Source organism: Paenibacillus cisolokensis (assembly GCF_050481165.1).
GTDB classification, from domain to species: Bacteria; Bacillota; Bacilli; order Paenibacillales; family Paenibacillaceae; genus Paenibacillus_AH; species Paenibacillus_AH cisolokensis.
This window is the reverse complement of the sequence record NZ_JBCNFP010000001.1, coordinates 1-57,671: the sequence shown is the minus strand read 5'-3', so window position 1 is coordinate 57,671 and position 57,671 is coordinate 1. Positions and strand designations below refer to the sequence as shown.

Here is a 57,671-nt window from a genome sequence, read left to right as displayed (position 1 = left end):
GGCGGCACGTTCTTCGTGTTCACCGACTACTTGCGTCCGGCCGTCCGGCTGGCGGCGCTGATGAAGCAGCCGGTCGTCTACGTGCTGACGCATGACAGCATCGCGGTCGGCGAGGACGGTCCGACGCACGAGCCGATCGAGCAGCTGGCGTCGATTCGGGTCATTCCGGGGCTTACCGTCATCCGCCCGGCCGATGCGAACGAGACGTCCGCCGCATGGGCTTATGCGGTGCAGAACCAATCGAATCCGGTTGCGCTCGTCCTGACGCGCCAAAATCTGCCGGTGCTCGAAGGAACGGCGGAGCAGGCGCGCGAAGGCGTTGCCCGCGGCGCATACGTCCTGTCCGATGCGGCGGACGGCAAGCCGCAGGCGCAAATTATCGCGACCGGTTCGGAAGTTTCGCTGGCGATCAAGGCGCAGCAAGCATTGGCCGAAGAAGGTATCTCCGTTCGCGTCATCAGCATGCCGAGCTGGGATCTGTTTGACAAACAGGAGCAGTCGTACAAGGACGCCGTCCTGCTGCCTGACGTAAAAGCGCGGCTCGCGGTCGAAATGGCGCATCCGTTCGGCTGGGAGCGGTATGTCGGCGAAGCCGGCGATGTGCTCGGTATCGACACGTTCGGCGCTTCCGCGCCCGGCGACCGCGTGGTGAAGGAATACGGCTTCACCGTCGAGAACGTGGTGGCGAAAGTAAAGGCATTGCTGTAAAGAGATGTAAGAGAGAAAACAAAACGATGTTCGGGTATACGCGGCTGGCGGCTTGCATAGAGCGTCCGGCCGCTTTTCGTCCCGATGACCGGAGAACGAGAGGAGAACGGGTATGTCCCAATTCGAAAATGTAACGATCATCAAGCAAGCGAACGTTTATTTTGACGGCAAAGTCACCAGCCGCACCGTTGTGTTCCCCGACGGGACGAAAAAAACGCTCGGCATTATGCTGCCCGGCGAATATGAGTTCGGAACGGGCGACAAAGAAGTGATGGAAATATTGGCGGGAGATCTGAAGGTGCTGCTGCCGGGCGATACGGAATGGAAGCATATTCAGGGCGGTGACGAATTTGTCGTACCGGCCAATTCGAAGTTCAGGCTGCAGGTGGCGGCCGTAACCGATTATTGCTGTTCCTATATAAAAGAATAGACCGGCGCCGCGCCGGGCGCCGGTCGGGGCGCGCAGCGGCAGCTGCGCGCACGGCATACGGAAGACTTTTACGTTCGGAAGGATAGGGGGAGCGGACGCGGCGGCGATCGCCGCCGCTTACTTGTCCCCGCCTCCGCCGTTCAGCTTCCGGCCGGTCCATTGCTCATAGCTTTTGGCAATGGCCGACAGATCCAGGTCGCCAAGTCCGAGCGCCTGGCCGGTCTGCATGACGCTTTTGGCGGCTTCGAGCATCGGCGTCGGCACGTTCAGGCTGTCCGACAACGAGGAGGCAAGACGAAGGTCTTTGAGCATAAGTCCGAGTGAAAATTGTACGCTGTAGTCTTCGGCGAGCAGCTTCGGGCCTTTGAGATCGGCCATTTTGCTGCCGGCGCCGCCCGATTGGACGAGCTCGATGAACTGTGCGGCGTTAATGCCGCCGCTCGCGGCAATGGCCAGCCCTTCCACGAGAGCGACCGTGTTGATGCCGACAATGGCATTGTGCGCGAGCTTCGCAACGGCGCCGCTGCCGCTCTCGCCCATATACAGCACTTTGCGGCCCATGGCCAGCAGTATGCTTTCATGCTTGCGGAGCGTCGCTTCGTCGCCGCCGACCATGAAGACGAGCGTACCGTCCTCGGCCGCCGGCTTGCTGCCGGTGACGGGGGCGTCGAAAAACGCGGCGCCGCGCGTCCGGGCGTCGGCTGCATGACGCCGCGCCAGCTCCGGAGAAATCGTGCTGCTGTCGAAGATGACGGCGCCTTCGCGAACGCCAGCGAGCACACCGTTCTCTCCGTCGTATACTTCGGCTATGGCGGCGTCGTTGCTGATCATTGTGATGACCGCGTCTGCGGCGCGCGCCGCTTCCGCCGGAGTCGCCGCTTTCCGGGCGCCGAGCCGGACGAGCTCGTCGGCCTTGGCGGCCGTACGGTTCCAGACGGTGACGGCATACCCTTTGCGAAGCAGATTGGCCGCCATCGGCGCGCCCATGGTTCCGAGTCCGATAAATCCGATATGCTGCATGATAGCCCTCCTCGTAATATCTGGTTTATCGCTTTGTTGTGCGTTGGCAGGCAAAGCCTGTCTTTATTGTAACACACCCTGATCCGCTGTTCCCTTGTTTTCGCGGGATAAATCCTTTATTCTATTGCTAGTCCCAGGATTGAAGGAGGTTTACCGATTCATGAGCAAAACGGTCCGTTTCGACTATTCCAAAGCGCTGACGTTCGTCGGCCAGCACGAAATCGACTATTTGGCCGATGCGGTACGCACGGCGCACGATCAGCTTCACAACGGCACTGGCGCAGGTTCCGATTTTCTCGGCTGGATCGACCTGCCGACCAATTACGATAAGGAAGAATTCGCCCGCATCAAGCAGGCGGCGGCCAAAATCCAGTCCGATTCCGACGTGCTCGTCGTGATCGGCATCGGGGGCTCTTATCTCGGCGCGCGCGCGGCGATCGAGATGCTCTCGCATTCCTTCTACAATCTGCTGCCGAAGGACCGCCGCAAGACGCCGCAAGTGTTTTTCGCCGGCAACAACATCAGCTCGACGTATGTGGCCCATCTGCTGCAGCTGCTGGAAGGAAAGGACTGGTCGATCAACGTCATCTCCAAATCCGGCACGACGACCGAGCCGGCCATCGCTTTCCGCATTTTCCGCGCCGAGCTGGAGAAGAAGTACGGGAAGGAAGAAGCGCGCAAGCGCATCTATGCGACGACGGACAAGGCGCGCGGCGCGCTGAAGAAGCTGGCGACCGAGGAAGGCTACGAATCGTTCGTCATTCCGGACGACGTCGGCGGCCGCTACTCGGTGCTGACCGCCGTCGGCCTGCTGCCGATCGCCGTCGCGGGGATCGACATCGACGCGATGATGAAAGGCGCGGCTGACGCCGCCGCCGAGTATGCGAATCCGAATCTGGCCGAGAACGAAAGCTATCAGTACGCGGCCGTTCGCAACGCGCTGTACCGTAAAGGCAAAACGACGGAAATTCTCGTCAATTACGAGCCGTCGCTGCACTTCTTCTCCGAATGGTGGAAGCAGCTGTACGGGGAGAGCGAAGGGAAAGATCATAAAGGGATTTACCCGGCATCCGTCGATTTCTCGACCGATCTGCACTCGATGGGTCAGTTCATTCAGGAAGGGACCCGCAATCTGTTCGAAACCGTCATTCAGGTCGGCGAAGTGCCCGAACAGATTACGATCGCCGAAGACCCGGACGATCTCGACGGCTTGAACTTTCTCGCCGGCCGCACGATGGATTTTGTCAACAAAAAGGCGTTCGAAGGCACGCTGCTCGCGCACACGGACGGCCAAGTGCCGAATCTGGTCGTGAACATCGCGGATTTGACGCCTTACACGTTCGGCTATCTCGTTTATTTCTTCGAAAAGGCATGCGGCATCAGCGGATATTTGCTCGGCGTCAATCCGTTCGACCAACCGGGTGTGGAGGCTTACAAGAAAAACATGTTCGCGCTCCTCGGCAAGCCGGGGTACGAGAAGGAAAAGGCCGCGCTGGAAGCGCGTCTCTAATCGGGGTTCGCGGGGTTCGCGTTGATGGAACTGAATCGGTACAAGACGCTTCGGGCGCAGGGCAGCCGGGAAATCGTCATCCGCAAATCCCGTTTCATCGGCCACGCCAAGCCGGTCCAAACGGAGGAGGAAGCGGTCGCGTTCATCGAAGAGATCAAGAAGCTGCACTGGAACGCGACGCACAACTGTTCCGCCTACGTCGTCGGAGAGCGCGACGAATTTCAGAAGCAGTCCGATGACGGGGAGCCGAGCGGAACGGCCGGCAAGCCGATTCTCGAAGTGATCAAAAATCAGGGATTGAAAAATGTCGTCGTCGTGGTCACCCGCTATTTCGGCGGCATCCTGCTCGGCGCGGGCGGTCTGATCCGCGCCTATACGGACGGGGCGGTGGCGGGCATCGAAGCCGCCGGACCGATCGTCAAGGTGAAGCACAGGGAAGTCAAGGTGACCGTCGATTATACGTGGTACGGCAAAGTGGAGAATGAGCTGCACGGCCGGGGCTACCGGATAGACGGCACCGAATTTACCGACCGTGTGACGATCGTCTGCTTGCCGGAAGAGCCGCAGGCGGAGGCGTTCATCGCCTGGATGACCGACCTGACGCAAGGACAGGCGGAGATCGAGGCAGGCGGCACCGTGTACAAGATCGAGGGCGAATAAAAAGGCGCCCGTTCCGGGCGGCTTCGACAACAGATGGGCTGTAAGCATTCCGAATAAGCTTATTCGGAGGCGCAGCCCATTTTTCTTTGCATATATTAGAAATACCTATTGGAACGATCAAAAAGGCTAATTTGCCGATTGACGGAATAGCCCTATTTTTGTTACATTATCAATACCAAGTAACTAAATAGGAATTATGAAGTAGTTTTCGCATGTTCCGATCGATATCGGATGCAGATCTTTAGGGGGTTTACCAGGTCGTGAACGTCAGGCTGAACAGTCGATGGTGGAGCTTCGGATTTCGCAGCGCCATCATGCTCTATTTCGTTATATTGATCGTATTGCCCATCACCGGTATTTATGTGCAGTCGTTTTCGCTCGGTTTGCGGCCGTTTTGGGACAGCGTAAGCAATCCGCTGGCCTGGAAGGCCGTTTTGCTGACGCTCAAGCTAGCGGTCATCGCGACCATCCTCAATATGGCGCTCGGGACGATGGTCGGCTGGGTGCTTGTCCGCTATCGCTTTCCGGGCCGGCGGCTGCTGAACAGTCTGGTGGATCTTCCGTTCGCCTTGCCGACGGCGGTCACCGGGCTCATGATCCTGCTGCTGCTCGGTCCGGGCAGCTTCGTCGGGGAATGGGCGGGGAAAGCCGGTATCGATATCGTATTTCATGAACCGGCGATCGTTATCGCGATGCTGTTCGTGACGTTTCCTTTTGTCATTCGCGCCGTGCAGCCGCTGCTCGAAGAGATCGATGCCTCGGAGGAGGAAGCCGCCTATACGCTCGGCGCGTCGAAGGCCAGAACGTTCTTCCGCGTCATCTTCCCGTCGATGCTGCCGGGCATATTGAGCGGCGCGATGCTCGCCTTCTCCCGGGCGCTTGCGGAATTCGGCGCGGTCGTGCTGATCGCGGGCAATATTCCGGGCAAGACGCTGGTCGCTTCGGTCTATATATTCGGCGAAATCGAAAGCGACAACCCGCAAGGGGCGGCGGCCGTCTCGATTATACTGCTGACGCTGTCCTTTGCCATTCTGTGGATCGTGAACTACGTGCAAGGCAGGAGGACTACCCGATGAGACGGCTGTGGATTGCGCTGACCTATGCCGTCATCGTGCTGCTATTGGCCGTCCCGCTCGTCAAAATTTTCAGCGGAGCGTGGGCCGACGGCTGGAGCGGCTTTATCGAAGGGCTGACCCGGCCGGAAGCGCTGCACGCGCTTATGATGACCGTCATTATTGTTGTCATCGTGACGGCGATTAATACCGTGTTCGGCGTCATGCTGGCCTTGTACCTCGTCAGGGCGGATTGGATCGGACAGAAGCTGAAGCGGCTGCTGAACAGCCTGGTCGATCTGCCTTTCGCCGTATCGCCGGTAATCGGCGGACTGATGATCGTGCTGCTGCTCGGACCGAATACCGTTATCGGCGCTCTGCTCGAAGGCGCCGGCTTCAAAGTGGTTTACGCCCTGCCGGGCATGATTCTGGCGACGCTGTTCGTGACGTTTCCGATTATGGTCCGCGAGGTGATGCCGGTTCTGCAGGAAATTGGGGCGCAGCAGGAAGAAGCGGCGTCGACGCTCGGCGCCTACCCGTGGTATACGTTTTGGCGCGTCACCTGGCCGTCCATCCGTTGGGGCGTTATCTACGGCGTCGTGCTGACTGTCGCCCGCTCGCTCGGCGAATTCGGCGCGGTGCTAGTCGTTTCGGGCAATATTATCAACAAAACGCAGACGGCAACGACGCTCGTCTACCAGGATGTCGAAAATTTCAACGTTGCCGCGGCAAATGGCGTTGCGCTCGTGCTTGCAGCGTTCTCGGCCTTGCTCCTGCTTATGATGGAATGGGCAAAAAAGCGAAAGGAAGTGCATTAAGGCATGCATATCGAGGTTCGCGGATTAAACAAATCGTTCGGCGATTTTCACGCGGTCAGCGATGTCAGCTTCGAAATTGAAAAGGGCAAGCTGATCGGCCTGCTCGGTCCGAGCGGCGGGGGCAAGACGTCGGTGCTGCGAATGCTGGCGGGTCTGGAAACGCCGACGTCCGGCGACATTCTGTTTCACGGCAAACGGGTCAACGATTTGCCGCCGCAGGAGCGGGGGATCGGGTTTGTATTTCAAAACTACGCGCTGTTCAAGCATATGACGGTGTACGACAATGTCGCTTTCGGACTCAAGGTCAAGAAGCAGCCGAAAGATCGAATCCGGGAGCGCGTCATGTCGCTGCTGGAGCTGACGGGTCTCAAAGGGTTCGAGCACCGCTACCCGCATCAGTTGTCCGGCGGCCAGCGCCAGCGGGTCGCGTTCGCGAGGGCGCTGGCCCCCGAGCCGCAGCTGCTGCTGCTCGATGAGCCGTTCGCGGCCATCGACGCCAAAATTCGGACGGAGCTTCGCACATGGCTCAAGGAATTGATCGACCGGGTCGGCATTACCTCGATTTTCGTCACCCATGACCAGGACGAGGCGATCGAGGTGGCGGACGAAATTATGATCATGAACAAAGGGCGGCTGGAGCAGAAAGGAACGCCCTGGGATATTTATAAAAACCCGGAGACGCCGTTCGTTGCAAGCTTTATCGGGGAATCGACGATCGTTCACGACATCGGCCGGATCAAAGGATTCGAGGAGGCGGCGGTCTGGGAAGGAACGACCGCTCTCATCCGGCCGGAATATATCGAGATCGGCAAGGCGGGCGAAATTCGGCTGCAGTCCGCCACGATGGAAGGGCGTGTCCGGCAGCTGCATTTCCGGGGGAGCGAATGGCTTGTCGAGGTCGACGTGAACGGCACGACGCTGAAGACGTACCGTTCTTTGGAGAAAGAGGCGTTTCATCCGGGCGAGGAAGTGAGCGTTCTGGTGCACCGGGCATATCTGTTCAACGAGCGGGACAGCTGGATGATGGAGAACAGGCTGAAGGAAGATCCGATGCCGATTCATATTTAATTTTACTTTTGCGGCGAGAAAGCGTTGTGGAATGATGATAAGGAATCGAGTGAATCGCATATTAAAGCCGGCTTTCGCCTCGCTGCCGTCATCGCCGCCGTTGCTGTCGCTCGCGGCCGTCATTCTGCTGGCGGCGCTTCTGGCGGCCGGCTGCTCGCGCGCGCCGGCGGAGAAGCAGCATGGGGCGATATCCGAAGGCGCGGCAAGCGATGGCGGTGATGTGACCCTGGTGATCGGCGCGTATTCGGTCGTGAAGGATGCGTTCGCGGAGCTGCTGCCGAAATTCAGGGACGAGTGGAAAGCGAAGACCGGACAGACGGTGTCGTTTCAGGAATCGTACGAAGCGTCGGGCACGCAGGCGCGGGCCATCGCCGGCGGCTTCGAGGCCGATGTTGCCGTGCTGGCCATGGAAGGCGACATCGACAAAGTGGCGAATGCGGGTTTGATTACGCATAATTGGCGGAATGTCCCGTATGACGGCATGATTACCCGCTCCATCGTCGTCATGGGCACGCGGGAAGGCAATCCGCTCGGCATCCGCGATTGGGAAGATCTGACCCGCAAAGGCGTCAAGGTGCTCTATCCGAACCCGAAAACGTCGGGCGGCGCGCAGTGGGATATCAATGCGATGTACGGAGCCGGGCTGAAGCGTTCCGAGGCCGAGACCGGAAGCAAGGACCCCGCCTACGCCAAAGCGTTCCTCAAGCGGATTCACGCCAACGTCGAGTCGCTCGACAAGAGCGGACGGGCCTCGATGGCCGCTTTCGAATACGGCGTAGGCGATGTGATCGTCACCTACGAGAACGAGCTGCTGGCGCGCATCAAGCAAGGCGTCCCCTACGACATCGTCGTGCCGGAGGATACGATTCTGATCGAGAATCCCGCCGCCGTCGTCGACAAAAATGTCGATAAGCACGGAACGCGCGAAGTGGCGGAGGCTTTCGTGGAGTTTTTGCGCGGAGAGGAAGCGCAGCGGATACTCGCCGATTACGGGTTCCGTCCGGTGAACGAGAAGGCGGCCGAAGAGGTCAAGGATCGCTACGTCGTGCCGGCCGGGCTGTTCGATATCGGCTATCTCGGAGGTTGGCCGGAAGTGCGCAAGACGCTCTATTCGCCGGAGGGCATCTGGTTTCAAGTATTGGCCGATCTGTAGCGCTTGCCGGCCGGCGGTCATAACGTCAAACAGGCTCCTCTTGGGAGCCTGTTTGACGTTTCCCGCCTATTCCTGTCCGAGCACGAACTTCTCGATGACGTGCCGCACGCCTTCGTCATTGTTCGAGCGGGTAACGTAATCGGCGATTTCCTTCAAGGCCGGAACGGCGTTATCCATCGCCACGCCGAGTCCGGCGGCCCGGATCATTTCGCTGTCGTTCCACGAATCGCCGATCGCGATCACCTGATCCATGCCGCAGCCGACATGTCCGGCCATAAACCGGAGGGCGTCGCCTTTCGTTCCTTCCTTATGCAGAAACTCCAGAAAATGAGGCTTCGATTTCGTCATATGCACCTTGTCGCCGACGACCGGCCCCAATTGTGCGGCGATCCGGTCAAGCTCTTCCGGGTCGTCGATGATAAGCATTTTCGTGGAAGGCTGCTGCAGCAGCTTGCCGAAATCGGGTTCCACCACATACGGGATGTTGGATAACCGCGAATAACCGCGAACTTTGTCATTGTCTTCCTTCGTATAAAGAACATCGTCGATATAGAGCTGCAGATGCAGCCCGTGCCGCTCGCAATAGCGGTTGATTTCATGCGCGGCATCCGCCGGCACGGAGCGCTCGTACAGCACACGTCCGTCGAACGGGGTTTTGACAAGCGAGCCCTGGTACGTAATGATCGGGACGTTCAGCTCGATCTGCTTCGCGACCTGGGCGGCGGAAGCGAACATGCGGCCGGTGGCAAGCGTAATCGTTACGCCTCTCTCGATCGCGTCGGCCATCGCCCGGCGGGTTCCTTCGGTAACGGTCAAATCGTCGGTCAGCAGCGTATCGTCCACGTCGATGGCAACAAGTCGGTACATGGAAGGTCAAATCTCCTCTCTGTTTTTCGCGCCGTATTCAAAGTATAAGAAAGCATGGTCTCTCTTTGATGAAGCCAGGTTGATTGTAACGAAAATCGGGACCGTCATCAAGGCGGGAGCGGATTTTGGGGCGATGGCGATTTTATGTGGCGCCTTCCGATGTAGTATAATGGTTCCATATCCGATGGACAACAAACGATGTTCGGCGTTCCGAAACGACTTCGGAACAACTGCAGAACGGTTTGTACGAAGATAGGAACGGAAAAGGCCGATTGCGCCGGCCGCCGGACGATCCGGACGATCCGGGCGAGTCCGGGGCACCGGGCGTTCCGGCGCTGACAGGGACTGGAGATGAGGGAATGCAACGAATCGGAAACGTAAGCCGCCGTCGATCTTTTCTTTGGACGGCAATCGGGATCGCGCTGGTTGCGCTCGGCTTTGTAGGGGGAAGATTGTCGCTGATCGCGCAGCATCCGATCATAGCCGAGCCGGCCTTCCGCAATCTGAGCGCCTCCTATAATGAGATCCGTGCGGATTTTTTAAAGGATACGGACCCTTCCGATCTGATCAACGGAGCGGCGGAAGGGATGGTCGCTTCGCTCGACGATCCGTATTCGCGCTTTTTGTCGAAAGAGAAAGGCAAAGCTTATGTGGAAAGCTACGAGGGCGAGTTTGTCGGGATCGGCGTGACCGTACGCCAGGAAGACGGCAAGTTCATTATCACTTCCGTTATTAAGGATGCGCCGGCGGATAAGGCCGGCTTGCGCGCCGAGGACGTCATCGTTCAATTGGAAGGCAAGCCGGTCGAGGTGAAGACGACCGAGGAGCTCGCGCAGAAGCTGCGCGGCAAAGAAGGGACCAAAGTAACGATCGGCATTAGCCGCTCCGGGCTGAGCGAACCGTTTCAGGTGACGCTTACGCGGGCGCCGATCAAGCAGGAGTCGGTTTCTTACGAGATGCGGGAAGGCGGCATCGGCGTTGTGACGGTGACGCGGTTCGCCGAGCGGACGGCGGAGGAATTCGACAAAGCGGTAGAAGCGCTGGAGAAAGACGGCATGAAGGCGCTGCTGCTCGATCTGCGCTCCAATCCGGGCGGGCTGCTTACCCCGACGATCGACATTGCAAACCGGCTCATTCCGAAAGACAAGACGATTCTGCAAGTCGTATACAAGGATGAAAAGCGGGTTATTACGTACCGCTCCAAACAAGAGAAGCCTTGGGAGCTGCCGATCGCGGTTCTGACGGACAGCCACTCGGCGAGCGCTTCGGAAGTGTTGGCGGCCGCTTTGAAGGAATCCGCCGGCGCCACCGTTATCGGCGAAACGACGTACGGCAAAGGCGTCGTTCAACGGTTCAGGCAATTTTATGACGGTTCGGTGCTCAGCCTGACGGAAGCGCAATGGCGGACGCCGAACGGACAATGGATAAATGAGAAGGGCGTCGAGCCCACTATAAAAGTATCGCTTCCCGAATACGCCTCTCTTCCGCCGCTGCCTTCGGGTACGCTGCTGAAGGAAGGATCGTACGGAGAGCATGTCAAAACGCTGCAGTCGATGCTCGAAGCGCTCGGGTATCCTGCGGACGGTACGCCCGGCTTGTTCGACGAGGCGACGAAGCGGTCGCTGGAATCGTTCCAGCGGGATGAGAAGCTGGATGTGACGGGAGAGCTGAACGACCGTACGTCCTACCGCATCGTTCAGCGTTTGAGCGAGAAGCTGAAGAAGGAAGATGCCCCGCTGCTCAAAGGCATCGAAACGTTGAAACAGCAGCTGGGAGCGCGTACCTGAGCGGCCGCAGCAGCATGCCGGCAAGCCGTTTGCCGCAATGCGCGCGAAGATTCGCGCCGGGGCGGAGGAGCGCCTCCGTCTTGCGGCCGTTTGCATTAAGGCCGGCAGGGACGGCTTCCGTATTTTTGCCGGAATGTTTGTTTTCATCCGCTTCGCCGGCGCGGCGAAGGGCCGCACACGCCATAAGCAAGGCATGCCGGACGCATATGCAATCCGGCATGCCTTGCTTTGCTTACCCCTGATCGGTCAAGACGACCGGACCGTCCTCCGTAATCGCCACCGTATGTTCGTATTGAGCGGACAGCTTGCCGTCGACCGTCCGCGCCGTCCATCCGTCGGCATCGATGAGCATGTGGTAAGTGCCTTCGTTGATCATCGGCTCGATCGTCAGCACCATGCCTTCTTTCAGCCGAAAACCTTTGCCCGGTTTGCCGATATGCGGGAAGCTGGGCTCTTCGTGTATTTCCCTGCCTATGCCGTGACCGAGCAGATCGCGCACGACGGAGAATCCGTTGGACTCGGCATGATTCTGGATGACGCTCATGACGTCGCCGATCCGGTTGCCGACGACGGCCTGGCGGATGCCGAGCTCCAGACATTCCCGCGTGACCCGCATCAGCTTCTCCGCCTGCTTGGAAATCCGGCCTACCGCGTAGGTCCAAGCGGAATCGGCGGCCCACCCGTCGAGCTGCGCCACCGTATCGATGGTGACGATATCGCCTTCCTTGAGCGGCGTCCGGTTCGGAAAACCGTGGGCGATGACGTCGTTGACCGATGCGCAGGTGGCGAACGGATAGCCTTTGTAGCCGATCGTCATCGGTATTCCTCCGCGCTCGCGGATGAAGCGTTCCATAAAGGCGTCGATTTCCAGCGTGGTGATCCCCGGCCGAATCATCGGGGCCATCGCTTTGTGACATTCGGCGACGAGCTGCCCGGCTTTTTTCATCCGTTCGATTTGTTCCGGCGTTTTTAATGTAATCAAGCTTCACATTCTCCTTTCTAAATCACGATCTTGGCTGACTTGCTCAAAAACCGTAGGCCGAAGAAAGTTTATGTCAGATCATCATACGCTACACGGGTGCGGTTTGCAACGTTGGCAACTGCAACCTAAACAAGCAGCCGGACAAGGGCTGTCCCTTGTCCGGTGCTTGTCTAACCGGCGCCAGTTTACGTTCTCTTCGGTCCGTCGGAGCGCCTTTTCTTCCGTCTCATCGTCACCGGTTCGTCGGTACGCCTTTGTCTTCCGTCTCATCGTCACCGGTCCGCCGGAGCGCCTTGTTTTCCGTCTCATCGTCACCGGTCCGTCGGAGCGCCTGTCTTCCGTCTCATCATCTCCGGTGCGTCGGTATGTTCTGCCTCAGCGTCCCCCGCCTTCCGGCAGATTGCTTTGGCGAATGCTGCAAAAGTGCAGGAATTTTGGCCCGAATAGATGACTATGGTGTGAAATCCTGCAAAAATACAGCATTTTTTTAGTGATTCTCCCATATCTGGATTGAAAGCACCAAAAAAACTGTATTATCGCAGCAATTTTCACGTTTTGGTTATTTTTCGCCCGGAAAAACTGCACTTTTGCAGCATTGTTCATTTATAAGGTGTTTATCTCCCTTTCTGATGCCGGCCTATCACGGAGCCGAAGTAAAGCATTTTCGCAAACGGTGGCAGTTCACAGCGGGAATGGCGCGAACGAAAAGGCCCTTGAGATTCGCAAACAGGTGCATGGCGGGGTTGGTGCGCCGGAATAAGGACTCGGAGATTCGCAAACAGGCGCATGGCGGGGTTGGTGCGAACGAAGAAAAACTGGAGGTTTGCAAACGGGCGCCCAGCGGGAATGGAGCGAGCGAATAAAACCTGGGGGTTCGCAATGCGGGGCGCATGGCGCGTGGGTGGCGGCTCGAGCGAATTAAGGCCCTGGCCGCCAAACTGCAGCGTCCTCAGACTGGGACGACGGAGTCGTTTCTGCTTGTCGTCTATTTCAGCGTGAAATTTCCCGAACCCGTACGCACGTATAATTGCACCTCGCCGGAGCCGAACGAGCCTTTGACGACATCGCGCTCAACCGATTCCTGCTCGTACACGAAGCCGTCCCATTGAATTCGGCCCTGACCGGAACCGCCGCGGTAATCGACGTGCAGCGATTCCGGACGTTCGGCAAGTTTGACGGTCACATTGCCGCTGCCGGTTTTAAGATCCGCATCGTGCAGCAATTCGCGGGTTTCGACGAGAATGTTTCCCGATCCGACCTTTCCTTTGATTTCGGCCTGCCCGTCAATCAGCTTCACATTGCCGCTGCCCGCGTCAAAAGCCAACGAATCGGTTTCGAGCCCATCGATCGTAATATTGCCGCTGCCGGTTTCAACGTCCACCGTATTCCATTGTTTTTCCGGAAGGGTTACGTCCAGGGTAACATTGGCGAAATTGAAGAAGAACCAGAATTTTTCGGGCATCTCCAAGCCCAGCTCAAGCGTATCGCCTTGCTGTTCGACATGAAGGTCGATATTGTCCGCATAATGGCGCCCCGCGCTTCCTTGCAAACGTACATACGCTTGTTCCGACTCGCCTTTGACAATTCGCACGTTGGCGCTGTCCGTATGGATCCGAATATGTTCAACCGCCCCCGCATCGACGGCTTTCTCGATATTCACCTCGCGCGACAGCAAGGCTCCTATGCGGTGCAGCGAAATATCGCCTCCCGACCAGACGTGATACAAGCCGGCTACTCCTGCGATTACCAAAATAATCCCAAACAATCTTCTCATCTTCCGATTTCTCCTTGCTCCGACATTTTTCTTCTTACCGAACACGCCGTCCCGATTTCTATAAAACAGTGTAGCATCAGCGCCGGTATGCCAAACACCGGCTCCCGAATGAGATTTGCACCCGTCTCAGGTCCAGGAACAAGGCTTGCCGCGTGATGGGCATTCACCTACTTCCGCTCCGATGAGCAGTATAGGTTCGAGGGAGATTCAATTCGGGAGGTGCCTGTATGGGATGCAAGTGGAATCCGGAGTTCGCACCTGCGTCGAGGATGTCGATCCGGGCGGCGGCAGGAGTGGCGTGGTTTATCGGGCAATTGTCGCAAGTGGAGGGCTGTTTCCGGTTTTGGGGCAGCTTGGGATAACCTATAGGAAGCAAAAAAACGTTGACAATCCAAAAAGCGGCTGATATGATTTGTATACCCAACTAAAAAGGTAGGAATACATGTTTATGCGACCGGACGACCGGAGTAGACAATGTGAACTTATCCGCCATTATTTTGAGAGGTGTTATTCGTGAGCGCATTTTCCTCCGCTCGTCTTTTTGTTATCATCCTTGCATTTTCGCTGGCGCTGACCGCTTGCGGATCCGCCAACGAAGAGTCCGGATCTGGCGGCGGTTCCGTGGAAATTGTGAATGTATCCTACGATCCGACCCGCGAGTTTTACGTCGAGTATAACGAAGCATTTGCAAAGCATTGGAAAGAAGAGACCGGGCAGACTGTGACCTTCAAGCAGTCGCACGGCGGCTCCGGTAAGCAAGCCCGCACGGTCATTGACGGTCTGAAGGCCGACGTTGTCACGCTGGCGCTCGGCTACGACATCGATGCGATTGCCGATGCCGGACTGATTGAACCGGATTGGCAGCAGCAGTTCGAAAACAACAGTTCGCCGTACACGTCGACGATCGTGTTCCTGGTGCGCAAGGGCAATCCGAAAGGCATCAAGGATTGGGACGATCTGATCAAACCGGACGTCGAGGTTATTACGCCGAATCCGAAGACGTCGGGCGGCGCGCGCTGGAACTATTTGGCCGCATGGGGCTATGCGCTCAAGCAGAACGGCAATGACGAAGCGAAAGCGAGAGAGTTTTTGAGCGCGCTGTTCAAGAACGTGCCGGTGCTCGATTCCGGCGCCCGCGGAGCGACGACGACGTTCGTCGAGCGCAAAATCGGAGACGTGCTGCTCGCCTGGGAGAACGAAGCGCTCCTGTCTCTTGAGGAATTCGGGGAAGACGAGTTTGAAATCGTGACGCCGTCGATCAGCATTCTCGCGGAGCCGCCGGTGGCGATCGTCGACAAGAACGTCGATGCGAGAGGTACGCGCGAAGTGGCTGAAGCCTATCTCCAATATTTGTACTCGGAAGAAGGCCAGGATCTGGCCGGGAAAAATCATTATCGTCCGACGCTGCCGGCCGTTGCCGAGAAATATGCCGATAAATTCCAAACGGTCGAGCTTCTTCAGATCGACCGGGATTTCGGCGGATGGCGCGAAGCGCAGCAGAAGCATTTTGACGATGGCGGCATCTTCGACCAAATTTATGTGCCGGGTTCATAAGGCGGCGGGGGAATAAGGGAGCTGACTTCACATGAAAGGTTCCAAATCGAAGAACGTCTTGCCCGGCTTCGGATTGTCCATGGGTTTTACGATTTTCTATCTCTGCCTGATCGTGTTGATTCCGCTTGCCGGCGTGTTCATTAAGACGGCCGGATTGTCGTGGAGCGAATTTTGGAATGCCGTTGCGAATCCCCGGGTGCTGGCGTCATATCGCGTCAGCTTCCTGACTGCGCTGTTCGCGGCGGCGGTCAATGTAGTGTTCGGACTGCTGGTCGCCTGGGTCCTTGTCCGGTATCGATTTCCGGGCAAGAAGATCGTGGACAGTCTGGTCGATTTGCCGTTTGCGCTGCCGACCGCCGTGGCCGGCGTCGCACTGACGGCGATCTATGCGCCGAACGGTTGGATCGGCCAGTATGCCGAACGACTGGGCCTTTCGATCGCCTTCACGCCGCTTGGCATTACGATCGCACTGATGTTCATCGGCCTTCCGTTCGTCGTCCGCACCGTTCAGCCGGTGCTGCAGGATTTGGAGAAGGAGGTGGAGGAGGCGGCCGTCATGCTGGGCGCATATCGCTTCCGCACATTCCGCAGCGTCATCCTGCCGGAGCTTGTGCCGGCGCTTCTGACCGGCTTCGCGCTCGCTTTCGCAAGAGGGATCGGCGAATACGGGTCGGTCGTATTCATCTCCGGCAATATGCCGATGCGAACGGAAATTGCGCCGCTGCTCATCATGACGAAGCTCGAACAGTACGATTACATGGGTGCGACCGCGATCGCTCTCGTTATGCTGGTCGTGTCGTTTCTGATGCTGCTTCTCATCAATTATTTGCAGTGGCGGGCGAATCGCCACACGACGACTTCATAAGGAGGGACGCCGATGGCAGGAGCCGTTACCGCGCATTTGTCGCCCGAATCGGCGAATCGTCCGAAGCATATTACGGAATCGGCGCCGGTAAGATGGATTTTGATCGCTGTCGCCTTACTGTTTTTGACATTCATCGTCGGCTTGCCGCTAATTACCGTATTTGTCGAAGCGTTCAAAAAAGGCGTCGGGGTTTACATCGCATCCATCACCGAGAAAGACGCATTGTCCGCCCTGCGGCTCACGCTCTTGACGGCTGCGATCGCCGTGCCGTTGAATACCGTATTCGGCATTGCCGCCGCCTGGGCGATCACGAAATTCCGGTTTCGCGGGAAAAATGCGCTGATCACGCTCATCGACTTGCCGTTCTCCGTATCTCCGGTCATTGCCGGGCTGATCTACGTGCTGCTGTTCGGCGCACACGGATTTCTCGGTCCTTGGCTGGACGAACGAAACATTCAGATCATCTTTGCGCTGCCGGGCATCGTGCTCGCGACCGTCTTCGTCACTTTCCCGTTCGTCGCCAGGGAGCTTATCCCGCTGATGCAGGCGCAGGGCGTACAGGAAGAAGAAGCGGCGGCCAGCCTCGGGGCCAAAGGATGGCAAATTTTCCGCTACGTTACGCTGCCGAACATCAAGTGGGGCCTGCTGTATGGCATCATTCTCTGCAATGCGCGGGCGATGGGCGAGTTCGGAGCGGTATCCGTCGTCTCCGGCCATATCCGCGGCGAAACGAACACGCTGCCGCTGCATGTGGAAATTTTATATAACGAATATCAATTTTCGGCGTCGTTCGCCGTTTCTTCCTTGCTGGTCTTGCTGGCCGTTGCGACGCTGATCGCGAAGGCGGTTATCGAGCGTAAATCGGCCGCGCGCCCTTACGTAGAAACGTAGAAAAAAAGACTTGACCGTGGCGCGCCGCAGTATCGGGCAACGGGGCTTCAAACAAAGTTAGGAGGCGAAAAGCATGGCAAAGGCTTTGAAAGTTGACCAAGTGATACTGGAACGGATTTTGGAGCGGGTAAACGGCTTGGAATACGGATCGGTTGTCATTACGGTTCATGACGGCAAGATCGTTCAGATCGACCGTACAGAGCGCAAGCGGTACAATGACCATGATACGCCTGCCGTCAGCACCGGGAATCAGAAGGACTTATTGTCGCTCAATTAACCGGGTTCGTCCCGTGCCGGCGATCGCGAGGCGCGTTCGCCGCCGAACGATATTCCGTGTATGACAGGCGCTTCCCCGGCGACGGCGAGAAGATGAAGCCTGGCCCGGACCATGCGGCCTGCTGTTCGCTGCCGAAGCTGTGGTCCATTGCCGAAACGGCCGTCAGGCTGCCGTTCGCCGTCATCAGGACGAAGCGGCAGCCCGTTTCCCGAACGGCCGCCGCCGGCCAGGCCGAGGCCGTCCGGCCGGAATCGCCTCCTTCGCAGCATCAGCAGCACAAATCGAAGCCCTCGTAAGTGCGGCGCGGCATTTTCGACAATCCGGCGCCGTACAGCACTCTCTTTCCGTCAACCGGCGTCCCGTATCGGGAACGTGCCGTCCAGCGGCGCAATCGGCTGGACGGCTGTTCGATCGAACCGAAAGACGATGCAGTCTATGGCCAGATCTTCAACAAGGTGCCTATCAACGCCATTTCTCATCCATCGCATATTCTCTTCTCTCGCCCCCTCCTATTCCCGAACGGATCGGCCTCCGCCGCGGCACTGCCGCGGTTCGAATTAACATCCGCCGAAATGCCCTTCGCCTTTATGGAGCGTAAACCAGTCCCTTCGGACGAATGTATGGTATGATGACAGCAAAAAAAGGTAAAGGATGTGGGAAGATGGTACAGCATGAAGGGATTCATCATGTCAGTCTGATCGTGACCGACTTGCAGAGGGCGAAGGCGTTTTATGAGGAAGTGCTCGGGTTAAAGACGATCGAGCGGCCGCCTTTCGACTTTCCGGGGGAGTGGTACGCGGTCGGCGATACCGGTCAGCAGCTGCATCTGATCGTCCATAACGGGGAAACGAAGCGTACGGGCGGAATCGATACGCGCGACGGGCACTTTGCCATACGCGTCCGCGATTTCGATGAAACGGTCGACTGGCTGCGCCGGAAAGGAATCGAGCATACGGCCAACCGGGACAGCATAACCGGGTTCGCCCAAATTTTTCTGCTCGATCCCGACCGCAACGTCATCGAGCTGAACGCGGCGAAAAAATGAAGCGACCCTGAAATACCGCGGGGCGGGGCGGCAGCAGGGAGTCGGACGGTACCCGCCGGCCGATTACCGGCGCAGCAGATGCAGACAGAAATCGAGATCGGCCCGTTCGGCGGAACAGATAAATGATCGACTGCATCCGGTCGATAATATGGATAATCTCGGGATTGTTGCTCGCCTGTACGATAAATATCGTGATATAAACAACGATGGCTTAAATAACATTGATTTTCGGAAAACGGCAAAAATGCCCGGCATTCCTCGCTATTGAGGAATGCCGGGCATTTTTTGTCGGATCTCTCTGCGCCGCCGTCAATCGATAGTCAGCACAACTTTGCCGCGGCCGTGTCCGCTCTCGACATCCCGATGGGCGTCGGCCGCCCGGTGCAAAGGATAGACGCTGCGGATATGGACCTTGAGGCTTCCCCGTTCGTGCATGGCGATCAGCTCGGCAAGCCGGGCTGCGGTTCGCTGGCTTCGGAGCCACTGTATGCCGAGCGCTTCGGCGCGGTCGTAGGCGACGATCGTGCCGATCCGGCTGCGGTCGGCGACCAGTGCGAGCGACGCGTCCACCGCATCGCCCCCGGCGGCGTCAAGCGCCGCGCTTACGCCGTCCGGCGCGAGCGCTCTGACTCTGTCGGCCAATCCTTCCCCGTAACGGACCGGGATCGCGCCGAGCAAACGAATATAGTCATGGTTCGCCTCGCTTGCCGTGCCGATGACGCTCGCTCCCCAGGCCCGGGCGAGCTGAACCGCCATCGATCCGACGCCGCCGGCGGCGGCATGGATCAGCACGGTATCGCCCGGTCCGACGCCCAGCGCCTGCAGCGCGGTATGCGCGGTCTGACCGGAGGCCGACAGCGCGCCGGCCGCTTCCCAGGCCATGCCGGGCGGCTTCCGGACGATCTGGTCGGCGCTGACCGTCACATATTCGGCGTAACAGCCGAGCGTCCGAAAGCCGAGCACCTCGTCGCCGACGGCGAAGTCGTCGACCCCGTCCCCGACCTGGTCGACAATGCCCGCGAATTCATTGCCTAATATTAGCGGGAAACGGATCTCTGCGCCGGGCGGCGTCCAACCGCCGCGCGCTGCCGTGTCCGCGGGTTGAACGCCGGCAGCTTTGACGCGGACCCGCACCTCGCCCGCCCGCACCTCGGGCGCATCGAATTCCATGACGCGCAGCGCATCGGCCGGACCGAATGCGGTGATGGCCGCCGCTTTCATTCGAATCGCCTTTTTCATTTCTCCTCAACCTTTCTCCGGCGGTTGGCCTGCCGTATGGTATGAAACCGATCGCAACCGGACCTTATGCTTCGACTTGCCGATCGCTCCGAAGCGCCAGCGTCAAAGCGACGAACCGGTCGACCGCGCGTTCGACCCGCTCTCTCTTCTTCTCGTCGGCCGGTGCGCCGTCGGGACCGAAATGGCGGAATTCTCCTCCGATCGAGATCCATTCCGGACAATTGACGCCGTGCAAATTACGCACGATGCTCTGCAGGTGAGTGAGCGAGCTGACGCCGACCGGTCCGCCCGAGGAGCTTGCGACGAGCACCGGTTTTCCCGATACGTGGCTGATCTCGATGTAATCCAATGCGTTCTTCAGCACCCCGGAGACCGATCCGTGATATTCGGGGGTCGCCAGAATCAGGCCGTCCGCCTCGCGGACCGCTTCCAGCAAAATCCGGACGTTCGGATCGGCATCTCCGGCATCGGGCGAATAGAGCGGCAGCGGCAGCCGGTGCAAGTCGATCAGCTCCGCCCGGATGTTCCGGGCCGCCAGCCTGTCGCCGATATGCCGGAGCAGAAGCGTGCTGGTGGCGTTCCGGCGGTTGCTGCCGGCAATCATCGCGATCTTGATCATTTCGTTTTCCTCCCTAACAATCTGTAATAAAGCAGCATGAGGATCACGACTAGCAGGGCGAGAACCAAATAAAGATTGCTGTATACGGGAGCGGGGGAATGAGCGCTAAGCGGATTCCATACCGCCGCCGCTCCCTGGTCGACGATTCGGCTGTACACGCCGGTGGCGACCGCTCCGCTCATAAAGTTCAGCATCGATAGAAGTCCCATGCCGACGCCGCTCTGCTCCTTCGGCACCGTTCGGGAAATCGCATTGGAAAGGGCGATTAGCATGAACGAAAGTCCCACGTTGCCGAATACAAGAAAGACGGAGACGAGAACCGGAGACACGGTTGCGAACGACGACATCAGCACGAAGCAAGTAAGCAGCGACGCGGCGGCCGTACAGAACAGAAAGGTGTTGCCTTTCGTATCCGCCATTTTGCCGCCATGTCTTCCCAGAATGGCGGTCGCGACGGCGGCCGGCACCATGACGAAGCCGACGAGCCCCGGCGCAAGACGGTTGACATCGGTCAACAGCTGCGGGCTCAAAAAGACAAGCGAATACCCGATGCCGGTGCTGAGGAAGGCGATCGCAAGTCCGGTCGAATAGCCTTTGTTCCGGAACAGCCCGGGGCGGATGAACGGTTCCGGCGCCGAACGGATGCGGATGGCGAACAAGACGAGCAGCAGACAGCCGGGAATAAAGGCCCATCCTCCTCCCGTAATCGCGATCAGCAGGAAGGCGACCGTGCCGGCCAGCAGTCCGCCGCCGAGCCAGTCGATGCGTTCTTCGCCTGCCTGGCGGCTGTCGTCCAAATTTTTGCGATAGAACGGAATAGCGATCAGCGTGAACATCGGCAGTATGAACAGCCACCGCCAATGGACGAAACTGATCGCCAGGGCGGCGGCAACGGGACCGATTTGCGCTCCCGATCGCAAGCCCTGTCATCGTGATGCCGAGGGCCCGCCCTCTTGTTTCCGCGGGGAAATACTTGACCGGAATAATAGAAGCCGTCGCCGGAATGACCGCTGCGCCGGCCGCCTGCAGAATCCGTCCGAGCAGCACCGACCAATACGCCTGGGCGGCCAGTCCGACGACCGATCCGAGGGCGAATACGGCAAGCCCGACCGCGACGAGATGTTTTAGTTTGTAAATGTCTGCCAGTTTCCCGTATATGACCGTTCCGATCGCATAGATGAGCAGATAGGCCGACGTGACCCAACTGACCTGCGAGACCGACAGCGCGAATTCGGTCCGAATTTCGGGCAGCGCAATATTGAACATCGTCGCGTTCATGACCGATATGACAAGCGTGAAAGCCAGAATAAGGAGCAGCTTTTCACGATTCGGCTTTTCTGCCGCAACTTCCATGACACTTCTCTCTCCTTTGTCTCTGAATCGTTAACGCGAAATAACGTGACTTTGCTGGCTTTATTGTATAATGGACTGTAAATAAACAAAAATATATTTTCAATCATATGTTATATATACCGGAGTATATAAGCGAAGGAGAGAACGAGATGGAACTGCTGCAGCTGCAATATTTTCGAACGGTAGCCCGGTTGGAGCATATCACGAAAGCGGCCCAGGAGCTGCGGATCGCACAGCCCGCGCTCAGCAAGACGATCGCCAGACTGGAGGAAGATATCGGGGTGCCGCTGTTCGACCGGCACGGCAGGCAAATACGGCTTAATTCGTACGGCAAGGCGTTTCTGGAACGGGTGGAAGCGGCGCTCATGCTGCTGGAAGAGGGGCGAAAAGAAGTATCCGAGCTTGCCGGACTGGAGCATGGCGGCATCCATCTGGCGACGTCGACACTGGATCGGCTGGCGGAACCGATCGGAAAATTTCTGGCTCTTCATCCGAAAGTGCAGTTCCGGATTACCCAGGCTTCCTTGAAGGAAATGGCGCAGCTTGTCGAAACGGGCGAGGTCGACCTGTGCTTTACGCCGCTGCCGACGGACCGGACCGGAATTCAGACTGAACTTCGCGCGATAGCTGTGCTGAGCGAGGAGGTGTACCTGGCCGTTCCGCCCGACCATCGGCTGGCGAAGCGGAAAAGCATCCGGCTAAGCGAGGTCGCGAGCGAGCGGTTTATCGGGTACAAGGAAGGGATTCCGTTTCAGCAGATGAACGAAGCTTTTTTCCGGGCGGCCGGTTTTACACCCAATTTTGTCTGCCGGGTAGACGAACCTTCGGCCATCTCCAGCCTTATCCAGGCGGGACTGGGCGTTGGGCTTGTCGGCAATTACGCAGATCCGAACAATTCTTTGCCTATACTGCGCATCGAGCAGCCGGTCTGCCGCCGGCATTTTCATCTCGTGTGGCATGAACGGCGGTATCTTTCTGTTGCCGCACGCCAATTCAGGGATTTTGTGGTACAGTATTTTAGGGAACGGAAGGAGACCCGTCAAATGGAATCGGAGGCGAAATCAGTTGAACGAGCAATGGTTTGACCCGCATGCCGGGTACTGCAAAATTCATGCGTTCGATCTCAATACGCGGGATCGCGTGCCGCTCGGCATTCCCGAATCGAATCCGGCGGACAGCTTCCTGATCAGCGTGTATGACGGCAGCGGGGTTCGCCATGTGCTGCTCGATGCGGGGAAGAAGGGACAGGCGGCGAGCGTCATTATCCCTTATCTGAAGGCGAACGGCATTCGCACGATCGACCGGCTCATTCTGTCCCATCCGCATAATGATCATTTTGGCGGCATGATCGATCTGCTGCGGGATCCGGCGTTGACGGTCCGGGAGTTTCTGTACTCGCCGATCTCCGAGTCGGCGATGGCGCATTGCGATTTGGGGGAACCGAACATCGCGTTATGGAACGAGCTGCAGGAGCTTATGCGGGCATGCGGCCAGAACGTGACGCGGATCGGAGAATCGCATATCGGCAGCACGATTCGCATTAACGACGATCTTGGCTTCGATGTCATTGCCGTGCCGGACGAGTCGTTCGTGCAAGAGGGCGCGCGGGTCAACCTGAACAACCTGAATCTGGTTCTCAAGATGAAGTACAGGCGGTTTACCGCGCTTTTTCCCGGCGATTGCGGAGCGGTGCAAGCGGAATCGATTATGCGTTCCGGCCAGTACGGGAAAGTAAAAAACGTCTTTTTGCTGAAAGCGGCGCATCATGGCGGCAACGAATCGACGACGCCGGAGTTCGTCGCAGCCTGCAACCCGCAAATCGTCATCATTCCCTGCAATTCGCTTATCGCGGAAGAACGTCCGGCCTTTATCCGAAATTTGCATGAATTCGGCCGCCGCGGTGCCAAAGTGTACAGATGCGACCATTACCGAGACATCGATATTGCCACTGACGGCAGGACCGTGCAATGCCTGGGACGGACGGATACTTTTGTCGAGCATACCGTATTTCGTCTCCATTGAGAGGGGCGGTTCACGGTTTTCGGTCGGACGGCCGGATGTTCGATGGCCGCGAAGTCTGTTATGCTGCATGGGCAAGGACGCCTGCATAATTTTCGTAACGTAAGAGGGTGAACGGAAATGAAGACGGTTACCGTATACGACATTGCCAGGGAAGCCAACGTCTCGGTCGCGACGGTATCGCGCGTGCTCAACAACACGGCGCCGGTCAAGAAAGCGACCCGGGACCGGATCATGGAGCTGATTCACAAGCACCAGTTTCAGCCGAACGCGCTGGCCAGAAGTTTGCTCAAGAAGGAAACGGGCATGATCGGCATTATACTGCCGGACATTACGAATCCGTTCTTCCCCGCGGTACTTGCCGGCGTAGAACAGGAGGCGAGGAGCAGAGGATACACGTTCTTCCTGTGCGATACGGTTTCCACGAACCGCGATTCCGCGGACCAGTACGTGCGCGAATCCCAATATTTGAGCCTCCTTATGGAGAAGCAGGTCGACGGCATTATTATGATCGGGGGGCGCATCAATCTGGCCCGGCCGGACAAGGAAATGGTTCAGGAGGTGGTGGAAGCGGGGAAGCGGGTGCCGATTTTGCTCCTTAACGGCAATTTGCCCGGTGGCGGATTGTATCGCATTTACACCGACGAAACGGAAGGGGCGGAACTGGCGACGCAGCATCTGATCGAGCTCGGTCACCGGGACATCGCGTTCGTCGGGGGGTATCGGCACATGTCGAATACAATCCAGCGTCAGCAAGGCTTCACGAAAACGATGCGCAGGCACGGCCTGCAGATCCGCCGGGAATGGATATTGGACGGCGGATTCTCGGTAGAAAGCGGCAAGGCGTTGATGGAGCGGCTTCTTCGCGGCTCCGAACGGCCGACGGCGGTTTTTTGCGCCAACGACCTGGTGGCGATCGGCGCATTGAAGACGGCCCATAAATCCGGGCTCAGGGTGCCGGAGGATCTGTCGCTCGTCGGCTTCGACGATATTCCGTACGCCTCGAACAGCATTCCGGAGCTTACGAGCGTTTCGCTAAAATGCCACGAGCTTGGCCGGACGTCGGCGGAGCTGCTGCACCGTCTCATTACCCGGGACAAAGTGAAAAAGAATACGAAATTAAGGCCGGAACTGATCGTCAGGGAATCGACCGCTCAGCCCGGAAATCGGAGGTGAAACGAAATTTTTTCCAAACTCATTGACAACGTTTTCACTGTCAAATAAAATCAAGTTACATCGAGGCGGAGCACAATTGCGGAACAAAATGAAACCCGTTTCATTCATGTTAATGAAACCCGTTACATACACAATTATGAAATGGGTTTCATCGGTAGCGCCCAACAAGCGGATTGGGAGGGAGCGATTTGAGCAAGGCTGTCGAAGGAAGAATGAACGTGCGGTTTGAAACGGATGCCGTCCGGATCGGCGGCGAGCCCCTGATTTTGCTATGCGCCTCGCTGTTCTATTTCCGTATCCCGAGGCTGCTCTGGAAAGAACGGATGGAACAGTTGAAAGCGATCGGCTACAACAGTATCGATGTGTATTTTCCATGGAATTACCACGAGCTGCGGGAAGGAGAGTGGGATTTTGAGGGCGAGCGGGACGCGGACGCTTTTTTGAAGCTCGCGGCCGAGACGGGACTGTGGGTGGTGGCCAGACCCGGACCGTACATCTGCTCCGAATGGGACGGAGGCGGATTGCCCGCCTATCTGCTTGCCCGGCCGAATCTCCGTCTGCGTGACAACGACGCCTGCTTTTTGCGCGACGTATCCCGGTGGTTCGACCGGATTATGCCGATTCTGAAGGCGAACCAGGCGGGAGAAGGGGGAACGGTGATCGCCGTTCAACTGGATAACGAGCTCGACTTTTACGGTTGCGGGGACCCGCGCGGATATATGTCCGCCTTGCGGGACATGGCGCTCGAACGCGGCATTACCGTACCGCTTTTCGCCTGCGCGGGCCAGGGCGGGATCGTCCAGGCGACCGGGCTGGCGGACGGGGTTATGCCGACATGCAATTTTTACCCGGATAATCGCGATCCCGAGCTGGAGGCGAAGGTGCTTCATTACCGGGCGTTGCTGGAAGAACGGGGATATCCGCTGCTCGTAACGGAAACGAACCGGTCGCACACGCTGCTCCGGCGCCTCCTATCCTGCGGCGTGAAGCTGTTAGGTCCGTATTTGCAAGTGTCCGGCACCGATTTCGGCTTTACGAACGCGACGAACAATTGGGGCCGGCCGCTCGCCTTCCTGACAAGCGACTACGACTTCGGGGGCATGATTTCGCCCGAAGGGCATATCCGGGAGGAAGCTTACGAGGGGAGACTGCTGAGCCGGCTGATCGCGGCTTACGGCGCTCCGCTTGCGCGGGCGGCTGCGGCCGGCGTCCGGCCGGCGCTGGCCGGGCAAGCCGTCGGCGTCGCCGGTCCGGCGGTGCTGAAGCTGCACGGCGGCGGGAGCCTCCTGTTCTTGTCGAACTTGACCGATGACGACAAGACCGTAACGGCAGCGGTGCCGGGGGCGGAAGAAGCGGGCTGCGAACCGGCCACAATTACGATTCCGGCGGGGAAGTCGGTCGCGTTGCCGTACGGCGTGCCGCTCTCCATCTGGGGGTTCGCGGGAACGATCGTAAGCTCGACGGCCGAACTGCACATGGCCGTTACCGGAACAGAAGGCGCGGCGCTCGCCTTCCATGCCGAAGGCGAAGGAACGGTCGTGCTGCGCCTGGAGGAGCCGGCCGTAATTGCGGCGGAGCATGCATCCGCCATCCGGCGGGACGGCGACGTGGTCGTAACGTTCGATTCCGGCCGGGAGGCGCGCTGCCTTATCCGGTTTCAGGACGGCCGGTTGCTCAGGCTCATCATGACAAATAGAATGAAAGCGCTCTATATGGATGAATTAGAAGAGGATGGGCCGGTCCGTCTAGTCAAGCCTCCGCAGCGTTCGAATGCGGCGGAACAGGCGGTGCAGGAATGGAGGCGCTGCGATGTCCCGCCCGCGCTGCCGACAGCCGGCCCGGACGGCTGTAAAAAGCTGGCGTCGCCCTCATGGCTGGAGACGGAAGGCATATACAGGGGCTATGCATGGTATGGGGCGACGGTGCCGTCCCGCCCGGGCACGCCGCCGGTGAAAGGCGTGCTGATCCGCCGGGGCAGCGATGTCATCTCGCTGTATGCGGACGGCCGTTACGCCGGAACCGTCGTACCCGGCGGGAGCAGCCGCTATGTGCCGCTCGCTGCGGAAGCGCCGGTCGAACGTCTTGCGGCCCGCACCGAAATATGGGGTCATTCGAACTTCGACGATATCCGCCTTCCCGGCTTGCGGCTGTCGGCCATGAAAGGAATGAAAGGGATGGCGGCCATTACGGACGTTCGCAACGTGTCGGGCAACTGGCAGGTGCGGCGGACAGCCGGCCCTGCCGGTCAAGCGGAGCCGGAGGACGGCATCGACAGCGGCCTGCTGCCGGTCGTCTCGTTCGGAGGCTGGCTGTCGGCGGACCATCCCGCTCGCGAATGCTACAGCCGCACGGTTCCGACATCGGAAGCCGCCGATTCCTGGACGCTGCACTTCGATGGGCTGCAATCGCTCGTTCGCTTGTATGTGAACGGCCGGGATGCCGGCGAGGTGAATCCGTTCGATCCTTATGTCGAGATTACGCCCTATGTCGTCCCGGGCCAGCCTGTGAAGCTGACCGTTTACGCCGAGAGGATGCTCGGTCTGTCCGCCGGAAAGGTGCTGCTGTACGAAGGGGTGGAGGCGGCGGATTGGACGCTCGGCGCGGCCGGAGAACGGGAACTGCTGGCGCAGGCGGCGGATGTGAGGGACAGAGCCTCGCAGACGGAGTTCCCGCTTGAGCTCGAACCGGGCGGCACGGCCTGGCTGTACGGCACATGCGATAATTCCGCGGGCGGGAAAGGGTGGCGCGTCCGTGTCGACGGCAGCGGCCTGAAGCTGACCGTCTGGATGGAAGGGCGCATCGTCGGCCGCATATGGACGCCTGGCGGCGACGCAAGGCCGATCATGACCGGGGGAAGTCCGGATACGTTCTATCTGCCGGGCGTATGGTTCCGGGATCGCCGCGCGGAGCTTTGCCTGTGGCTGGAGGCGGTGGACCGCAGCCGTCCCGGACGGCTGAACGCGTTAACGTTCGTTTCGGTATGACAATAGTGAAATCGCAATGGCGAGCAAGGAGGGATGAGATGGACACGGCTGTAAAGGCGTCGTTCGGGACGGAACGGCCGGGAACGGCGAAAGCCGGGCGGCGGCGGTTTCGGAACAATCGGACGCTTCTCTTGATGTGTTTGCCGGCGATCGTTTTTTTCGTCATCTTCGCTTATTTGCCGATGCCCGGCTTGTATCTGGCTTTCATTCAATACAACTATTCCGACGGCATATTCAAAAGTCCGTTTGTCGGCTTCGACAATTTTCGTTTTCTCGTCATGAACGGCGATCTGTGGAGACTGACGTTCAACACCGTCGCCTACAATCTGGCTTTCATTCTGCTTGGCAATTTCCTGCAAATTTTTGTCGCCGTCCTGCTTAACGAGCTGCGCCGAAAATGGTTCAAAAAAATATCGCAGACGATCATGTTTCTCCCCCATTTCATTTCGGCCGTTCTGATCGGCCTGATCGCTTACAACTTCCTCAGCTACGACTACGGCTATTTGAACAGCGTGCTGCAATCGCTGGGGCTCGAGCCTGTCAAGACGTATTCCAACCCGACCATTTGGCCTTTCATCATCGTCCTCACCTACCTGTGGCAGTCGACCGGTTACGGGTCCATCATCTACTTCGCAGCCATTATGGGACTTGACAACGAAATTATCGAGGCGTCGGAGATCGACGGGGCGAACGCCTTCCAGCGCATCCTCTACATTATCCTGCCATGGCTGAAGCCGACGTTCATCATTCTGCTGCTGTTCTCGCTCGGCGGCATTTTAAAGGGCAATTTCGGCCTGTTCTTCAACCTCGTCGGCGCGAACAACACCGCGCTGTATGCGACGACCGACATTATCGAGACTTATGTGTTCCGGTCGCTCATGACGAACTTCAACTTCTCGATCGGCAGCGCCGTCAGCCTCTATCAGTCGGTATTCGGATTTGTCGTCGTCGTGACGGCCAACTGGCTGGTGAAGAAGCTTTCGCCGGAAAACTCGTTATTCTAGGAGGTAACGGTGATGGACAATACGATGGATCATCGCAGCATCCGTACGGATATGAGCGGCAAGATTGTCAGAATTTTCGCTTATTTGTTCATCGGCGCGTTCGCCTTGTGCTGCCTGCTGCCCTTCCTGCTCGTCATCGGCACTTCGCTGACGTCGGAAGGCGCGATCAAGAAGTACGGGTTCAACTTCTGGCCGCGCGAGTTCAGCACGTTCGCCTACAAGATCGTCTTCGAGAATCCCGATCTCATTATCGGTTCCTATCTGGTCACGATAGGCATCACTGTGGTAGGGACGGCCGTCGGCCTGTTCCTCGTCGCGATGACGGGCTACGCGCTGCAGCGGCCGGATTTCGGCTACCGGAACGGCATCTCCTTTTTCATCTACTTCACGACGCTGTTTTCCGGCGGGCTCGTCCCGTTCTATCTGCTGATAACGCAGTATTTGAGCCTGAAAGACAATTACCTGGCCGTCCTGCTGCCCGGTCTGATGAGTCCGTTTCTGATCATTATGATGAAAAGCTTCGTCCGCTCCATCCCGCATGCGATCACCGAATCGGCCAAGATGGACGGGGCGGGAGACTTCACCATCTTCGTCCGGCTCATTCTGCCGATGACGACGCCGGCGCTGGCGACGATCGGGCTGTTCATCGCGCTCGGCTATTGGAACGAATGGTACAATTCAATGCTCTTTCTGTCTGCGGATATGCAGTACCGTCCGCTGCAGCTGTTTCTGTACAACGTCGTCACAAGCGCGGATTTCGTCCGCAACTCGGCGGCCGCTTCCAACGTCGAGCTGCGGGACGTGCCGCTCGAATCGATGAAAATGGCGACTGCCGTCGTGGCGACGGGACCGGTCATTCTGTTCTACCCGTTCGTGCAGCGCTATTTCATCAAAGGGATTACGGTCGGCGCGGTAAAGGGCTGATGGGTTGCGGCCGGTTGTTTGGGCCGTTTCACATAAGGGCGTGTGCCCGATCGACGATTTTATTTTAAGGGGAGATGAACATGGAAAAGGGGAAGAAGCTGTCCGCACTGCTGCTCGCCATTGCGCTGCTGTTCGGACTGGCCGCCTGCTCGGGAAGCGGCGGCGGGAATGCGGGGACCGAAAGCACAGGCGGGACGAAACCGGCGGGTACGAGCAGCGAAGGGAACGATCAGGCGGCCGATACGTCCAAGTTTGTCAAAATCAGCTACGTCGTGCTGGGCGACAAGCCGAAAAACGGCCAGTTCGAGAAGGTGCTGGCCGAAGTGAACAAGCGGATGAAAGAAAAGATCAATGCGGAGCTGGAATGGAAATGGGTCGAATGGGCCGATTGGCAGACGAAGTACAACCTGCTGCTCGCTTCCGGCGAGCCGATCGATCTGATCACTATCGGAACGGATTGGCTCGACACGTGGGGCAATGCGCAGCGGGGCGCGTTCAAGCCGCTTGACGAGCTGCTGCCGAAGTATGCGCCGCAAACGTGGAAAGAGATTCCGGAAGAGGATTGGGCGGAAAGCAAATATAAAGGCCAAATTGTGCTCATTCCCGAAAACGACTATACGCAATGGGTCAACCACGGATTTTTTTACCGCGGAGATTGGGCCAAGGAAGCGGGCATTACGGAACCGATCAAAGATTGGGAAGGCATCGGAAAATATCTTCAGTTCATCAAGGACACCAAGCCGGACGTCATCCCGTGGGACGCCGTGGCCAGCACCAGCATCTGGGGCGGCTTCGTGCAATCGTATACGGATATGCTGGAGCTGCCGATGTCGACGGGCTATTTGCCGGTGTTCGCGGCCAAGTCGTACGACGAGAAGTATACGGCGGCAAGTCCGGTATTCGAGGACACCTTCGTGAAGTTCGCTGAGATGATGAAGGAGTGGGCGGACAAAGGCTACTGGCGCGAGGACGTGCTGAACAACAAGAACGATACGCGCGCGTCGCTCCGCGCCGGCTTGACGGGGATGGACCAGCATCATACGCAGACGTTCAGCGGACTGCGGGTGACGATGGACAGAGACCAGCCCGGCTCGGAGCTGCAGATGTTCCCGTTCGCCCGCACGCGGGGCAACAATTTGCTGGAGCTGTCCATCACGCACGGCGGCACGTCGGTCGGCGCGCGCAGCAAAAACCCGGAACGGGCGCTGATGGCGTACGATCTGATCCGCAACGACGAAGAAATTTACCATTTGATCAATTACGGCATCGAGGGCGTCCAGTATGAAGTGAAGGACGGCAAGCGCGTTCAGCCGGAAGGCTACGACGAAACGCGAGACTCGTTCTACTCCAACTTCTGGGGCGGACGCGTCGACAAGTTCGAAATTCCGAGCGTCAATACGTGGGATCAAATCGAGGAGACGCTGTACGCCGAATACGACAAAATCAAGAAGCCTTATCCGTACGGCCAGTTCGTCTTCGACAAGACGCCGGTGGAAGCCGAGCTGACCGCCATTACGCAAGTAACGGGCGAGATGGGGCCGGCCATTACCTACGGCAAAGCCGGCGATCCGGCCAAGGCGGTGGAAGAGTTCCGCAACAAGCTGAAGACCGCCGGGTACGAGAAGGTGCTCGCGGAGCTTCAGCGCCAACTGGACGAATTTAAAGCGTTGATGGAAGGCTGAATAAGAAGGGACGCCCCTCAAGTGTCGCTCCGCTTGTGGGGCGTTTTTTCTTTTTGCGGCCGAATGCCGTTTGACACGGCTGGCTGCATTGTCTTACAATGCAGCCAACGGCCATTCTATTTTGCATTACAAGGTAGGTGTCTTATGAATGATCGGTCACAAATGCTGAAAGGCACTTTGGAGGGGTGCATTTTGCAAATCATCGGCAGCAGCGAAACGTACGGTTATGAAATATCGGAGAAGCTGAAAGCGAACGGTTTTCCCGACATCTCGGAGGGGACGATCTATCCCTTGCTGATGCGGCTGGAGAGGAACGGCCTTATTGCCGCCACTTACCGGCAATCGCCGTTCGGCCCGCGCCGCAAATATTTCCGCCTGACGGAAGCGGGCAAACGGGAGCTGGACTCGTTCTGGGAAAGATGGGTCGCATTGGAGAGCGCGGTCCGCAGTCTTTTTGCAGCGAAGGGGGACGGGCGCGAATGAGCGCCAATATTCGGCGGCTGAGGCCGGCGTTTTGCGATGAAAGGGCATTGAACGCTCGCGGCGGCCGGAGCCGACTTGACCATATTCGTTCTGCTCATGAACCGTATGGATTCAATCGATCTGATGAACGTTCATACCGGGTTCCTCGCGGCCGTCATTGCGGCATTGCTCGTCATGCGGCAGGCGGGCGAGGTGGCCGGTTGTCAGCCGGGATTGACGCAGCTTGTCCGTTTCGACAGTCCGGGACTTCAGACGTTCCGGGCTGTCGCTTGTTTATCCGTGAAAAAGTTCGAAGGAGTGATTCGATTGAGGATGAACTGGTATTACCGCATGATGCTTTCCTATACGCCGATCTTTTTTGTCGCCGTTTCGTCGCTTATTATCGTGTTTTTTACCATGCTGAACAATGCTTCGGAAAAAAATATATCGAGACGAATCAGGCGATCGTCGAGCAGATTATGCGGAATACGGATGCCAACCTGAAGCTGATCGAACGGAACGTCGTCAGCGAGATGCAGTCGGACAAGACGCTGCAGTCCTTTTTCACGGACGAACCGAAGACGCTGTACGATTTCTTCCTTATCCAAAAGAAGCTGGTCGAGCTCAAGGCGTCCCTGCCGTTTTTCAGTTCGGTCTATCTGTACGATGCGGCGGCCGGAAAAGTGCTGACCGATTCGGACGTGTTCACGCTCGATTCGTTCGGCGACCGCTCGTTTATCGAGGCGTTCAATCGGGGACCCGTTCCGTACGGATGGACGAAACCGAGAGCGTACGGCCAATCCCAGCTGGACCGGAACAAGCAGCCGGTCGTTTCGCTCGTCAAGCTCTATCCGTTCGCTTCGGAGAAGCGGGGGGCGGTCGTCGTCAATGTCTACGTCAGCTCGCTCTTTCACTTCATCCGTGAATTGAACGAAAATGAAAGCGGTTCCGTAGGCATTATGGATGAAAACATGCATCCCTTTTTTTCGTCCGCGCAGCCGGACGAGGCCGGACCGATCGCGGTTCGGTCCGAATATACCGGATGGAATTATTACGCCGACAGCGTTCTCTCCGGCAATTTTTCTGTCGTGTCGCTATTATCCGATATATGGGCAGCGGTCATCTTCGTCATTATTTTGGCAACCGTGGCCTGGTTCACGTTGATTACCCACATCCACTACAAGCCGATCCAGATGATGGCGGACAAAATTAAAAATTACACGGCGCGCAAAAGCGGGGAACTCGGCATCAAAAGCCTGCCGAATGAGCTGGCATTCATCGACACGGCGATCGATCAGCTGCTCCAAAGTTCGATGGATTACGAAAACCTGCATAAGCAGGACAGGCTCTTGCGCCAACGGACATTGTTTATGGAGCTGCTCTCCGGACTCCGCGTGATGACGCAGGAAGAGTGGGAGAAGCAGATGGAGGCATGGGAGATGCCCTATCGTTACGAGCGGCTTGGCATCGTGATGATCGAAATTGACGAATACGGCGCGTTTGCCGCGCAATACAAGCCGGGCGACCAATATTTACTGAAATTTCTGATCGAGACCGCCTATGGGGAAATGGCGCAAAAACGGGGCGTGCACGTCTGGCATTCATGGACCGAGCCCCACCGGTTAAGCATCGTTCACCATCTTGGCGAGGAAGAGGCTTCTTCCGGCGATACGCTGCCGCGCCTTGCCGAAGAATTCCGCGCCTGGATCAACGACAATCTGGACATCACCGTCTCGGCGGGCATAAGCGAGGAATTCCGCTCGATCGAGGCAATCGCCTCGTTCCATCGCCAGGCGGCGAAGCATTTGTCGTACAAAGCGGTGTTCGGCGTCAATGTCGTCATTGACAGCCAGATCGCAGAGACCAAATTGCCGGGCGGAACCTACCGGTATTTCGAGCCGCTGACGGAGATGATCCGTTTCTACAAGCTGAACAACGGACAGTGGCAGGACAAGCTGCGGGACATATTCGGCGAATTGAAACGGGTGCTACTCACCCGGAACGATCTGGCGAGGCTGACGAATGACCTGATCCGCGAATTGGAGACGGCCATGCGGATGCTGCCGGCCGGCATTCAGCGGCTATGGACTGCCGAATACCGGCATCAGTTCGAACAGGCGGCCCGGCATGCCGAGACGGTCGAAGAGCTGCAGGATCGATTGCACGCGGTCATGAACAAACTGGCCCGCGATATGGAGCGCGAACGGATAAACCGCGACAGCCATGCCGTCGCCGACCGGATTAAAGCCTATATCGATCTTCATTATGCCGATCCGGACTTGTCCCTGATTCAGGTCAGCGACCATTACAAGCTGAGCCCGCGCGTCGTCAGCCATCTGTTCAAGGAAGCGACCGGGGAGAAGTTTATGGATTATGTGCTCAAAGTACGCTTCGGGCATGCCAGGCGGCTGCTGCTCGAAACCGACGAACCGATCCAGAGCATTGCCGAACAGGTAGGCTATCTTCACGTCATTTCCTTTCATCGCGCGTTCAAAAAAATGTTCGGCGTTCCGCCCGGAGAATACCGGAACATGCACCGGTCCCGAGAAGGGTAGGAAGGGGAAGCCGAATTTCCATGCCGGCACCGGCATTTCCGGGCTTGCCGTCGTTTCGGTTAAGTCCGTCATTTCGGTTAATCGCCCGTGCGGCGCCGAATTTTCATGCGTGTTAATCCCCGGATAAATGACAATTTGCGGTTTGACGCCGGGATGATACATTGTTGCCAAGAGCGCTCGGATTCGAAACACGAAGGGAGGACGAATATGGCAATTGCTGCGGGCGGCAAGCCTCGTGAGGCTATACGCCGGCGAAGCGCATGGCTGTATCGCGATTGGCAGCTTTATGTGCTGGTTTTGTTGCCGCTGCTTTATTTTTTCGTGTTCAAATACGGACCGATGTTCGGCATCATCATTGCATTCAAGGACTACAACATTTTTCAGGGCATATGGGCGAGCCCCTGGATCGGGTTTGAGACGTTTCGGGAAATCTTTGCGATGGACGCGTTCTACAACGCGCTTCGCAACACGTTCGTCTTGAATTTGCTCGACCTGCTCATCGGTTTTCCCATTCCGATCATTCTGGCCATATTGCTGAACGAGCTGCGCATTCAATGGTTCAAAAAGGGCGTTCAGACGATCCTGTATTTGCCCCACTTCATTTCCTGGGTAATTATCGGGGGGATGGCGCTGCAGCTGCTTGCGACCAACACCGGCATCGTCAACAACGTGCTCCGGTCTTTCGGTTTGAAAGCGATTCCTTTTTTGACGGAGCCGCTGTATTGGATCGGCACCTATCTGGGAATCGGCATATGGCAGAGCGCCGGCTGGGGAACCATTATCTATTTGGCCGCCTTGACAGGCATCAACAAAGATTTGTACGAGGCCGCCGAGGTCGACGGAGCCGGACGTCTGCGCAAAATTTGGCATATTACGCTGCCGGGGATGAAGCCCACCATTATCATCCTGCTCATTATCAATATCGGCCATATGGCGAGCATCGGCTTCGACCGTCCGTATGTGCTGAGCAATCCGCATGTAACCGATGTTTCCGAAGTGATCAGCACCTATGTGTACAAAATCGGCATTCAATCGGCCCGCTACACGATCGCAACCGCAATCGGCCTGTTTCAGGCCGTGGTCGGTCTGATCTTTCTGCTGTCGGCAGATTATATTTCAAGAAAAATCAACGATCAGGGCATCTGGTGAAGGAGGGCTGGCCATGAAAAGAAACGCAAGCGGGAAGATCGCGGACATCGCCATCGTCGCGGCAATCTCCATTGCCGGCGTGCTCTGTCTTGTTCCCATGCTGCACATCTTCGCGCTGTCGCTCAGCTCGAACGGACCTATTATGGCGGGGAAAGTGACGATTTTCCCGGTGGACATCGATTTGACGGCCTACATGACCGTATTCGTAAACTCGTATCGCCAAGGCAATTTAGCCTATCATGCCCGCCCCTCCATGTAAAGCCTTCCCGAGTTACTTTGGCTTTTTGGTTCAAATTCATTTACACAAAATAATTTACATTCCCGACAAAGGCTCCAAAATGGTCATACAGCTTCCGCTTACGCTTGCGGTTTCAAGAGGGCTGACGGTGCATGTTTTGAACGAAACGTACATCATTCCCATCGACAACATTTCCGAGACGGTAAAAATTCACCCGAGTGAGATCCATGAATTCAATCGCAAGTATTTCGTACACCTCAGAGGGGATGTCATTGGCATTGAATGGCTGAGCAAGTTGTTCATGCTCGGCGAAAGAACGATGAACGATGAAGAATTAAATACGGTTATTATCTCCAATGGGTCGGAAAAATTCGGTATTGTCGTGGACAAGCTCATCAATGAACAGGAATTTGTCATGAAAACGTTGGACGGGCACCTGTCGGGCATACCCGGCATTTCCGGTTCCACCTTGCTGGGCGACGGACAGGTCGTATTAATTGTGAACCCGCTAGAGATCATCCAGCTTGCCAAAAACCAGCCTTGAAAGTCACCAAATAACGCATTGCTCTACGCAAATGTTTGCGTACTTGCGCAACTGCTCGATAAACAACCGCCGAGTAACTCTTCAGCGGTTGTTTCTTTATTGCGGCATAAACCGAATTTGCATTTATGAATTCAAAATGATAAAAAAGTATTGTAATAAAATTTTATAGAATAGAAATATATCGATTTTTAATTTTACAATCAGAGGTACTTGTAAAATATCACCATTGCGTATACGATTTAGTTGCGCAAAATACTAGACGGGTAGGTAACGGCCAATGGCGATAAACGATAATGTGTTGATCAAGATTCGGGACCGGAAAGACAGTCTGACGCCTGTCGAGCGTATGGTCGCGGAATATATACTGGCGAACAAAGAGGAAATTCCGCATCTTTCCATCAAGAGCCTGGCCAAGGCAAGCAAGACGAGCGACGCCTCCGTGCTTCGCTTCTGCAAGACGATGGGCTACAATGGCTATCGAAGCTTTATCGTCAGCATTTCCGCCTCGTTAGGTTCCATGGACGAAGAGTCGGGCGATCAGCATACCGATATTCAGCCGGGCGACGATCTGCAGACGATTATTGCCAACATTAGCCGCAACAATATCAAATCGATCGAGGATACGCTCAGCGTCATCGACCGCGACGCGATATCGAAAGCGATACAGGTGCTGCGCACCAGCAAGCGCATCGTATTTTTCGGAATCGGCGCCTCCGGTCTTGTCTGCCAGGATGCGGAGCAGAAATTTACGCGCATTAATAAAATTTGCCACGCCTACGTCGACGGACATAGCCAGCTGACAGCCGCGACGCTGTTGTCGAAGGGCGATGTCGCCATTTTTATTTCCAACTCCGGCGAGACCGTGGAAATATTGGAGACGCTGGACATTGCCAAAAGGAATGGCGCGCATATTATTGCGATTACGAAGTACAACAAGAGCGAACTGTCCGAACGCGCGGATATTTTGCTCAGCATTTCTACGCCGGAGATCTCGCTCCGCAGCGGCGCAATGGGGTCGCGCATCGCCATGCTGACGGTCATCGACATCCTGTTCGCAGGCGTTGCCAGCGCTGATTATCAGCAGGTCAAGAAGTATTTGTCCAAGACCCATAACATCGTTGCGAGCAAGCGGCGGAAGTGACCTCGTGGTTGTTTGGCGATATAGCAGCTTGCAGGTTTTGTAGTTTGCAGTTTGTAGTATTGCAGGTTGGTGCAGTTTGCGGTTTTGCAGTTTGCAGTTTGTAGTTTGTAGTTTGTAGTTTGCAGTTTGCAGTTTGTAGTTTTGTGTAGCTGTGTAGTTTGGTGTATCTTTGTAGTTTGGTGTAGGTTTGTAGTTTGTAGGTTGCAGGTTTTGCAGTATGGTGCGGTTTGCGGTTTTGAGATTTGCGCGAGAGTTTTGTGCAGTTTTTAGTTTGTAGTTTGTAGTTTGCAGTATGGTGCGGTTCGCGATTTTGAGATTTGTGCAGGTTAGCAAATTTGCAAGCTTTCCACCGTTCGCAGCGCGAATGCGCAAAGAGGCCGGCCGGAATGCGGAATGATCCGGAAGGCCTTTTTTGGTACGTAAACCTGCAAGAACAAATATTGCAGCCACTGACAAGGCGCATTCTGCAACCGCATAAACGAGAAGGGTTATTCGATGGTACGGGTACGTCAGGCCTTTTCGCCGTCTGCAGCCCCGCCGACCGCAGACATGCTGACCGTCTTCCACCGCCGCCCCCGACTGTATTTCAACCCCCGTCTCCCAAGCCGCATTTCACTGTAACTCTTAAGCCGCATTTTCAACGCAGCATCCTAAGCTGCATTTCAATGCCGCCTCCCACCGCCGCACTCCACCGCCACCGTTTCACGCATTGCCTAAACAAATGGGGAAAAAAATTGCAAAAGTGCAGCTTTTATGGATCATAAATCGTTCAAAGGACCAAAATCCTGCAAAAATACAGCAATTTTTTCCTGATCACTCCGTTTTGGGTCTTTTTTTGTTAAAAAGATGTATTTTTGCATCAATTTTCTTTGATTGCCCTGAAATCTCCCGAAAAAGATGTATTTTTGCAAGATTTGATTGTCTGCGGCACTTCCATTTACGGCGGTTCGGTCGAGACTTGGTGCATAATCGCACCAAAATATGTGCCGTTGACCTCGTTCGATCGATTGATATACGGAAAAACCGGCCTTACCGCGTTCAACTTCGCCCCGCAACCGAGACACTGCAACGCCGATACGCACACACACTACCACGCCCCGAAATCGTGACACTTCAAACGCTGGTACAACACACGCATGCCCAACCCGAAACCGCGACACTCTAACTCACTTTCCGCTTCAACCCCGCTTCGCCATGTGCCCGTTAATGCGAGCGCGGCACCGCTCCGCAGGGATGGGTATGTGATATAAAATGCCAATAATTAATTTCAACATAAAAAAATATTACAAAATGTATTGACGACATTGAAATAAAACGCTTAATATAGAGCTAAACAAGATAGAGGAAATGGACCGATCCGTACGGGCTGAACTCGGCTTGATTATGGTCACGTTAGGGGAATATGGAATGAAAGACTACCTTGCAAGCTTGACGACGGAGGGGATAAACCCCGACACACAGATGATCGATGAATGCACGACGGAGCAGATGCTTGAATTGCTCAATCGGGAAGACGCCAAGGTTCCGGCTGCGGTCGCAGCGGAAATCCCCCATATCGCACGCGCTGTGGAAGCGCTTTATCAATCGCTGTCAAAAGGCGGCAAAATGTTCTATATCGGAGCGGGAACGTCGGGCCGACTCGGCGTGCTTGACGCATCGGAATGCCCGCCTACGTTCGGCGTCGACCCGTCGCTCGTGCAAGGCTATATCGCCGGCGGCGACCAGGCGCTGCGGACGGCCGTCGAAGGCTGCGAGGACGATGGGGACGAAGGCCGGGCGCTCATTGACCGGATTGGCGTAACGGAGAAGGATGCCGTCATCGGCATCTCCGCAAGCGGCAGCGCGGCGTTCGTGATCGAGGGATTGCGCCGGGCCGCCGAGATCGGCGCTGTCACCATCGGTGTCGTGAACAACAAGAACACGAAGCTGGAGCAAGTTTGCGATATTTGCATCGCGCCGGTCGTCGGACCGGAAGTGATTGCGGGCTCCACCAGACTCAAGGCGGGTACGGCCCAGAAGCTGGTGCTGAACATGCTGTCGACCTGCACGATGGTGAAGCTGGGCAAAACGTACAATAATCTGATGGTCGATCTGAAAGCCAGCAACAAGAAACTGTTCGACCGTTCCTTGCGCATCATCAAAGCGGCGACGGGCGTGGATGACGAGACGGCCGCGGCCTATTTGGCGCAATCGTCCATGGACTGCAAGCTTGCGATCATGATGATCAAATCCGGACTGGACGCCGCGAGCGCGGAGCGCGTGCTCGCCCAGTGCGCAGGCAACCTGAAAGAAGCTATACGCATTTGCACTAAAGTAATGTAAGCAAGCTTTAGGCAAATGTAAGTATATAGACTTTATATTTAAAAGGGAGGATCTTGAGCATGAAAAGAAAAACAAGGTTTGCCGCGGCAGTATTGGCGCTGCTGCTGTCCCTGGGCTTGTTGTCCGCTTGCGGATCGGGCGGCGGCGGCTCTGATTCGGGCGGTTCTACGGGCGAAGGCGCTTCTTCGGGATCGGAAAATTCGGGTTCGGACGCGAAAGATACCATTACGGCGCTGCTTCCCCCGGTATCTCCGAAGTATCAGGAAAATTTCAAACAGATGGAAGCCGATTTCAATAAGCTGTATCCCAACCTGACCTTGAAAATCGAACCGGCCAGCTGGGAAGATATTACCCAGAAGCTCGATACGCAAGTGAATGCGGGAAGTCCGCCGGACCTGGCTTTCATCGGTTCCGACGGCATTTCCAAATACGCGCAGATGGGCATGCTGCTGGATATTAAAGACCTGGCGACACCGGAGATGATCGAGGACTTCGACCCGGCCCCGCTGGAATACATGAAGAAAGGCGACGGGCTGTACGGCTTCCCGGCTTACATGGAGGTTCACGCGCTCGGCGGCAACAAGCAGTTTCTGGAGGAAGCCGGCATCGACTGGAAGAAAGTGCAGCAAGAGGGCTGGACTTACGAAGAATTCCGCGAAGCGATCAAGAAAGGTGTCGTGAAGAACGGCAATGAAACGACCCGCTACGGCTTCGTATTCGCAACGGCGGGCGTCGCTTCCAAAGACTATCTGGGCATTCTCGTCAAGAGCGCCGGCATGCCGTCTCCGTTTACGGAAGATCTGAAATACGCTTACACGAACAAAAACTTCCTCGAAGTGTTGAAAGCGATTCGACAAATGATCGACGACGGCTCCATGCCGAAAGAGTTGAGCTCCGTCGACGCGGGCAAGCGGTGGAATATGTTCCTGACCGGCCAGACGATGATTACGGGCAAAGGGCTTGCCGTATTCGAAAACTCGGCGAACCAGAACAATGCGAAGATCGAAGCGGGTGACGGCAGCGCCGTGAAAGACAGCATCAAAGTGGATTATATCGTGCTGCCTGTGCCGTCGTTCGCCGGACAACCGGCCGTAGCCCATGCGGTCGTGGACGGATATGTGGCGTTCCGCGGCAAGAAGGAGCCGTCCGAAGAGCATAAGGCCAACGTCGTCAAAGCGGCATACTTCCTGGCCAGCGGTCAAGTGGCGGCTGCGACCAACAACGATCTGTTCGCGGCGCATATTACGGACAGCGCCCGGAAAGCGGCGGAAAGCATGGAGACGAACCGCAATCCGGACAACGTTGCGGCCGTCGAGAACATGTTGAAAACCGCAGCCCCGGCTCGCCCCGACATTCCGGTAGAGCTTGGCGCCCAAGCGATCAAAATCGAAAACGAAGTTATCATTCCGAAGCTGCAGGCGCTGCTGGCGAATGAAATTACGCCGGAGGAAATGTACGAAGCGGTCAAGAAGGCTGCGATCGACACGTTCGGCGAAGACGGGGTAGTGAAGGAGTAAGGAGCATGCTCGGATAGCCGCCTACGTCGGGCGGCTATCCGATCTATGTTTTGTGAAGCGGCATCGGAAAGGAGTCCTGCATGATGGCTCAAATGGCATCCATGATCAGAAGACGATTAAACAGAGGAGACGGAGCCTGGGCTTACGCATTCATCGCCGTCGCGCTGACGGTCTTCGCGGTGTTCACCGCCTATCCGGTTGCAAGTGCGTTCATCATCAGCTTTCAGCAATACAGCCCGATGGGCTCTACTTTTATCGGTTTCGACAATTATTCGGACATTTTAAGCAGCGATCTGTTCTGGAAGGCGATCAGGAATACGGTCGTCTACACGGTGCTGACCGTGCCGGTAGCGCTGGTTCTTTCCTTTGCCGTCGCGATCATGATTATGCCGCTCAAGAAGTGGATGCAGACGACGTTCAAGGCGATATACTACCTTCCCGCCGTTGCTTCCGGCGTCGCGTTGTCGGTCGTATGGCTGTGGATTTTCGACCCTTTGCCTAACGGCATCCTCAACCAGTTGATCGGCTGGTTCGGCATCTCCAATCAGAACTGGCTCGGCTCCAGTTCGACCTCGATGTTTTCGCTGGTGCTGATGTCCTGGCTGTCCAGTCACGGCACGAGCATCATTATTTATGTAGCGGCTCTGCTCGGTATTGACGACAGCTACTATGAGGCGGCGGAAATCGACGGCGCGACCTTCCTGCAAAAAATGTGGCACATCGTCATTCCGTGCCTGAAGCCGACGACGCTCTTCCTGCTCGTGACCGGCGTGATCGGTTCGTTCCAGGTGTTCCAGAACGCTTATCTGATGACGGGCGGCGGTCCGAACCACTCCACGACGATGGTCGGCCTTCTCATTTTCGATACGGCGTTCAAATATTTCGAATTCGGCAAAGCCGCGGCGCAATCGCTCATTTTGGCATTCATCATTGCCTTGATCTCGTTTTTCCAATTCAAGTTCATGGGCAAAGACGTTGAATATTAAGGTAGAAGGAGGGAACGGACTTGGCCTTGTACAACAACCATTTGGGAAACCGCACTGCCAGATATATACGCAACACCGTCATCATCGTCCTCCTTCTGCTTTTTGCGCTAGCGACCTTGTTTCCGATTTATTTCATGATCATTTCGTCGTTCGGCGATCCCGTAGAGGCGGGGGCGGTCAGCTATTCGATCTGGCCGGGGAAATTCACGCTGGAATCGTACAAATTTTTCTTCGATTACAGCGAATATTCGTACCGGTGGCTCGGCAACTCGCTCCTCGTCGCCGTCTGCGTAATGGTTTCGAACGTACTGTTTGCCACGATGGCGGGCTATGCTTTCTCCAAAATCCAGTTCCGGGGACGCAATGTGCTGTTTGCCGTGCTGCTCTGCGCCATGATGATTCCGTATCAGGTGACGCAGGTGCCGCTGTACATTCTGATTGTCAACATATTTGAAATTCAAAATACGTACAGCGCGCTGATTTTGCCGTCGCTCGTTACCGTTTATAACATTTTTCTGGCGAAGCAGTTCATGTCGACGATTCCGAAGGAAATATTGGAAAGCGCCAAGGTGGAAGGATGCAGCCAGCTACAGATTTTGTTCCGCATTGTGATGCCGCTCTCCAAAACGGTGATGGCGGTGATGGCGATTCTGACGTTTATGGAAACGTGGAATACGTTCTTTTGGCCGTTTCTGGTCACGAACACGATGGACATGCAGACGATCCAGGTCGGCTTGAAAAACTTCCGCTTCGCCAATACGACCTATTTCGCGCCGATGATGGCGGGCGCCACGATATCCGCTCTGCCGATGTTCGTCCTCTTCTTCAGCTTGCAGCGTTACTTCCTCGAAGGGGTGACGGTCGGGGCGGTCAAAGGCTGACAACGAGACTGGGCGGCAAAAGAAGGAGCGGATTTGAAAGGATCGGCTTAAATTACTGCTTGAAGTAGGATGCGGTATGAAAGTAAGTTCGGTTTGAACAAGGATGAGGCACGAAAGAAAGTTGCGTCATGTAAGGAGGAAGCGGCATGATCGCGAAGTGGGACGACCGATACGCGCCCGAAGTTATCGCCTTGTGGAACCAACAGGCGGTGAAGGACGGCTACAAGGAAATGACGGAAGAGCGGTTCTCCGCCATCTTCCTGCGCAATGCATACTTCGATGCGGACAATACGTTCGTGTGGCTGGAAGACGGCCGCGTCCGGGGGTTCGCCTGCGGCTGTACGGGTGACGATCTGCCTCTCGGCGATGTCGCCGGCTACATCACCTGCATCGTGCTGGCGGACGGCGCGCAGGCGGAAGAGCGTTATGCGGCGCTGCTCGGGGCGCTGGAGGGTCGTTTCCGGGAGAAGGGCAAGCGGCAGGCGGAGGTCTTGTTCTTCAATCCGATGCAGCTGCCGTGGTATATACCGGATACCCCCAGGCACGAGCATAACAACGCGCCGGGCGTGCCGGTCGGCAGCGCGCTGTATAGCTTTCTGCTGCGGCAAGGCTATGCCGAGCGGGCAATCGAATGCGCGATGTATTTGCCGCTTGACGGCTTCGCCGTTCCCGACGATATCCGGGCCAAGGAAGAAAAGGCGGCATCGAATGGCTACCGGGTAGAGCCGTTCGATGCCGCGCGGCACTTCGGTGTCGGGGAGATGCTGGATGCGCTCGGCAACCCGCTCTGGCGCAAGGAAATTGCGCAGAGCGCCGAAGACGGCGTGCCTGTGCTGATCGCGCATCGGGAAGGCCGGGCCGTCGGGTTCGCCGGTCCGGTTATCCGGCAGGAGAACGGGCGGGGCTACTTCGCGGGCATTGGCGTTCATCCGGAGCATGAAGGGCACGGTCTGGGCACGATTCTGTTTTTCCGCCTGTGTGAAGCGTTCCGGCATATCGGCACGGACTACATGTCGCTCTATACCGGAAGCGGCAATCCGGCTATTCGCATTTATGAACGGGCAGGGTTCGCCACGGTGAAGCAATTCGCGGTTATGAGAAAGGAGCTGCAAAAATGAGTGAACGACCGATTACAATATTGGGTATCGGCGCTCATGTGGGCGACGTGGAACTGACGGCGGGAGGCGTATTGGCCAGCCATTCTTTGAAGGGGGACCGCATCGTGACGCTGGCGCTGACTGCCGGGGAGCGCGGCGTGCCGGATTGGCAGGATGTGAACGAATACCGCGAGCAGAAAGTGCGGGAAGCGCATACGTTTGCCGAAATGCTGGGCGGCCGGGCGATCGTGTTCGACGACATTCCGGACGGGGAGCTTCCGGACGATCAAGAGATCCGGCTTCGCGTCTGCGACGTCATCCGCGAAGTGAAGCCGAACATCATCATTACTCACCATCGGAACAGCATGCACAAGGACCATGCGACGACCCACCGGATCGTGAACGACGCGAGATTTTTCGCCGGCTTGCGCGCACTGGAACGGGAAAGGCCCGCTCATTTCGCAGCGAAGCTCTATTATTCGGAGAATTGGGAGGATGCCGTCGATTACGTGCCGTACCTCTATGTGGATTTCGATCAGGAAGCTTACGATTTGTGGATCAAAGCTTTGTCCACGCACTGGTTCGTGACCGGCAGCAAATCGTTCCCGTATCTGGAATATTACAAGCATCTGGCCCGAGTGCGCGGCATCGAGGCGCGAAAGCAGTATGCGGAAACGTTCATGATTCCGCCGGAGACGATGCGTCTTCGTCAGTCCGAGCTGTAGCAGACAAGGGGGAGAGGCGATGATCCGCAACGGCATCGATTGCGTAACGGAGTATGCGCATCTGTTTCGCGGCAAACGCATCGGACTGATCACCTCGCCGACCGGGCTCGCGAACGATTTCCGGTCGACGATCGACATTATGCACCGGGAGTTTCAATTGGCCGCGCTGTTCTCGCCGGAGCATGGCGTACGGGGAAACCTTGAAGCGGGCGCACTCGTGGACACTTATCAGGACCCCGCCACCGGCGTACCGGTATACAGCCTTTACCGCCAAGACTCCAAGCGGCTGACGCCGGAAATGCTGGACGAGGTCGATATGATCGTCTACGATATTCAGGATGTCGGCACCCGTTACTATACTTTTATTTATACGATGCTGTACGCTTTGGAAGATTGCGCGGCGGCGGGCAAGCCGTTTGTCGTGCTCGACCGGATCGATCCGCTGGACGGGGTGACGGTGGAGGGGAATATTTTGAAGGACGGCTTCCGTTCGTTCGTCGGCAATTATCCGCTCGCTGTCCGCTACGGCCTTACGGCCGGCGAGGTGGCGGTGATGGCGAACAGTGAGATGAAATGGAACGCCGAGCTCCATGTCGTGCGCTGCGAAGGATGGGATCGCGCGATGCTGTTCTCCGATACCGGATTGGTGTGGATTCCGCCATCCTTAGGAATTCCTCGCTTTCATACGGCGCTGCTGTATCCCGGCACATGTCTGTTCGAAGGGACGAACGTATCGGAAGGACGGGGGACGGCGGCGCCGTTCGAAATGATCGGGGCGCCATTCATCGATCCGGATCTGCTGGCCGGCGAGATGAATCGGAAGCGGCTTCCCGGCGTATACTTCCGCCCGGTCTATTTCAAGCCGACGGCTTCCAAGCATCAGGGCGAAATGTGCGGCGGCGTCCATGTGCATGTGCTTGACGAGCGCGCTGTTCGCCCCGTGGAGACGGGCTTGACGCTGCTGTTTACGATCAAGGAGCTGTTCGAACCGTTTGCGTTTCTGCCGCCGGTTCGCGAGGGCGGCAGACCTTTCATCGATCTGCTGTGCGGAGACAGCGTGTACCGGAACGAGCCGGTCGATGTCGCCGGCCTGCTCGGACAGTTCGCGGAAGAGAGCCGCGCGTTCGCGGAGAGAAAGCGGCAGTACCACCTCTATTGACAACGGAGTGATCCCTGTATGCGATATGTTGCCGGAGCGGACGGCGGCGGCACGAAGACCGCCGTCACCGTCGCCGACGAGACGGGCGCGGTTGTCGGCACGTTCGACGCGGGCCCGCTGAACTATAACGGACAGGACGAGGCGGGATTCGCCGCGACGATTCGCGACGTGTGCCGCGGCATTGCGGAGCGGTGCGGCGAGCTGGACGCTTGCGTGCAGCTGTGCGTCGGCGCCGCCGGCATCAGCAATCCCGCCGTAAGCGGTCTGCTGACGGCGCGGCTGAAGGAAAACGGCTACCGGGGCGGTCTTATTCTGGCCGGCGACCACGAGACCGCGCTATGCGGCGCGCACGAAGGGCTGCACGGCATCATTCTGATCGCCGGTACCGGCTCGATCTGCTACGGCCGCCATCCGTCCGGCCTGACGCATCGCGCCGGCGGATTCGGTCATCTGATCGACGACGAAGGAAGCGGCTACAGCATCGGCCGCGACATCCTCTCCGCCGTCGTCCGCTCCGCAGACGGCCGGGAAGCTCCCGGCATCCTGACGGAGCTTGTCTATGAGCGGCTGCAAATCGGTTCGGTCGGCGAACTGATCGGCTTCGTCTACGACAAGCGGACGGGCAAGAAGGACATCGCGGCATTGGCGCCGCTGTTGTCGGTCGCCTGCGAGACGCTGGATGCGGCGGCGCTGCGCATCGCGGACAAGAACGCGGCGGCGCTCGCCGAGCTGGCGTTCGCCGTGATCGGGCGCCTGGAAGCGGCGGAAGCGGAGCGAGGCGAGACCGGGGCAGCGTGCGAAGCCGGGGAATCGGAGCGCCGCTGGCCGGCGCCGTTCCGGCGGGAGATCGCGCTGGCCGGCAGCGTTCTCGCCCGCAACCGCCGCGTGCGCGAAGCGGTCGTCGGCCGCATCGCCGGGCGCCATCCCGGCTGGCGCTGCATCGATCCGAAGCGGGACGCGTCGTACGGCGCCATGCTGCTGGCGCTGGAGGCGCTCCGTTCGCCGTCCGGCGGCGGGGAGGGAAAGCGATGATCCGCTGGGAAACCGACCGGCCGTATGCGATCGCGGTCGGTCTCATGTCGGGCACGTCGCTGGATGGCATCGACGCCGCGGTCGTCCGCATCGAAGGAAGCGGTCTGGCGTCCCGGGTGTCGCTGCTGCATTTTGAATCCCGCCCGTACGACGACGCCTTGCGGGAGAGATTGAAGGCGCTGTGCGATCCGGCGTCCTCGGATGTAGCTTCCATATGCGGCATGAACGCCTATCTCGGCGAGCTGTTCGCCGATGCGGCCGCCGCAGCCGTCCGGGAGGCGGGACTATCGCTGGACGAGATCGATTTCGTCAGCTCGCACGGCCAGACGATCTGGCATATGCCGGACGCGCTGCCCGCCGATCCGTATCTGGTCCGCTCCACCTTGCAGATCGGCGATCTGTCGGTGCTGGCGAAGCGGACGGGGCGGCCGGCGGTAGGCGATTTCCGGCCGGCCGACCTGGCCGTCGGCGGACAAGGCGCGCCGCTTGTGCCGTACGGCGACCTGATTTTGTTCGGCCACCCGGCCAAGGGGCGCATCCTGCAGAACATCGGCGGCATCGGCAACTGCACCGTGCTTCCGCCGGGAGCCGGCCTGCAGGATGTGATGGCGTTCGACACCGGCCCGGGCAACATGGTGATCGACCAGACGGTGCAAACGCTGAGCGGCGGCAAGCTGAGCTACGACGAGGGAGGGGCGTGGGCGGCGCAAGGCACGGTCGACGAAGCGCTTGTCGCGGAACTGATGTCGCATCCGTATTTCCGCCAGCCGCCGCCCAAGTCGACCGGCCGCGAGCTGTTCGGCGCCGCTTACGCGTCCGCCTTTCTGGCGCGGGCGGCGGAACGCGGCCTGGCCCCCGCCGACATCGTGGCGACGGCCACCGCCTTCACGGCGCATTCCATCGCCGACGCCTGCCGCCGTTTCGCCATGCCGCACAGCCGCATTGACGAGCTGATCGTCAGCGGCGGCGGTGCTCATAACCGCACGCTGATGGCGATGCTCGCCGCCTTGCTTCCGGAGCAGGCCGTGCTGCAGGCCGGTGCGTTCGGCGTGCCGGAAGACGCCAAGGAGGCGGTCATTTTCGCCCTGCTCGGGCACGCCTTCCTGCTCGGCAACTGCAACAATGTACCGGCCGCGACCGGCGCCTCGGCTCCGACCGTGATGGGCAAGCTGGCGCTGCCCTGAGGGCGGGTGCGTGGAATTCTCCTCTAAAATCAAGCCGTCCTTACGCCGAAAATATGTGTATACTTCCGAAAAGAGGGGACATGGCAACATGCACAATCGGCGGAAAGGATTGCTAAAGTATTTCAGTCTGGCAGCAGGCAGCATCCTGTTATCGCTGTGGCTGCCGCATGCCGCGTTTGCGGAACCGGTGCCGGTCGACAGCTTGCTGCCGGAAAGAAGCGAGAAGGAGATCGCGGCAAAGTGGAATCAATGGATGAAGAACGCGCATGATGCGGGAGACGGCGCCTTCGCCGAAATCCCTAGCAGCAAGTCGCCTTACCGGGCGGGCAAGCTGAAGGACGGCTATTTGGAGAAAGGATTGAACGCCGCTAATTTCTACCGCTTTGTCTCCGGCCTGCCGGCCGATCTGGTGCTGGACGAATCGTTGAACCGGCAAGCCCAGCACGGCGCGGTGACGATCGCCGCCAACGGGCGGCTGACCCACAATCCCGTCCAGCCGGAGGATATGCCGCAAGACTTCTTCGAATTGGGGGAGAAATCGGCCGGCAGCTCCAATATTTACTGGACGACAAGCGGTACGGACAACGTACTGGTGCGGAGCGTAGAGGCTTATATGGACGATTCCGACAGCTCGAATATCGATCGGGTCGGCCATCGCAGATGGATTTTGAGCCCTCAACTGAAGCGGATCGGCTTCGGTCTCGCCGCCGCGAGCAACGGGAAACAGGACGGATATTACAGCGCCATGCAGGTGTTCGATCAGAGCAGGGAAGGCCAGCTCGATTTCAATTACATCCTGTATCCGAACAAAGGCGCGTTTCCGCTCGATGTTTTTGAGGGGAATCAGGCCTGGTCGGTACATTTGAACCCGTCCCGCTTTCAGCAGCCCGAGCTGTCCGACGTCCGGGTGGAATTGACCCGGCTCAGCGACCGGAAAACATGGGTGTTCGACGAGAAGACGCGGAAGGAGACGAGATCCTCTTCCCGGTCCGCTGCTGACGGGCTGTATTTCAATGTCGACACCGCCCGTTACGGCTATACTTACGGCATCATCTTCCGTCCGGACGAGACGCAATTGATCGAGGATGGTGAAAGGTTCGCGGTACGGATCACGGGTTTGAAAAAAACGGACGGAACGGACGCGGAGATCGCGTACGAAACCCGGTTCTTCCGCGTCGAGCCGATCGAGAAAGGACAGCTTACCGGATTGTTTCCCGAAAAGGCCGAGCTGTCCGTCAAGGTCGGGAGCGAGCTGAAGCTGCCGGCCATTCATGCAGTATATGAAAACGGCTTGAGCGTGGACGTCAAATCGAAAGCGGCTTATAAGACGGACTCCGACAAGATCCGTATCCAAAACGGTGCGGTGATGGGCTTGAAGCCGGGCCAGGCGGATATCGTCGTCCGTTACGAAGGACGGACGGCCACGCTTCGGGTGAACGTCTACACGATGCCGGCCATCAAAGATATAACAGGACATTGGGCTGAAGAACAGATCCGATGGGCAGTCGAGCGGGAAATGGTCAAAGGCTATGCCGACGGCACGTTCAAGCCGAACAAGCAGGTGAGCGAAGCCGAATTTTTGGCGATGCTGTTCACCTTGTATGCCGATGACAGCGTGATTCGCGGCATGGATCGTACCGGCAAGCCAAGCAAAAGTCTCGGCGTATGGAGCGACCGGTACTATTGGTATGCGAAAAGGCTGAACCTGGATGTCGACAAAAGCGTCATGGATGCGAGGCGGCGCAATCGCGCCATTACCCGGGCGGAGGTGGCGCAGATCGTCGCCGGCCTGAGCGGCAAAAACTACGCGAACGACGACGATGCGATCCGCTTTTTGCTCAATATGGGCTTCTCTTCCGGCAAAACGTCGGCTACTGTGAAAGGCTATGCAGGGAAAGACCGGCTGACCCGCGCCGAAGCGATCGTATTTTTGAAAAACTTGCAAGATCAGGGATTTCGCCTGACGTTCCGGCCTACCGCAATAACCGTCATGACCGAGAACGAGAAGAAGGGCGGACTTCCCGACCGGACGGTGAAAGTGACCTATCAGACCGACCGGAAGCTGATCGTCAGGGGGGCGTTCGCCGAAGCGGCGAACCGGACGATTAAGGTGGAGGTCCACGCTTCGACGCAGGACGGCGAACATATCGAAACGCTCCAAACGAAGGGCGATGCCTACGGCAATTTCACGGTGACGTTCGAGCGGATCGATGCGGATGACGCGAGCATCTATGTCTCTACCCGGGACGATCTGGCCTATTACATTTCGGCGAAACCCGGCCAATCGGCCATTGTGATGTACTAGACCGCAGCGAAACGGGGCGAAAACGGGGCGTCCCGAGCGAGCGGCGACCGCAGGCGGAAAAATGATAGGTTGTGGAATTTCGGCAATTGCAGCTTGCGATAAACCGATATAAACTGACGTCTGATCAAGGCGTCAGTTTTTTTATATGCACAGGACGTATGAAACCGCTCACGATACATTGTCCGGAAACGACGCGGCAGCTTGTTGCCGACCGCCGGTTCGGCTATAACAGATGAAAAAGGGAGGAGGATGGCGGATGACCAAAACATGGTTTCGCCGTTTGCTGCTTTCATATCTGCCGGTCTTTTTTATCGTCATTACCATTCTGTTCATCCTGTTTTTTCAAACGCTGAACGAACTGACCCGCAGGGAAGCGATGAAAGCGAACGACTTTCTGGCGCAGCAGGTGGTGCGGCTGACGGACAACGCGTTGAGAAGCATCGAATACCGGGTCGTTCGTGAAATATTGGCAAACGAGGACGTTCAGCGTTTCTTCAGCCGGACATCGATGGATGTGCTCGCCAACATCAGAGCCCAGGCGGTCATGGACGACCTCAAATTCAACTATCCCGTCATCGATTCGATCTATTTTGTCCGGTTCAGCGACGGATTCATCTTCGGGGACGCTCCGCGGTCGGCCGAAGAGTTCGGGGACGCCCCCTTCATCCGGGCTTACGCCGCCGCCCCCGCGGGAACGAAATGGTCGGACGCCCGCAAGTTTCAGGCGTTTGCCGACTCCGATCCGGTCGATGTCGTCACGATGGTGAAGAGCGTGCCCTACAACCGGAGCGAGCGGCAGGGATATTTTGTAGTGAACGTCAGCCTGGCCAAGCTGAAGGAAACGGTCGGGCAAATGTACAACCCGGATATTTCCCTAGTCAAGATGCTGGACCGCCAAGGCAACGACTTGCTCGGCGCGCAGCCGGCAGGCCGAACGGAAGAGAGCGGCGGCGCAGGCTCGGGTACCGTGCTGTCCAGTTATGTATCCCCGTATACGGGTTGGGAAATTGCAAGCGGCCTGCATGACCGCAACGGTCTGAAATGGACGCTTTCTTTTTATTATACATGGGTCGTTTTTGCGCTGATCGTCGCGATGCTCGGCATCATATGGGTCGTGCTGGTCACGAAGCGGAACTACAAGCCGATCCGTCAGCTGGTCTCCCTGATCGAGACTTATTCCGCCAAACCCGACCATGCGGCCGGAGACAAAAACGGAGAGTTCAGCTTCATCCGCAGTACGCTGGAAAGCCTGATGAACGAATCGAGGCTGTTTCAGAAGCGGTATCGGGAGCGGCTCATTATGCAGCGGCGCTATCACTTTCATCAGGTGCTGGAAGGAAACGAGCAGCTTAGCGAGCTGGAATGGATGGCCGAACTGAGCCAATTCCATCTTCGGGTGGAGGGAAAAACGGCAACGGCATTCATCGTGGAAATCGACGATTATGACGGTTTCGCCGGGACGTACGGCGAACGGGACCGGTCTTTGCTGAAATTTATTTTGTACAGCGCCGTTCACGAAACGGCCAAGCTGCACGGGGCGGCCGTCTGGGCGGAGTGGTCGACGGACCGCCGCCTGTCCCTTATCCTGTGGACGGCCGGGCCGGACTCCGCACAGCAAAGCGCCGCGATTTTGGAAGAATGCAGAAGGTGGATCGGGCGCCATGTCAGCTTTACGATTACGGCGGGCCAGGGCGGGCCGGCCACGACGCTGGAGGAAACGCGCCTGTCCTACCAGACGGCAGGCCAATGTCTGCAATTCAAAGCGGTGCTCGGCGCCAACCGTCTGATCGCCGCGAAAGATACGGTCAGGCCGCAGAAGGAGCCGCAGGAATGGTTCAAAACGATTTACCTGCTGTCCCCGTCGCTCCGTATGGCCGATCCCGAATGGCGCGCTCATATCGACCTGTTTTTCCGCCAAATCCGCGAAGCGGTACTGCCCCGGAGAGAAATAGAAAACGTGATGCAGTTTTTCGTCCAGCATTTGGACGGCGAAGTATCGGAGCAGTCGAAGGACTACCGGGCGATCTGGAGCGATATCCGGCGCGAGCTGCAGCAGCTTGCCGGCCGGTGGGATACGCTTGACGGTCTGCAGCGGGAGTGCGTCCGCATCTTCGACGCGATGACCGGGCGGATTCAGGAACTGCGGGAGTCGCACCGAAGCAGGGCGCTCATGCTTCAAATCCGTGACTACATTGAGCGGCATTTTGCCAATCCGGAGCTGTCGCTCGATTACTTGAGCGGCAAGTTCCAAGTCAATCCGAAATATCTCAGCAAAATGTTCAAGGATGAAACCGGCGAAAACTTCGTCGATTTTCTGATCGGGCGGCGGATCGAACAGGCGAAAAAAATGCTGCTGGAAACGGAAAAGCCGATGCAGACGATCAGCAGCGAGGTCGGGTACTACAATTACAATTCGTTCAACCGCGCGTTCAAAAATGTGGTGGGGGTGTCGCCGAGAGATTACCGCAAGCAGATGTGCGGGACGAACAAGGAAGTCGCCCCGGTCGGCGAAAACGGAGTAGCGGCGGAATATGGATAACTTCGCGGCGCGGGGCCGGTTTGGCGTGGCTGAACGAAAAAAGGCGAAACGGCGAATCTTGTGCATTGCCGTTGCCCTTTCCGGTCTTCTACAATTCGGATTGCGGCGACCACGATCGCGGGCCGCGGCAACCGCGACAACGGTCGGACGCCATGACGTGCGAAGGAGGGCTGCGAATGGGTCGCGGGTTATCGCCCCGCCAAAAAATACGGAGGCACTGGGAGCTGTATCTTCTCATACTTCCGCCGGTTCTGTATTTGATCATTTTCAAATATGTGCCCATGTTCGGCGTTCAAATCGCCTTCAAGGATTTCAACGTCGTGCAGGGGATATGGGGAAGCCCGTGGGCCGGGTTGAAGCATTTCGAAGCTTTTTTCCAATCTCCGAATTTCAGGCTGATCATCCGAAATACGATCGTCATCAGCTTCTACTCGCTCGTTGCCGGATTTCCCGTCCCGATTTTGCTGGCGCTCGCTTTGAACGAAATTCGCAACGGGCTGTTCAAGAAATCGGTGCAGATGATTACGTATGCGCCGCATTTTATTTCCACGGTCGTGATGGTGTCGATCGTCATTCTGATGCTGACGCCGCATGTGGGGGTCGTAGACAGGCTGTATTCGCTGTTCGGACAAGACATGACCAATTTTATGGGCATACCGGAATATTTCAAATCGATCTACGTCTGGTCCGGCGTTTGGCAGGAAATGGGATATGCGTCCATCATTTACATGGCCGCGCTGGCGAGCGTCGATCCTGCGCTGTATGAGGCCGCCAAGATGGACGGGGCGCCGAGATGGCGGAAAATCGTGCACATCGATCTGCCTTCGCTCATTCCGATAACCGTCATCCTGCTTATTCTTAATCTCGGCAACATCATGAATGTCGGCTTCGAAAAAATATTTCTGATGCAAAATCCGCTCAATCTGAGCTCGTCGGAAGTGATATCAACCTATGTTTACAAAGTCGGGCTTGTCGGCGCCAACTTCAGCTTCTCCACGGCGGTCGGCCTGTTCAACTCCGTTGTCAATCTGGTGCTGCTGATCGCGGTCAACTTCTTTGCAAGGAAGGCATCGGAGACGAGTCTGTGGTAAGGGGATGCGCATGATGATCAAAGCGGGAATCAAGGAGTCGTTCGGGGATCGTATTTTTCTCCTCGCCATCTATGTTTTTCTGACGCTGGTCATGCTGGCGGTGCTTTATCCGCTCGTCTATATCGTCAGCTCGTCGTTCAGTTCGCCGCGCGCGGTCGTTTCCGGACAAGTGTGGCTGTTTCCGGTCGAATTCAGCCTGCGGGCGTACAAATCGATATTCCGCAGCTCGCAGCTGATGACCGGTTATTACAACACGGTGGTGTACACCGTTTTTGGCACGCTGATCAATCTGGCCTTTACGATTCTGATGGCGTATCCGCTGTCGGTGCGGCAATTTTACGGACGCCATCTGTTTATGACGCTGCTGATGATCACGATGTTTTTCAGCGGCGGGCTCATTCCGACCTATCTGCTTGTCAAGGAGCTGAATATGCTCGATACCCGCTGGGCGATGTGGCTGCCGGGCGCCTTGTCGGTCTTCCAGGTGATCGTCGCGCGCACGTTCTTTCAGTCTTCCATCCCGCAAGAGCTGGCGGAAGCGGCACAGATGGACGGCTGCCGGGACACCCGTTACCTTGTCAGCGTCGTGCTGCCGCTGTCGAAACCGATTATCGCCGTCATGACGCTCATGTACGCGGTCGGGCATTGGAACGCCTACTTTGACGCGCTCATCTATTTGCGGTCGGAGAAGCTGTTTCCGCTTCAGTATGTGCTGCGGAACCTGCTGATTCTGAATGCGGCCGATCCGGAGATGCTGGCCAATACCGCGGCCAAAATCCGGGATCAAGGCTTCGAGCAGGCGCTCAAATACGCCCTGATCGTCGTCGCATCGGTGCCGGTGCTGATCATGTATCCGTTCGTGCAGAAGCATTTTGTAAAAGGCGTCATGATCGGCTCGCTGAAAGGATGACCTAAGCGCCGACAGTCTCCGCGAGCGGGGCTGCCCATTTGCTGCGATGGCTTGCCTCCAGCGGACGGCGCTGCTGTATGCAATGGCGCAACCGACTGCAATGGGTGCTGCCGTCTGCAATGCGACGCCGTCTACAATGGTGCCACCGTATGCAAAGGGCGCAGTCGTATGAAACAGGTGCAGCCGTATGCAACAGGTGTAGCTGTTTGCAATGGCGATGCCGTATGAAACAGGTGTTGCCGTGTGCAATGCGACGCCGTATGCAACAGGTGTTGCCCGTTTGCAATGCGACGCCGTATGCAACAGGTGCAGCTGTTTGCAATGGCGATGCCGTATGCAACAGGTGCTGCGGTCTGCAATGGCGATGCCGTATGCAACTGGCACAGCCATCTGTAATGGGCGCAGCTTGTCGGACGGCGTCTGAAGATGACTTTTCCAAACTGAGGAGGGGTAATATGAAGCGATCGCTTTGGGTCAGAATGGCATGGATATTCGGTCTTGCCGGTCTAATCGCCGTGTTGTCGGCTTGCAGCAAGAGCGGCGGCGGCAGCGCCGGAGAAGGCGGTCCGGCCGGATCGGGCGGGACAGCTTCCGGCGGCGAAACGTCCGGTCCGGTGACGATGACGTTCTTTGCTCCGCAAGGCAAGGCGCCATGGGAGGACAACAGCTACACGAAGCATATAGAGGATATGTTTCATGTCAAAATCAAATGGGATCTGGCCCCGTCCGACGCGCTGACAGATCGGCGCCAGCTGCTTTTGGCGAGCGGCGACTATCCGGAAGTATTCCTGGAAGGGAAATTGTCGTACAACGATGTGCTGACTTACGGCAAGCAGGGCGTCTTTCTCCCGCTGAACGATCTGATCGAGCAATACGCGCCGAATATCAAGGCGATGATGGAGAAGAAGCCTTATTTCAAAGACGCGATTACGGCGCCGGACGGCAATATTTATGCTTTGCCGCGCCTGAACGAATGCTACCACTGCACGTTTGCGCAAAAGTTCTGGATCAATAAAGAATGGCTGGATACGCTGGGCCTCGACATCCCGACAACGACCGACGAGCTGTATACCGTGCTGAAAGCTTTCAAGGAACAAGACCCGAACCGCAACGGCAAGGCCGACGAAATTCCGCTCACGGGGGCGCCGAAAAAATATGTGTGGAACGGCAATATCGACGCCTTTCTGATGAATGCCTTTATCTATAACGACAACAACAAGTATTTGATCGTGGAAAATGGCAAGGTCAGCTTTGCGGCGAATCAGGAAGGCTGGAAGCAGGGCCTGGCGTACATGAACAAGCTGTACAAGGAAGGGCTGATCGATCCGGCCGCCTTCACGCAGAACGATCAGGCGCTCGGACAGCTCGGCAACCGCGAAGGCGACGAACTGGTCGGTTCGATTACGACCGCGCTCGTCAGCTATCTCGTCACCCCGTACGATCCGAATGCGACCCGGCATAAGCATTGGGTTATCGTGCCGCCGCTCAAAGGTCCGGAAGGTGTTCAGCTTGCCGGTATGACGCAAGGTATCGGCGACTTCCAGTTTGCGGTCACCAATAAAGCGACGGAAGAACAGCGGATCGCTGCGATCAAAATCGCGGATTACGCGTTCAGCGAGGAAGGCGCCTTGCTGAGCGAATATGGCACCGAAGAGGGTACGGGGTGGAAGAAAGCGGAGGAAGGCGAGAAAAATATCGATGGCGCTCAGGCCAAATACAGCTTCAGCGGCCTTCCGGAAGCCGATCCCGACCAAATCCGCAATGACAGCTGGTCACTTATGGGCCCGAAAGATTTGTCCAAGGAATTCCGTGATTTGTTCGCAGTGGGACAAGATCCGCTCACGCCGGAAGGCTACGAGACGCGTCTGGCGCAGGCGACGAATGCGTACGCGCCGTACGCGCCGGCCGAGGCGTATCCGACCGGCGTATTCATCCGACCCGAGGATGCGGACGCCGCCTCGCAGCTGACAACGGCCATCCAGGATTACGTTCAGTCCAATATGGCCCAGTTCATTATCGGCAGCCTCGATATCGAGAAGGATTGGGAGGCGTATGTCAAAGGATTCGACGGGCTCAATCTGGCCCGTTATATCGAGATTTACCAGAACGCGATCACGAAAGAGTAGCAGTGCTGCCGCCGGCTTCGGGGGCTTCCGGCGAATCGGCAAAGCGCACCCCGCGGGTGCGCTTTTGCCGTACGGCGGAAGCGCCGTCTCAGGCGATAGGGCCCTGCCTCAGGCGATAAGGCCCTGCAGGTTCGCAAAGGGCCGAGCGGCGGGGCTGGCGCGAGGCGATAGGCAGCAGGTATGCAATAGTCCGCATGTGCAGGCCAGTGTGAAGCAATAGCCCTGTATGCAGTTAGACCCCCATGCC

General features: G+C 57.3%; 51 protein-coding genes and 2 pseudogenes (1 of these 53 running past the window's edge). 44 read left to right on the top strand and 9 right to left on the bottom strand.

The window, feature by feature from the left end; genetic code table 11:
• Both tkt and ppnP read left to right on the top strand, forming a co-directional pair.
• Positions 1–708, top strand: the end of a protein-coding gene (tkt, locus tag ABEV74_RS00265) for a transketolase (RefSeq protein ID WP_062495130.1). Its footprint begins 1,311 nt before the window's first position; only the last 708 of its 2,019 coding nucleotides appear in the window; its start codon lies beyond the left edge, outside the window; it ends in the stop codon at positions 706–708.
• Positions 709–820: 112 nt separating this feature from the next.
• Positions 821–1,138: a pyrimidine/purine nucleoside phosphorylase gene (gene ppnP, locus ABEV74_RS00260; protein WP_430142678.1), complete on the top strand. Its 318-nt coding sequence runs from the start codon at positions 821–823 to the stop codon at positions 1,136–1,138.
• 117 nt (positions 1,139–1,255) lie between these two features.
• Here the strand turns inward: ppnP and ABEV74_RS00255 are convergent, their stop codons facing one another.
• Positions 1,256–2,158: an NAD(P)-dependent oxidoreductase gene (locus ABEV74_RS00255; RefSeq protein ID WP_430142675.1), complete on the bottom strand. Its 903-nt coding sequence runs from the start codon at positions 2,156–2,158 to the stop codon at positions 1,256–1,258.
• Between the two features lie 160 nt (positions 2,159–2,318).
• Between ABEV74_RS00255 and ABEV74_RS00250 the strand changes: the two genes are divergently transcribed.
• From ABEV74_RS00250 to ABEV74_RS00225, 6 genes are all read left to right on the top strand, one after another.
• Positions 2,319–3,668 (top strand): glucose-6-phosphate isomerase, encoded by a 1,350-nt coding sequence (locus tag ABEV74_RS00250; RefSeq protein ID WP_430142674.1) that lies wholly within the window; start codon positions 2,319–2,321, stop codon positions 3,666–3,668.
• A gap of 24 nt (positions 3,669–3,692) precedes the next feature.
• Positions 3,693–4,328, top strand: a complete 636-nt coding sequence (locus tag ABEV74_RS00245; protein WP_062495122.1) for a YigZ family protein — start codon at positions 3,693–3,695, stop codon at positions 4,326–4,328.
• 260 nt (positions 4,329–4,588) lie between these two features.
• The gene (gene cysT, locus ABEV74_RS00240; RefSeq protein WP_256364502.1) at positions 4,589–5,404 is read left to right on the top strand and encodes a sulfate ABC transporter permease subunit CysT; all 816 of its coding nucleotides are present in this window, start codon (positions 4,589–4,591) and stop codon (positions 5,402–5,404) included.
• Positions 5,401–6,198: a sulfate ABC transporter permease subunit gene (locus ABEV74_RS00235; RefSeq protein WP_430142670.1), complete on the top strand. Its 798-nt coding sequence runs from the start codon at positions 5,401–5,403 to the stop codon at positions 6,196–6,198. Before cysT (ABEV74_RS00240) ends, ABEV74_RS00235 begins: the two co-directional genes overlap by 4 nt.
• Positions 6,199–6,201: 3 nt before the next feature.
• Entirely contained in the window at positions 6,202–7,266 is a 1,065-nt protein-coding gene (locus ABEV74_RS00230; RefSeq protein WP_062495120.1) for a sulfate/molybdate ABC transporter ATP-binding protein, read from the top strand.
• 82 nt (positions 7,267–7,348) lie between these two features.
• The gene (locus tag ABEV74_RS00225) at positions 7,349–8,419 is read left to right on the top strand and encodes a sulfate ABC transporter substrate-binding protein (RefSeq protein WP_430142716.1); all 1,071 of its coding nucleotides are present in this window, start codon (positions 7,349–7,351) and stop codon (positions 8,417–8,419) included.
• 66 nt (positions 8,420–8,485) lie between these two features.
• Here ABEV74_RS00225 and ABEV74_RS00220 read toward each other — a convergent pair whose 3' ends face one another.
• A complete protein-coding gene (locus ABEV74_RS00220) occupies positions 8,486–9,286 on the bottom strand; it encodes a Cof-type HAD-IIB family hydrolase (protein WP_430142667.1) in 801 nt (266 codons plus the stop codon).
• A 359-nt stretch (positions 9,287–9,645) separates the two neighbouring features.
• On the opposite strand from ABEV74_RS00220, the gene ABEV74_RS00215 reads away from it, so the two are divergent.
• Positions 9,646–11,073, top strand: coding sequence for a S41 family peptidase (locus tag ABEV74_RS00215; RefSeq protein WP_062497183.1), 1,428 nt, complete (start codon positions 9,646–9,648; stop codon positions 11,071–11,073).
• 232 nt (positions 11,074–11,305) lie between these two features.
• Here the strand turns inward: ABEV74_RS00215 and map are convergent, their stop codons facing one another.
• Together map and ABEV74_RS00205 are read right to left on the bottom strand one after the other, a co-directional pair.
• Complete coding sequence (gene map / locus ABEV74_RS00210) at positions 11,306–12,055, bottom strand: type I methionyl aminopeptidase (protein ID WP_430142664.1); 750 nt, start codon at positions 12,053–12,055, stop codon at positions 11,306–11,308.
• 985 nt (positions 12,056–13,040) lie between these two features.
• Positions 13,041–13,829 (bottom strand): DUF4097 family beta strand repeat-containing protein, encoded by a 789-nt coding sequence (locus tag ABEV74_RS00205; RefSeq protein ID WP_430142661.1) that lies wholly within the window; start codon positions 13,827–13,829, stop codon positions 13,041–13,043.
• A 227-nt stretch (positions 13,830–14,056) separates the two neighbouring features.
• Here ABEV74_RS00205 and ABEV74_RS00200 point away from each other — a divergent pair, with 227 nt between their 5' ends.
• From ABEV74_RS00200 to ABEV74_RS00170, 7 genes are all read left to right on the top strand, one after another.
• On the top strand, positions 14,057–14,191 hold the full coding sequence (locus ABEV74_RS00200; protein ID WP_430142658.1) for a hypothetical protein: 135 nt from the start codon (positions 14,057–14,059) through the stop codon (positions 14,189–14,191).
• A gap of 151 nt (positions 14,192–14,342) precedes the next feature.
• Positions 14,343–15,383, top strand: a complete 1,041-nt coding sequence (locus tag ABEV74_RS00195) for a sulfate ABC transporter substrate-binding protein (protein WP_062495112.1) — start codon at positions 14,343–14,345, stop codon at positions 15,381–15,383.
• A 31-nt stretch (positions 15,384–15,414) separates the two neighbouring features.
• Positions 15,415–16,248, top strand: a complete 834-nt coding sequence (gene cysT / locus ABEV74_RS00190) for a sulfate ABC transporter permease subunit CysT (protein ID WP_430142655.1) — start codon at positions 15,415–15,417, stop codon at positions 16,246–16,248.
• A gap of 12 nt (positions 16,249–16,260) precedes the next feature.
• Positions 16,261–17,139: a sulfate ABC transporter permease subunit CysW gene (gene cysW / locus ABEV74_RS00185; RefSeq protein WP_062495108.1), complete on the top strand. Its 879-nt coding sequence runs from the start codon at positions 16,261–16,263 to the stop codon at positions 17,137–17,139.
• A 73-nt stretch (positions 17,140–17,212) separates the two neighbouring features.
• On the top strand, positions 17,213–17,416 hold the full coding sequence (locus ABEV74_RS00180; protein ID WP_062495106.1) for a YezD family protein: 204 nt from the start codon (positions 17,213–17,215) through the stop codon (positions 17,414–17,416).
• A gap of 92 nt (positions 17,417–17,508) precedes the next feature.
• A complete protein-coding gene (locus ABEV74_RS00175) occupies positions 17,509–17,712 on the top strand; it encodes a hypothetical protein (RefSeq protein WP_430142652.1) in 204 nt (67 codons plus the stop codon).
• 365 nt (positions 17,713–18,077) lie between these two features.
• Positions 18,078–18,461 carry a VOC family protein gene (locus ABEV74_RS00170; protein WP_430142650.1) on the top strand — a complete coding sequence of 128 codons (384 nt, stop codon included), beginning with the start codon at positions 18,078–18,080 and terminating at the stop codon, positions 18,459–18,461.
• Positions 18,462–18,564: 103 nt separating this feature from the next.
• Here the strand turns inward: ABEV74_RS00170 and ABEV74_RS00165 are convergent.
• From ABEV74_RS00165 to ABEV74_RS00150, 4 genes and pseudogenes are all read right to left on the bottom strand, one after another.
• A pseudogene (locus ABEV74_RS00165) lies at positions 18,565–18,645 on the bottom strand (GntR family transcriptional regulator); the annotation flags it as partial.
• A 125-nt stretch (positions 18,646–18,770) separates the two neighbouring features.
• On the bottom strand, positions 18,771–19,682 hold the full coding sequence (locus tag ABEV74_RS00160) for an NADP-dependent oxidoreductase (protein WP_213530674.1): 912 nt from the start codon (positions 19,680–19,682) through the stop codon (positions 18,771–18,773).
• Positions 19,683–19,764: 82 nt separating this feature from the next.
• Positions 19,765–20,316, bottom strand: a complete 552-nt coding sequence (locus ABEV74_RS00155; protein ID WP_430142714.1) for an NADPH-dependent FMN reductase — start codon at positions 20,314–20,316, stop codon at positions 19,765–19,767.
• Positions 20,316–21,672, bottom strand: a pseudogene (locus ABEV74_RS00150) (MFS transporter). The gene ABEV74_RS00155 and the pseudogene ABEV74_RS00150 overlap by 1 nt, the downstream one beginning before the upstream one ends.
• A 149-nt stretch (positions 21,673–21,821) precedes the next feature.
• On the opposite strand from ABEV74_RS00150, the gene ABEV74_RS00145 reads away from it, so the two are divergent.
• The 14 genes from ABEV74_RS00145 (at position 21,822) to ABEV74_RS00080 (ending at position 37,550) form a co-directional block, all read left to right on the top strand.
• Positions 21,822–22,757 (top strand): LysR family transcriptional regulator, encoded by a 936-nt coding sequence (locus tag ABEV74_RS00145; protein ID WP_430142647.1) that lies wholly within the window; start codon positions 21,822–21,824, stop codon positions 22,755–22,757.
• Entirely contained in the window at positions 22,738–23,694 is a 957-nt protein-coding gene (locus ABEV74_RS00140; RefSeq protein ID WP_430142644.1) for a ComEC/Rec2 family competence protein, read from the top strand. The genes ABEV74_RS00145 and ABEV74_RS00140 overlap by 20 nt, the downstream gene beginning before the upstream one ends.
• 117 nt (positions 23,695–23,811) lie before the next feature.
• The gene (locus tag ABEV74_RS00135; protein WP_430142641.1) at positions 23,812–24,867 is read left to right on the top strand and encodes a LacI family DNA-binding transcriptional regulator; all 1,056 of its coding nucleotides are present in this window, start codon (positions 23,812–23,814) and stop codon (positions 24,865–24,867) included.
• A 188-nt stretch (positions 24,868–25,055) separates the two neighbouring features.
• Positions 25,056–27,851: a beta-galactosidase gene (locus ABEV74_RS00130; RefSeq protein ID WP_430142639.1), complete on the top strand. Its 2,796-nt coding sequence runs from the start codon at positions 25,056–25,058 to the stop codon at positions 27,849–27,851.
• Positions 27,852–27,985: 134 nt separating this feature from the next.
• A complete protein-coding gene (locus ABEV74_RS00125; RefSeq protein ID WP_062497176.1) occupies positions 27,986–28,855 on the top strand; it encodes an ABC transporter permease in 870 nt (289 codons plus the stop codon).
• A 12-nt stretch (positions 28,856–28,867) separates the two neighbouring features.
• Positions 28,868–29,779, top strand: a complete 912-nt coding sequence (locus ABEV74_RS00120; RefSeq protein ID WP_062495093.1) for a carbohydrate ABC transporter permease — start codon at positions 28,868–28,870, stop codon at positions 29,777–29,779.
• 80 nt (positions 29,780–29,859) lie between these two features.
• Positions 29,860–31,461: an ABC transporter substrate-binding protein gene (locus ABEV74_RS00115; protein ID WP_430142636.1), complete on the top strand. Its 1,602-nt coding sequence runs from the start codon at positions 29,860–29,862 to the stop codon at positions 31,459–31,461.
• A gap of 144 nt (positions 31,462–31,605) precedes the next feature.
• On the top strand, positions 31,606–31,944 hold the full coding sequence (locus ABEV74_RS00110; protein ID WP_430142634.1) for a PadR family transcriptional regulator: 339 nt from the start codon (positions 31,606–31,608) through the stop codon (positions 31,942–31,944).
• A gap of 75 nt (positions 31,945–32,019) precedes the next feature.
• Positions 32,020–32,427 carry a hypothetical protein gene (locus tag ABEV74_RS00105; protein WP_430142631.1) on the top strand — a complete coding sequence of 136 codons (408 nt, stop codon included), beginning with the start codon at positions 32,020–32,022 and terminating at the stop codon, positions 32,425–32,427.
• Positions 32,403–34,478: a helix-turn-helix domain-containing protein gene (locus tag ABEV74_RS00100; RefSeq protein WP_430142629.1), complete on the top strand. Its 2,076-nt coding sequence runs from the start codon at positions 32,403–32,405 to the stop codon at positions 34,476–34,478. Before ABEV74_RS00105 ends, ABEV74_RS00100 begins: the two co-directional genes overlap by 25 nt.
• 207 nt (positions 34,479–34,685) lie before the next feature.
• A complete protein-coding gene (locus ABEV74_RS00095; protein ID WP_430142626.1) occupies positions 34,686–35,627 on the top strand; it encodes an ABC transporter permease in 942 nt (313 codons plus the stop codon).
• Positions 35,628–35,640: 13 nt separating this feature from the next.
• The gene (locus tag ABEV74_RS00090) at positions 35,641–35,886 is read left to right on the top strand and encodes a hypothetical protein (RefSeq protein ID WP_430142623.1); all 246 of its coding nucleotides are present in this window, start codon (positions 35,641–35,643) and stop codon (positions 35,884–35,886) included.
• Between the two features lie 127 nt (positions 35,887–36,013).
• A complete protein-coding gene (locus ABEV74_RS00085; RefSeq protein WP_430142620.1) occupies positions 36,014–36,409 on the top strand; it encodes a chemotaxis protein CheW in 396 nt (131 codons plus the stop codon).
• Between the two features lie 277 nt (positions 36,410–36,686).
• Positions 36,687–37,550: a MurR/RpiR family transcriptional regulator gene (locus tag ABEV74_RS00080; protein ID WP_062495067.1), complete on the top strand. Its 864-nt coding sequence runs from the start codon at positions 36,687–36,689 to the stop codon at positions 37,548–37,550.
• Positions 37,551–38,308: 758 nt separating this feature from the next.
• On the opposite strand, the gene ABEV74_RS00075 is transcribed toward ABEV74_RS00080, so the two are convergent.
• Entirely contained in the window at positions 38,309–38,632 is a 324-nt protein-coding gene (locus ABEV74_RS00075; RefSeq protein ID WP_430142616.1) for a hypothetical protein, read from the bottom strand.
• 325 nt (positions 38,633–38,957) lie between these two features.
• Between ABEV74_RS00075 and murQ the strand changes: the two genes are divergently transcribed.
• The 14 genes from murQ to ABEV74_RS00005 all read left to right on the top strand — a co-directional run bounded on the left by murQ (position 38,958) and on the right by ABEV74_RS00005 (position 57,424).
• The gene (murQ, locus tag ABEV74_RS00070) at positions 38,958–39,872 is read left to right on the top strand and encodes an N-acetylmuramic acid 6-phosphate etherase (RefSeq protein WP_062497166.1); all 915 of its coding nucleotides are present in this window, start codon (positions 38,958–38,960) and stop codon (positions 39,870–39,872) included.
• A 59-nt stretch (positions 39,873–39,931) separates the two neighbouring features.
• Complete coding sequence (locus ABEV74_RS00065) at positions 39,932–41,389, top strand: ABC transporter substrate-binding protein (protein WP_430142613.1); 1,458 nt, start codon at positions 39,932–39,934, stop codon at positions 41,387–41,389.
• 83 nt (positions 41,390–41,472) lie between these two features.
• Positions 41,473–42,375 carry a carbohydrate ABC transporter permease gene (locus ABEV74_RS00060; protein ID WP_430142712.1) on the top strand — a complete coding sequence of 301 codons (903 nt, stop codon included), beginning with the start codon at positions 41,473–41,475 and terminating at the stop codon, positions 42,373–42,375.
• Between the two features lie 20 nt (positions 42,376–42,395).
• Entirely contained in the window at positions 42,396–43,256 is an 861-nt protein-coding gene (locus tag ABEV74_RS00055) for a carbohydrate ABC transporter permease (RefSeq protein ID WP_062495055.1), read from the top strand.
• Between the two features lie 146 nt (positions 43,257–43,402).
• Entirely contained in the window at positions 43,403–44,374 is a 972-nt protein-coding gene (locus ABEV74_RS00050) for a GNAT family N-acetyltransferase (RefSeq protein ID WP_430142609.1), read from the top strand.
• Complete coding sequence (locus ABEV74_RS00045) at positions 44,371–45,078, top strand: PIG-L deacetylase family protein (RefSeq protein ID WP_062495053.1); 708 nt, start codon at positions 44,371–44,373, stop codon at positions 45,076–45,078. Before ABEV74_RS00050 ends, ABEV74_RS00045 begins: the two co-directional genes overlap by 4 nt.
• A gap of 19 nt (positions 45,079–45,097) precedes the next feature.
• Positions 45,098–46,237, top strand: a complete 1,140-nt coding sequence (locus tag ABEV74_RS00040) for an exo-beta-N-acetylmuramidase NamZ family protein (protein WP_430142604.1) — start codon at positions 45,098–45,100, stop codon at positions 46,235–46,237.
• Between the two features lie 18 nt (positions 46,238–46,255).
• Positions 46,256–47,269, top strand: coding sequence for an N-acetylglucosamine kinase (locus ABEV74_RS00035; RefSeq protein ID WP_430142601.1), 1,014 nt, complete (start codon positions 46,256–46,258; stop codon positions 47,267–47,269).
• Complete coding sequence (locus ABEV74_RS00030; protein ID WP_430142598.1) at positions 47,266–48,453, top strand: anhydro-N-acetylmuramic acid kinase; 1,188 nt, start codon at positions 47,266–47,268, stop codon at positions 48,451–48,453. The genes ABEV74_RS00035 and ABEV74_RS00030 overlap by 4 nt, the downstream gene beginning before the upstream one ends.
• 88 nt (positions 48,454–48,541) lie before the next feature.
• Positions 48,542–50,758 carry a CAP and S-layer homology domain-containing protein gene (locus ABEV74_RS00025; protein WP_430142596.1) on the top strand — a complete coding sequence of 739 codons (2,217 nt, stop codon included), beginning with the start codon at positions 48,542–48,544 and terminating at the stop codon, positions 50,756–50,758.
• A 256-nt stretch (positions 50,759–51,014) separates the two neighbouring features.
• Positions 51,015–53,297 carry a helix-turn-helix domain-containing protein gene (locus ABEV74_RS00020; protein ID WP_430142593.1) on the top strand — a complete coding sequence of 761 codons (2,283 nt, stop codon included), beginning with the start codon at positions 51,015–51,017 and terminating at the stop codon, positions 53,295–53,297.
• Positions 53,298–53,473: 176 nt separating this feature from the next.
• Positions 53,474–54,388, top strand: coding sequence for an ABC transporter permease (locus tag ABEV74_RS00015; RefSeq protein ID WP_235593220.1), 915 nt, complete (start codon positions 53,474–53,476; stop codon positions 54,386–54,388).
• Positions 54,389–54,401: 13 nt separating this feature from the next.
• Entirely contained in the window at positions 54,402–55,298 is an 897-nt protein-coding gene (locus ABEV74_RS00010) for a carbohydrate ABC transporter permease (protein WP_430142710.1), read from the top strand.
• A gap of 455 nt (positions 55,299–55,753) precedes the next feature.
• Positions 55,754–57,424: a type 2 periplasmic-binding domain-containing protein gene (locus ABEV74_RS00005; RefSeq protein ID WP_430142590.1), complete on the top strand. Its 1,671-nt coding sequence runs from the start codon at positions 55,754–55,756 to the stop codon at positions 57,422–57,424.
• Positions 57,425–57,671: the final 247 nt, after the last annotated feature.

Coding starts and splice junctions, on each gene's coding strand:
- ABEV74_RS00020 (WP_430142593.1), top strand. CDS start 51,015: ATGACCAAAACATGGTTTCGCCGTTTGCTGCTTTCATATCTGCCGGTC.
- ABEV74_RS00040 (WP_430142604.1), top strand. CDS start 45,098: ATGATCCGCAACGGCATCGATTGCGTAACGGAGTATGCGCATCTGTTT.
- ABEV74_RS00230 (WP_062495120.1), top strand. CDS start 6,202: ATGCATATCGAGGTTCGCGGATTAAACAAATCGTTCGGCGATTTTCAC.
- cysW (WP_062495108.1), top strand. CDS start 16,261: ATGGCAGGAGCCGTTACCGCGCATTTGTCGCCCGAATCGGCGAATCGT.
- ABEV74_RS00215 (WP_062497183.1), top strand. CDS start 9,646: ATGCAACGAATCGGAAACGTAAGCCGCCGTCGATCTTTTCTTTGGACG.
- ABEV74_RS00220 (WP_430142667.1), bottom strand. CDS start 9,286: ATGTACCGACTTGTTGCCATCGACGTGGACGATACGCTGCTGACCGAC.
- ABEV74_RS00145 (WP_430142647.1), top strand. CDS start 21,822: ATGGAACTGCTGCAGCTGCAATATTTTCGAACGGTAGCCCGGTTGGAG.
- ABEV74_RS00120 (WP_062495093.1), top strand. CDS start 28,868: ATGGACAATACGATGGATCATCGCAGCATCCGTACGGATATGAGCGGC.
- ABEV74_RS00175 (WP_430142652.1), top strand. CDS start 17,509: ATGAAGCCTGGCCCGGACCATGCGGCCTGCTGTTCGCTGCCGAAGCTG.
- ABEV74_RS00045 (WP_062495053.1), top strand. CDS start 44,371: ATGAGTGAACGACCGATTACAATATTGGGTATCGGCGCTCATGTGGGC.
- ABEV74_RS00160 (WP_213530674.1), bottom strand. CDS start 19,682: ATGAAAGCGGCGGCCATCACCGCATTCGGTCCGGCCGATGCGCTGCGC.
- ppnP (WP_430142678.1), top strand. CDS start 821: ATGTCCCAATTCGAAAATGTAACGATCATCAAGCAAGCGAACGTTTAT.
- cysT (WP_430142655.1), top strand. CDS start 15,415: ATGAAAGGTTCCAAATCGAAGAACGTCTTGCCCGGCTTCGGATTGTCC.
- ABEV74_RS00110 (WP_430142634.1), top strand. CDS start 31,606: ATGAATGATCGGTCACAAATGCTGAAAGGCACTTTGGAGGGGTGCATT.
- ABEV74_RS00090 (WP_430142623.1), top strand. CDS start 35,641: ATGAAAAGAAACGCAAGCGGGAAGATCGCGGACATCGCCATCGTCGCG.
- ABEV74_RS00125 (WP_062497176.1), top strand. CDS start 27,986: ATGTGTTTGCCGGCGATCGTTTTTTTCGTCATCTTCGCTTATTTGCCG.
- ABEV74_RS00095 (WP_430142626.1), top strand. CDS start 34,686: ATGGCAATTGCTGCGGGCGGCAAGCCTCGTGAGGCTATACGCCGGCGA.
- ABEV74_RS00015 (WP_235593220.1), top strand. CDS start 53,474: ATGGGTCGCGGGTTATCGCCCCGCCAAAAAATACGGAGGCACTGGGAG.
- ABEV74_RS00065 (WP_430142613.1), top strand. CDS start 39,932: ATGAAAAGAAAAACAAGGTTTGCCGCGGCAGTATTGGCGCTGCTGCTG.
- ABEV74_RS00005 (WP_430142590.1), top strand. CDS start 55,754: ATGAAGCGATCGCTTTGGGTCAGAATGGCATGGATATTCGGTCTTGCC.
- ABEV74_RS00050 (WP_430142609.1), top strand. CDS start 43,403: ATGATCGCGAAGTGGGACGACCGATACGCGCCCGAAGTTATCGCCTTG.
- ABEV74_RS00250 (WP_430142674.1), top strand. CDS start 2,319: ATGAGCAAAACGGTCCGTTTCGACTATTCCAAAGCGCTGACGTTCGTC.
- ABEV74_RS00030 (WP_430142598.1), top strand. CDS start 47,266: ATGATCCGCTGGGAAACCGACCGGCCGTATGCGATCGCGGTCGGTCTC.
- ABEV74_RS00080 (WP_062495067.1), top strand. CDS start 36,687: ATGGCGATAAACGATAATGTGTTGATCAAGATTCGGGACCGGAAAGAC.
- ABEV74_RS00135 (WP_430142641.1), top strand. CDS start 23,812: ATGAAGACGGTTACCGTATACGACATTGCCAGGGAAGCCAACGTCTCG.
- ABEV74_RS00200 (WP_430142658.1), top strand. CDS start 14,057: ATGGGATGCAAGTGGAATCCGGAGTTCGCACCTGCGTCGAGGATGTCG.
- ABEV74_RS00205 (WP_430142661.1), bottom strand. CDS start 13,829: ATGAGAAGATTGTTTGGGATTATTTTGGTAATCGCAGGAGTAGCCGGC.
- ABEV74_RS00035 (WP_430142601.1), top strand. CDS start 46,256: ATGCGATATGTTGCCGGAGCGGACGGCGGCGGCACGAAGACCGCCGTC.
- ABEV74_RS00245 (WP_062495122.1), top strand. CDS start 3,693: ATGGAACTGAATCGGTACAAGACGCTTCGGGCGCAGGGCAGCCGGGAA.
- ABEV74_RS00115 (WP_430142636.1), top strand. CDS start 29,860: ATGGAAAAGGGGAAGAAGCTGTCCGCACTGCTGCTCGCCATTGCGCTG.
- ABEV74_RS00060 (WP_430142712.1), top strand. CDS start 41,473: ATGGCTCAAATGGCATCCATGATCAGAAGACGATTAAACAGAGGAGAC.
- ABEV74_RS00235 (WP_430142670.1), top strand. CDS start 5,401: ATGAGACGGCTGTGGATTGCGCTGACCTATGCCGTCATCGTGCTGCTA.
- ABEV74_RS00180 (WP_062495106.1), top strand. CDS start 17,213: ATGGCAAAGGCTTTGAAAGTTGACCAAGTGATACTGGAACGGATTTTG.
- ABEV74_RS00170 (WP_430142650.1), top strand. CDS start 18,078: ATGGTACAGCATGAAGGGATTCATCATGTCAGTCTGATCGTGACCGAC.
- murQ (WP_062497166.1), top strand. CDS start 38,958: ATGAAAGACTACCTTGCAAGCTTGACGACGGAGGGGATAAACCCCGAC.
- ABEV74_RS00255 (WP_430142675.1), bottom strand. CDS start 2,158: ATGCAGCATATCGGATTTATCGGACTCGGAACCATGGGCGCGCCGATG.
- ABEV74_RS00100 (WP_430142629.1), top strand. CDS start 32,403: ATGCGGAATACGGATGCCAACCTGAAGCTGATCGAACGGAACGTCGTC.
- ABEV74_RS00025 (WP_430142596.1), top strand. CDS start 48,542: ATGCACAATCGGCGGAAAGGATTGCTAAAGTATTTCAGTCTGGCAGCA.
- ABEV74_RS00010 (WP_430142710.1), top strand. CDS start 54,402: ATGATCAAAGCGGGAATCAAGGAGTCGTTCGGGGATCGTATTTTTCTC.